The 56,360-nt window shown below is 70.4% G+C and carries 58 protein-coding genes, 1 tRNA gene and 1 pseudogene (1 of these 60 running past the window's edge); 24 read left to right on the top strand and 36 right to left on the bottom strand.

The window, feature by feature from the left end; genetic code table 11:
- Positions 1-824, bottom strand: partial view of a GntR family transcriptional regulator gene (locus M1L60_RS13130; protein WP_253237661.1) — the 5' portion only. Its footprint begins 10 nt before the window's first position; the window shows 824 of its 834 coding nt (coding positions 1-824); its start codon is at positions 822-824; the stop codon falls past the left edge of the window.
- A 232-nt stretch (positions 825-1,056) separates the two neighbouring features.
- On the opposite strand from M1L60_RS13130, the gene M1L60_RS13125 reads away from it, so the two are divergent.
- The 14 genes from M1L60_RS13125 (at position 1,057) to M1L60_RS13060 (ending at position 10,483) form a co-directional block, all read left to right on the top strand.
- Entirely contained in the window at positions 1,057-1,377 is a 321-nt protein-coding gene (locus tag M1L60_RS13125; RefSeq protein WP_253237660.1) for a hypothetical protein, read from the top strand.
- 315 nt (positions 1,378-1,692) lie between these two features.
- Positions 1,693-2,625: a hypothetical protein gene (locus M1L60_RS13120; protein ID WP_253237659.1), complete on the top strand. Its 933-nt coding sequence runs from the start codon at positions 1,693-1,695 to the stop codon at positions 2,623-2,625.
- 13 nt (positions 2,626-2,638) lie between these two features.
- Entirely contained in the window at positions 2,639-3,013 is a 375-nt protein-coding gene (locus tag M1L60_RS13115; protein ID WP_253237658.1) for a hypothetical protein, read from the top strand.
- Between the two features lie 91 nt (positions 3,014-3,104).
- Positions 3,105-3,983 carry an FtsK/SpoIIIE domain-containing protein gene (locus M1L60_RS13110; RefSeq protein ID WP_253237657.1) on the top strand — a complete coding sequence of 293 codons (879 nt, stop codon included), beginning with the start codon at positions 3,105-3,107 and terminating at the stop codon, positions 3,981-3,983.
- Entirely contained in the window at positions 3,980-4,465 is a 486-nt protein-coding gene (locus M1L60_RS13105) for a hypothetical protein (protein WP_253237656.1), read from the top strand. Before M1L60_RS13110 ends, M1L60_RS13105 begins: the two co-directional genes overlap by 4 nt.
- A gap of 121 nt (positions 4,466-4,586) precedes the next feature.
- A complete protein-coding gene (locus tag M1L60_RS13100; protein WP_438862107.1) occupies positions 4,587-5,048 on the top strand; it encodes a DUF6197 family protein in 462 nt (153 codons plus the stop codon).
- Between the two features lie 2 nt (positions 5,049-5,050).
- Positions 5,051-5,374 (top strand): hypothetical protein, encoded by a 324-nt coding sequence (locus M1L60_RS13095; RefSeq protein ID WP_438862106.1) that lies wholly within the window; start codon positions 5,051-5,053, stop codon positions 5,372-5,374.
- Positions 5,371-5,787 carry an RRQRL motif-containing zinc-binding protein gene (locus M1L60_RS13090; protein WP_253237654.1) on the top strand — a complete coding sequence of 139 codons (417 nt, stop codon included), beginning with the start codon at positions 5,371-5,373 and terminating at the stop codon, positions 5,785-5,787. Before M1L60_RS13095 ends, M1L60_RS13090 begins: the two co-directional genes overlap by 4 nt.
- A complete protein-coding gene (locus M1L60_RS13085) occupies positions 5,784-6,074 on the top strand; it encodes a hypothetical protein (RefSeq protein ID WP_253237653.1) in 291 nt (96 codons plus the stop codon). Before M1L60_RS13090 ends, M1L60_RS13085 begins: the two co-directional genes overlap by 4 nt.
- Positions 6,071-6,970 (top strand): DUF2637 domain-containing protein, encoded by a 900-nt coding sequence (locus M1L60_RS13080; RefSeq protein WP_438862099.1) that lies wholly within the window; start codon positions 6,071-6,073, stop codon positions 6,968-6,970. Before M1L60_RS13085 ends, M1L60_RS13080 begins: the two co-directional genes overlap by 4 nt.
- Positions 6,967-7,269, top strand: coding sequence for a hypothetical protein (locus M1L60_RS13075; protein ID WP_253237651.1), 303 nt, complete (start codon positions 6,967-6,969; stop codon positions 7,267-7,269). Before M1L60_RS13080 ends, M1L60_RS13075 begins: the two co-directional genes overlap by 4 nt.
- 2 nt (positions 7,270-7,271) lie before the next feature.
- Positions 7,272-9,104, top strand: coding sequence for a replication initiator (locus tag M1L60_RS13070; RefSeq protein ID WP_253237650.1), 1,833 nt, complete (start codon positions 7,272-7,274; stop codon positions 9,102-9,104).
- A gap of 30 nt (positions 9,105-9,134) precedes the next feature.
- Positions 9,135-9,341, top strand: a complete 207-nt coding sequence (locus M1L60_RS13065) for a helix-turn-helix domain-containing protein (protein ID WP_256516417.1) — start codon at positions 9,135-9,137, stop codon at positions 9,339-9,341.
- Positions 9,338-10,483: a site-specific integrase gene (locus M1L60_RS13060; RefSeq protein WP_253237649.1), complete on the top strand. Its 1,146-nt coding sequence runs from the start codon at positions 9,338-9,340 to the stop codon at positions 10,481-10,483. The genes M1L60_RS13065 and M1L60_RS13060 overlap by 4 nt, the downstream gene beginning before the upstream one ends.
- A 69-nt stretch (positions 10,484-10,552) precedes the next feature.
- Here M1L60_RS13060 and M1L60_RS13055 read toward each other — a convergent pair.
- From M1L60_RS13055 to cmk, 3 genes are all read right to left on the bottom strand, one after another.
- Positions 10,553-10,626 (bottom strand) — tRNA-Pro (locus M1L60_RS13055).
- Between the two features lie 50 nt (positions 10,627-10,676).
- Positions 10,677-12,065: a ribosome biogenesis GTPase Der gene (gene der / locus M1L60_RS13050; RefSeq protein ID WP_253237648.1), complete on the bottom strand. Its 1,389-nt coding sequence runs from the start codon at positions 12,063-12,065 to the stop codon at positions 10,677-10,679.
- Positions 12,062-12,742 (bottom strand): (d)CMP kinase, encoded by a 681-nt coding sequence (gene cmk / locus M1L60_RS13045; protein ID WP_253237647.1) that lies wholly within the window; start codon positions 12,740-12,742, stop codon positions 12,062-12,064. Before cmk ends, der begins: the two co-directional genes overlap by 4 nt.
- Before the next feature lie 107 nt (positions 12,743-12,849).
- On the opposite strand from cmk, the gene M1L60_RS13040 reads away from it, so the two are divergent.
- Complete coding sequence (locus M1L60_RS13040; RefSeq protein ID WP_253237646.1) at positions 12,850-13,509, top strand: enoyl-CoA hydratase/isomerase family protein; 660 nt, start codon at positions 12,850-12,852, stop codon at positions 13,507-13,509.
- Here the strand turns inward: M1L60_RS13040 and M1L60_RS13035 are convergent.
- Positions 13,506-14,093 carry a TetR/AcrR family transcriptional regulator gene (locus M1L60_RS13035; protein WP_253237645.1) on the bottom strand — a complete coding sequence of 196 codons (588 nt, stop codon included), beginning with the start codon at positions 14,091-14,093 and terminating at the stop codon, positions 13,506-13,508. The two genes, M1L60_RS13040 and M1L60_RS13035, sit on opposite strands and share 4 nt — an antisense overlap.
- 84 nt (positions 14,094-14,177) lie before the next feature.
- On the opposite strand from M1L60_RS13035, the gene M1L60_RS13030 reads away from it, so the two are divergent.
- Positions 14,178-15,122, top strand: a complete 945-nt coding sequence (locus tag M1L60_RS13030) for an NADP-dependent oxidoreductase (RefSeq protein WP_253237644.1) — start codon at positions 14,178-14,180, stop codon at positions 15,120-15,122.
- Between the two features lie 107 nt (positions 15,123-15,229).
- Here the strand turns inward: M1L60_RS13030 and M1L60_RS13025 are convergent, their stop codons facing one another.
- The 4 genes and pseudogenes from M1L60_RS13025 to M1L60_RS13010 form a co-directional block, all read right to left on the bottom strand.
- On the bottom strand, positions 15,230-15,601 hold the full coding sequence (locus M1L60_RS13025; RefSeq protein WP_253237643.1) for a hypothetical protein: 372 nt from the start codon (positions 15,599-15,601) through the stop codon (positions 15,230-15,232).
- A 190-nt stretch (positions 15,602-15,791) separates the two neighbouring features.
- Complete coding sequence (locus M1L60_RS13020) at positions 15,792-16,532, bottom strand: pseudouridine synthase (RefSeq protein WP_253237642.1); 741 nt, start codon at positions 16,530-16,532, stop codon at positions 15,792-15,794.
- Positions 16,519-17,322: an SMC-Scp complex subunit ScpB gene (gene scpB / locus M1L60_RS13015; RefSeq protein ID WP_438862105.1), complete on the bottom strand. Its 804-nt coding sequence runs from the start codon at positions 17,320-17,322 to the stop codon at positions 16,519-16,521. Before scpB ends, M1L60_RS13020 begins: the two co-directional genes overlap by 14 nt.
- Positions 17,323-19,456: 2,134 nt before the next feature.
- Positions 19,457-20,297, bottom strand: a pseudogene (locus tag M1L60_RS13010) (segregation and condensation protein A); the annotation flags it as partial.
- 781 nt (positions 20,298-21,078) lie between these two features.
- Between M1L60_RS13010 and M1L60_RS13005 the strand changes: the two are divergent.
- Positions 21,079-21,495, top strand: a complete 417-nt coding sequence (locus M1L60_RS13005; protein WP_253237641.1) for a nitroreductase/quinone reductase family protein — start codon at positions 21,079-21,081, stop codon at positions 21,493-21,495.
- Between the two features lie 196 nt (positions 21,496-21,691).
- On the opposite strand, the gene M1L60_RS13000 is transcribed toward M1L60_RS13005, so the two are convergent.
- From M1L60_RS13000 to M1L60_RS12975, 6 genes are all read right to left on the bottom strand, one after another.
- On the bottom strand, positions 21,692-21,958 hold the full coding sequence (locus M1L60_RS13000) for a hypothetical protein (RefSeq protein WP_253237640.1): 267 nt from the start codon (positions 21,956-21,958) through the stop codon (positions 21,692-21,694).
- Between the two features lie 263 nt (positions 21,959-22,221).
- On the bottom strand, positions 22,222-22,893 hold the full coding sequence (locus M1L60_RS12995; protein WP_253237639.1) for a zinc metalloprotease: 672 nt from the start codon (positions 22,891-22,893) through the stop codon (positions 22,222-22,224).
- A 25-nt stretch (positions 22,894-22,918) separates the two neighbouring features.
- Positions 22,919-23,848, bottom strand: coding sequence for a ParA family protein (locus tag M1L60_RS12990; RefSeq protein WP_250033582.1), 930 nt, complete (start codon positions 23,846-23,848; stop codon positions 22,919-22,921).
- A gap of 116 nt (positions 23,849-23,964) precedes the next feature.
- Positions 23,965-24,876 (bottom strand): site-specific tyrosine recombinase XerD, encoded by a 912-nt coding sequence (locus tag M1L60_RS12985; RefSeq protein ID WP_253237978.1) that lies wholly within the window; start codon positions 24,874-24,876, stop codon positions 23,965-23,967.
- Entirely contained in the window at positions 24,873-25,988 is a 1,116-nt protein-coding gene (ald, locus tag M1L60_RS12980) for an alanine dehydrogenase (RefSeq protein WP_253237638.1), read from the bottom strand. Before ald ends, M1L60_RS12985 begins: the two co-directional genes overlap by 4 nt.
- A gap of 105 nt (positions 25,989-26,093) precedes the next feature.
- Positions 26,094-26,753 carry an alpha/beta fold hydrolase gene (locus M1L60_RS12975; protein WP_253237637.1) on the bottom strand — a complete coding sequence of 220 codons (660 nt, stop codon included), beginning with the start codon at positions 26,751-26,753 and terminating at the stop codon, positions 26,094-26,096.
- Positions 26,754-26,807: 54 nt separating this feature from the next.
- Here M1L60_RS12975 and M1L60_RS12970 point away from each other — a divergent pair, with 54 nt between their 5' ends.
- Entirely contained in the window at positions 26,808-27,773 is a 966-nt protein-coding gene (locus M1L60_RS12970) for a helix-turn-helix transcriptional regulator (RefSeq protein ID WP_308208459.1), read from the top strand.
- Positions 27,774-27,822: 49 nt separating this feature from the next.
- Here the strand turns inward: M1L60_RS12970 and M1L60_RS12965 are convergent, their stop codons facing one another.
- On the bottom strand, positions 27,823-28,245 hold the full coding sequence (locus tag M1L60_RS12965; protein WP_253237636.1) for an Imm63 family immunity protein: 423 nt from the start codon (positions 28,243-28,245) through the stop codon (positions 27,823-27,825).
- Between the two features lie 4 nt (positions 28,246-28,249).
- The gene (locus M1L60_RS12960; protein WP_253237635.1) at positions 28,250-29,005 is read right to left on the bottom strand and encodes a DeoR/GlpR family DNA-binding transcription regulator; all 756 of its coding nucleotides are present in this window, start codon (positions 29,003-29,005) and stop codon (positions 28,250-28,252) included.
- Positions 29,006-29,064: 59 nt separating this feature from the next.
- Between M1L60_RS12960 and M1L60_RS12955 the strand changes: the two genes are divergently transcribed.
- Positions 29,065-29,742: an NUDIX domain-containing protein gene (locus tag M1L60_RS12955; RefSeq protein WP_253237634.1), complete on the top strand. Its 678-nt coding sequence runs from the start codon at positions 29,065-29,067 to the stop codon at positions 29,740-29,742.
- A 72-nt stretch (positions 29,743-29,814) separates the two neighbouring features.
- Positions 29,815-31,311 carry a M28 family peptidase gene (locus M1L60_RS12950; protein ID WP_438862098.1) on the top strand — a complete coding sequence of 499 codons (1,497 nt, stop codon included), beginning with the start codon at positions 29,815-29,817 and terminating at the stop codon, positions 31,309-31,311.
- A 30-nt stretch (positions 31,312-31,341) separates the two neighbouring features.
- Here the strand turns inward: M1L60_RS12950 and M1L60_RS12945 are convergent, their stop codons facing one another.
- Positions 31,342-32,082, bottom strand: coding sequence for a hypothetical protein (locus M1L60_RS12945; protein WP_253237633.1), 741 nt, complete (start codon positions 32,080-32,082; stop codon positions 31,342-31,344).
- 53 nt (positions 32,083-32,135) lie between these two features.
- Here M1L60_RS12945 and M1L60_RS12940 point away from each other — a divergent pair, with 53 nt between their 5' ends.
- Complete coding sequence (locus tag M1L60_RS12940; protein ID WP_253237632.1) at positions 32,136-33,098, top strand: SAM-dependent methyltransferase; 963 nt, start codon at positions 32,136-32,138, stop codon at positions 33,096-33,098.
- A 51-nt stretch (positions 33,099-33,149) separates the two neighbouring features.
- Here M1L60_RS12940 and M1L60_RS12935 read toward each other — a convergent pair whose 3' ends face one another.
- On the bottom strand, positions 33,150-33,962 hold the full coding sequence (locus M1L60_RS12935; RefSeq protein ID WP_253237631.1) for a cutinase family protein: 813 nt from the start codon (positions 33,960-33,962) through the stop codon (positions 33,150-33,152).
- A 354-nt stretch (positions 33,963-34,316) separates the two neighbouring features.
- Positions 34,317-35,216 (bottom strand): hypothetical protein, encoded by a 900-nt coding sequence (locus M1L60_RS12930; protein WP_253237630.1) that lies wholly within the window; start codon positions 35,214-35,216, stop codon positions 34,317-34,319.
- A 453-nt stretch (positions 35,217-35,669) separates the two neighbouring features.
- Between M1L60_RS12930 and M1L60_RS12925 the strand changes: the two genes are divergently transcribed.
- Positions 35,670-35,975 (top strand): hypothetical protein, encoded by a 306-nt coding sequence (locus M1L60_RS12925; protein ID WP_253237629.1) that lies wholly within the window; start codon positions 35,670-35,672, stop codon positions 35,973-35,975.
- A 195-nt stretch (positions 35,976-36,170) separates the two neighbouring features.
- Here the strand turns inward: M1L60_RS12925 and M1L60_RS12920 are convergent, their stop codons facing one another.
- The 13 genes from M1L60_RS12920 to M1L60_RS12860 all read right to left on the bottom strand — a co-directional run bounded on the left by M1L60_RS12920 (position 36,171) and on the right by M1L60_RS12860 (position 51,386).
- Positions 36,171-36,773, bottom strand: a complete 603-nt coding sequence (locus M1L60_RS12920) for an NUDIX domain-containing protein (protein WP_253237628.1) — start codon at positions 36,771-36,773, stop codon at positions 36,171-36,173.
- The gene (pyrG, locus tag M1L60_RS12915; RefSeq protein ID WP_253237627.1) at positions 36,770-38,449 is read right to left on the bottom strand and encodes a CTP synthase; all 1,680 of its coding nucleotides are present in this window, start codon (positions 38,447-38,449) and stop codon (positions 36,770-36,772) included. The genes M1L60_RS12920 and pyrG overlap by 4 nt, the downstream gene beginning before the upstream one ends.
- Positions 38,450-38,527: 78 nt before the next feature.
- On the bottom strand, positions 38,528-40,753 hold the full coding sequence (locus M1L60_RS12910; RefSeq protein ID WP_308208458.1) for a hypothetical protein: 2,226 nt from the start codon (positions 40,751-40,753) through the stop codon (positions 38,528-38,530).
- Positions 40,750-41,856: a glycosyltransferase family 4 protein gene (locus M1L60_RS12905; protein WP_253237626.1), complete on the bottom strand. Its 1,107-nt coding sequence runs from the start codon at positions 41,854-41,856 to the stop codon at positions 40,750-40,752. Before M1L60_RS12905 ends, M1L60_RS12910 begins: the two co-directional genes overlap by 4 nt.
- 12 nt (positions 41,857-41,868) lie before the next feature.
- The gene (gene murJ, locus M1L60_RS12900) at positions 41,869-43,593 is read right to left on the bottom strand and encodes a murein biosynthesis integral membrane protein MurJ (protein WP_253237625.1); all 1,725 of its coding nucleotides are present in this window, start codon (positions 43,591-43,593) and stop codon (positions 41,869-41,871) included.
- Positions 43,590-44,423, bottom strand: coding sequence for a hypothetical protein (locus M1L60_RS12895; protein WP_253237624.1), 834 nt, complete (start codon positions 44,421-44,423; stop codon positions 43,590-43,592). Before M1L60_RS12895 ends, murJ begins: the two co-directional genes overlap by 4 nt.
- Before the next feature lie 24 nt (positions 44,424-44,447).
- Positions 44,448-45,392 carry a copper transporter gene (locus M1L60_RS12890; RefSeq protein WP_253237623.1) on the bottom strand — a complete coding sequence of 315 codons (945 nt, stop codon included), beginning with the start codon at positions 45,390-45,392 and terminating at the stop codon, positions 44,448-44,450.
- 18 nt (positions 45,393-45,410) lie between these two features.
- Positions 45,411-46,589, bottom strand: coding sequence for a putative cytokinetic ring protein SteA (steA, locus tag M1L60_RS12885; protein ID WP_253237622.1), 1,179 nt, complete (start codon positions 46,587-46,589; stop codon positions 45,411-45,413).
- A 121-nt stretch (positions 46,590-46,710) separates the two neighbouring features.
- Positions 46,711-48,441: a DNA repair protein RecN gene (recN, locus tag M1L60_RS12880; RefSeq protein ID WP_253237621.1), complete on the bottom strand. Its 1,731-nt coding sequence runs from the start codon at positions 48,439-48,441 to the stop codon at positions 46,711-46,713.
- A gap of 54 nt (positions 48,442-48,495) precedes the next feature.
- On the bottom strand, positions 48,496-49,392 hold the full coding sequence (locus M1L60_RS12875) for an NAD kinase (protein WP_253237620.1): 897 nt from the start codon (positions 49,390-49,392) through the stop codon (positions 48,496-48,498).
- Positions 49,389-50,246 carry a TlyA family RNA methyltransferase gene (locus M1L60_RS12870; RefSeq protein ID WP_253237619.1) on the bottom strand — a complete coding sequence of 286 codons (858 nt, stop codon included), beginning with the start codon at positions 50,244-50,246 and terminating at the stop codon, positions 49,389-49,391. Before M1L60_RS12870 ends, M1L60_RS12875 begins: the two co-directional genes overlap by 4 nt.
- Positions 50,243-50,548 carry a hypothetical protein gene (locus tag M1L60_RS12865; RefSeq protein ID WP_253237618.1) on the bottom strand — a complete coding sequence of 102 codons (306 nt, stop codon included), beginning with the start codon at positions 50,546-50,548 and terminating at the stop codon, positions 50,243-50,245. The genes M1L60_RS12870 and M1L60_RS12865 overlap by 4 nt, the downstream gene beginning before the upstream one ends.
- Positions 50,549-50,552: 4 nt before the next feature.
- Positions 50,553-51,386, bottom strand: coding sequence for a phasin family protein (locus M1L60_RS12860; protein ID WP_253237617.1), 834 nt, complete (start codon positions 51,384-51,386; stop codon positions 50,553-50,555).
- Positions 51,387-51,494: 108 nt separating this feature from the next.
- On the opposite strand from M1L60_RS12860, the gene M1L60_RS12855 reads away from it, so the two are divergent.
- A complete protein-coding gene (locus M1L60_RS12855; protein ID WP_253237616.1) occupies positions 51,495-51,830 on the top strand; it encodes an alkyl sulfatase C-terminal domain-containing protein in 336 nt (111 codons plus the stop codon).
- On the opposite strand, the gene M1L60_RS12850 is transcribed toward M1L60_RS12855, so the two are convergent.
- The 3 genes from M1L60_RS12850 to M1L60_RS12840 form a co-directional block, all read right to left on the bottom strand.
- Entirely contained in the window at positions 51,827-52,459 is a 633-nt protein-coding gene (locus M1L60_RS12850; protein WP_253237615.1) for a flavin reductase family protein, read from the bottom strand. The two genes, M1L60_RS12855 and M1L60_RS12850, sit on opposite strands and share 4 nt — an antisense overlap.
- A 62-nt stretch (positions 52,460-52,521) precedes the next feature.
- Positions 52,522-53,526 (bottom strand): HAD-IIA family hydrolase, encoded by a 1,005-nt coding sequence (locus M1L60_RS12845; RefSeq protein WP_253237614.1) that lies wholly within the window; start codon positions 53,524-53,526, stop codon positions 52,522-52,524.
- Positions 53,523-54,479 carry a Replicase polyprotein 1ab gene (locus M1L60_RS12840; RefSeq protein WP_253237613.1) on the bottom strand — a complete coding sequence of 319 codons (957 nt, stop codon included), beginning with the start codon at positions 54,477-54,479 and terminating at the stop codon, positions 53,523-53,525. The genes M1L60_RS12845 and M1L60_RS12840 overlap by 4 nt, the downstream gene beginning before the upstream one ends.
- On the opposite strand from M1L60_RS12840, the gene M1L60_RS12835 reads away from it, so the two are divergent.
- Positions 54,429-56,291 (top strand): hypothetical protein, encoded by a 1,863-nt coding sequence (locus tag M1L60_RS12835; protein ID WP_253237612.1) that lies wholly within the window; start codon positions 54,429-54,431, stop codon positions 56,289-56,291. The genes M1L60_RS12840 and M1L60_RS12835 overlap by 51 nt on opposite strands.
- Positions 56,292-56,360 lie beyond the last annotated feature (69 nt).

Raw genomic sequence — 56,360 nt, 5'->3', positions numbered from 1 at the left:
TCGCCGTCAAGGACGGACTTCAGCAGGTGCTTAGCCTGGTCTCGCAAGGGCTCGCTGGAGGTGCAATTATCGATTACGTAGTGCGGTACCTGCGGGCGGATTTCCAAGTCCACAGTTGCTGCGTACTCGTCCCAATTCGCCAGCTTCACCGCGTCGCGCGCTGCTCCTCGGTGACGCACGTAGGTGTGCATAGACGCCAAGTCGCAGTAGACCCACACGAGAGTCACCTGTGCGCCGATATCCGCGTACCGGGCTACCGTTTTTGAAATCCAGTTCGAGTCTTTGAACTCTTTGAGGAACGGCGCGGTGACAATCGCACTGTTTCCGCACTCGATGTTCTCGGTAGCTGCTGATGCCAGCGCTTCGTACTCTCGCGGCCGGACGCGCTCGAGATACGTGTCTGACTCCCGGTCGTTCGGTGATTGCCCCAGCATCTCCAATGCGGCCTCAACCACTGGCCGCGTCAGGGTGTCCTTGTCGAGCATCGGCCAGCCGGTTTGCCGGGCCATGATTCTGCCAAGTTCGGTCTTGCCGCTGCCCGCATATCCACCAATGAGGATGACCCGGGGTTGACGAAGCCGTATCTCGTCCCGACGAGTCTGATCATGCGCCGTTACGACCCTCTTGGATCGGGATTCGCTGCGAACCAGTCCTTCGGACGTTAGGAGCCTCATGGCTTCGTTGATGGTGAAGACGCTGACGCCGTGCTGCTTTGCCAGCTCGCGGGTGGCCGGCAACACCGAGCCGTCGTGCAGTACACCCGCTGCGATGTCGTTTCGGAACTTCCTAGCTATCTGCTGATGCAGTGGCTCCGGCCGCGTCAAGCGGGGATGCGATGTCATGTTTGACCTCTCGCTGTCTGATCTGGGCAGCATATCAGTTGCCTAACAGATCTCTTGCTGCCATTTTGCCTGCTGGCATGGCTTACGGCCACGCGAGGAGTGGAAGTTGCAAGGAATCTCACTCCTAACAGTTGACTCGCTGACCATTCAGTTGTTAGCTTGAAGGTGAGCAGGCGTCCACTGGGGACGTGCTCACTACCAGGGAGGATCCCTCGTGAAGATCTACGTGGACACCACCGGCATCACGTTCACGGTGGCGAAGAAGGCTCAGCCGAAGGTGGACGAGAAGGGCAACCAGCGGTCCGAGAGGGGAACGGGCCGTCCGATGTGGCAGACCCAGGTCGTCGCGCTCGACGAGACGGGTGGCGAGGTCATCAACGTCACGACGGTAGGAGAGATTCCGTCGGTGGAGGTTGGTCAGTTCGTCGCTGTCGAGGCGCTGGAGGCCAAGGCATGGGCTACCAACGGTCGTAACGGCACTGCGTTCCGCGCGGCGTCGCTGAAGCCCCTGACGAGTACCTCGGCGAGCAAGTAGCACTTCGAGCAATACCGGAACACCCAAGCCACAGTGTCCGTGGCAACCCTCGACCCATCGCGGTCGGAATCTCTACTGAGTCAATCTGACGGTCCAGGAATCCCGCTGGTTCTCCAGCATCCTCGACCATCGGCCGCAATGACGGCCGAAGCATTTCCGAAGTGTGGCGCGGGGCTGGTACTTGGTTTCATCCCTGCCAGCCTCGCCGCCTTCGACATCTGATCGAAGAAACGACGTAGGGCCGGTCAATGGCTGCGAACCTGCCGACCCCACGCCTTCTCAACCCATCCCACCCCTCATCAGGGAGGACGTGTCGTGTCCAAATCTACCCGAGGTTTCGGTTTCGGCAGAAGGCCCGGAACCGTCACCGTCATCGAACAGAAGGTGCTGCGGTCCTCAGCACGTAACGCCCGGATGGCGTTCATCATCACCGCCCTAATCGTCGGCATCCTCGCCCTGACCGTGGCGTCCGACCGCATGCACCCGATCCTGGCCGGGCTGCTTGCCCTCCCCATCGCCTTCGTAGCCGGCCTTTTCATCTGGACGCTCGTCCGGATCTGGCCGGTGCTGCGGATGCTCTGGTGGTGGACACCTGAGATCGGCGCCGCAATGGCGCTCGTCTACGGCTGGATCGCCTTGGCCAATGCCACCTCGACCCTGGTCACTTTCGCCGTCCTGGTACCCCTGGTCGGCATACCGGCCGTTGTCCCGGTCATCCGTCGCCGGGTCATCGCCCTCGTGTGGTGCTTCATCGTCCGGCACCGGCTGCGCGTGTGTTTCTCGCAGTTCATCATCGCCAACAAGTCCGGCAGCCTGCCGCTGATCCTGTGGGCACGCCCGACCCCGGTCGGGGAACGTGTCTGGGTCTACCTGCGACCTGGCCTGTCGCTCAAGAAGTTGCAGGACCGCCTCGATGAAATCGCGGTCACCTGCCACGCCGATTCGGCTCTGGTCGAACTCGCCAGCAACAGCGGTAAGGCCGCCTACCTGCGCTTCGACATCAAACGCCGTGAGGTCCTGACCGCCAAGGTCAGCTCACCCCTGCCCGATGTCATCGACATCGACGGCATGCCGTTCGCGTACACGCCACCCACCGACGTCCCGGCCGCGCTCGACCTGCCGGACGTCCCCGCCGAATCACCGGTCGCCACGGCCGCCAAGTCGGCCACCAGCACCAATGGCAAGAAGCCGGCTAACGCCAAACCTGCTCCGGCTGCCGACACCAACGACTTCGACCCCTGGGACTGAAAGGACACCTGTCATGACCTTCGACCTGACGTCCTACGACCAGCCCGAACACGTCAACTGCCTCACTGCCCGCGACGTCGCCCAGCACGCGGACCTGTGGGTGCTCGCCAACCTGGCCAACAGCCGCAAGGTCGCTGCGCACCTGCTGCAGACCGCTACCGACCTGATGACCGCGTCACAGACGCTGATGAACATCTTCCTGCTCGACGGCTATGACCCGTCCCGCGAAACCCAGACCGGACTGACCGAGGCGCAACGCCTCATCGTCCTCACGCTGGCGTCGGCCTGCGCCCACAACGCGGCCCTGTTCGTGAAGGAAGCGCATCGCCGCCGTATCCGGCGTGCAGCTCCGGGCTGGGACCCGATCACCACACCGATTACCGCCTAGATCGGAACCGACGCGAAGGCCGCAACGGCCTCCAAGCAGCGCGTCCTCCGCGTCGGTCTCCGCAGCTTATCGCCTACTGGAGGCCACTTCCATGTCCACTATCGCCCGCGATCCACTCGGCACAGGCCGGGTACCGGTCGCCCCTGGCCTGTCGATGTTCGACCCCATGTTCGTCGGCATCGACGAATTCGGCGAGCACGTGATGCTCGACGTCGTCTATCACAACCTGCTCATCGCCGGGGAACCCGGCGGCGGTAAATCCGGCCTCGTCAACCTGGCAGCCGGAACCTCGGCCCTGGCCGACAACACCCGCCTCGTCTTGTTCGACGCCAAGTGGGTCGAACTCGGCGCCTACATCGACGTGGCCGACGAATTCATCGGCGACGAAATCGACAAAGCCATCAGCGTCCTGCGACGGCTGCTCACCGTCGCCCACAACCGATACCGGTGGATCCTGTCGCAACGACGGCGCAAAGTCCGTCGGGAAGATCTTCTCTCGACCATCGTCACGATCATCGACGAACTCGCCATGTTCACCACCGTGCTCGGCACACCCGAACAGCAAAAGGAGTTCGAGCAACTCCTGCGAGGCCTGGTCTCACTCGGCCGCGCCTGCGGCATGCCGGTCATCGCCGCGACCCAGCGCACCAGCTGGGACATCATCCCCGCCAGCCTGCGGGACCTCTTCGGCTACCGCTGCGCATTCCACTGCACCACCAACGGCAGCTCCGACGTCATCCTCGGAGACGGTCACGCCGACATGGGCTACGACGCCTCAAAAATCAACCCCGACAACCCCGGAGAAGCACTGCTCCGCGCCGGGAAACGAGCCCCGTACCTGATCAAAGCCGCATACCTGAGCGACGAGCAGATCTACAACATCGCCGACTACGCCGCCTGGATGCGACGCCCCTCCGGCATCACTACCCCCGCACCACCCATTACAACCGCATGGGAGATGGCCGCATGACCACCCACACCCGCACCGGCCGACCGGTCCCCCACCGTGCCGCCGGCCACTACATCACCCGCGACCACACCGTCACCGGCACCCCGGACCAGCTCGCCAACATCGTGGCTAACCACCGCAACGCCGGAACCTTGGTCGCTCTGACCCCGCCCCGCCCGGTACCCGGCGACCGCCTCCAGGTCGTCATCCGGATCCGCGAACACCAAACCAACCGGCGGACCGTCCGGGTCACCTCCGTCGGCGAACACGTCCGCACCCGCGTCCGGCGGTCCCGCCGCACCCGCATCGCGGTCATCGTCACCACGATCACCGGCACCGCCGCCGGACTCATCGCCGTGGCCGCCTACCTGATCGGCGAGCTCGTCGAACTCATCGCCGCACACGCCGGAGTCATCCTCAGCGTCCTGGCCCTGGCCGCCATCCTCGCCGCCCTCGCGGCCCGCAGCACCGGCCGTCGTCGTCGGCACTGCCCCGGCTGCTGACCGGATGCCCAACCCACAACTGCATAACGCACGGCCGACAGGACCCGTTCCGAACGCTCGCCAGCAACGGCGGGTCCTGCCAGCCATCCATCAACCACCCCGAGAGAGGGACGTGGCTGCCATGAAGGCTACCCAAAATCCACCCACGATCGTCATCAGCCAGGAGACCACACCCGCGGACCTGCTTCGCGGTGCCGCTCAATACCTGACCCGGTACGGCTGGCTGCAGGGCGACTTCTTCGACCTCCTTGCTGAGGCGAACTTCCCGCCCGCTTGTTCCCTTGGAGCGATCAAGTTTGCGGCATACGGTCGCCCGTTCCTGGACTCCGACAACTTCCTCAGCGACATCGACCCCGTCGATGACCAACTCGCCGACAACGCCATCCGCGCTATGCGAGTCCTTGCCTCCCACCTCTGCCCTGAATACGAAAACATTGACAGTTTCGCCTACCAGGTCAGCGCGATTGACGTCGTTGCAGGCTGGAACGACGAAGACGGCCGAACCCTCACTGAGGTCATCGAGGCCCTCAACGATGCCGCCAACGACTGGGAGGCCACCCACCCCACCGGGGGTGCCCGGTGAGCCTGTCCTACGTCAACCAGACCTTGACACTTCAGCCCAGCAACGGCGAAAGCCGGCCACCCAAGCCCCGTCGCCGGGATGTCGTCGAGAACGACGAATACGCCGCCTTCGTTCGGCGCATCATCCGCGCCTACGCCCGCCGCGTCGCCACCGGCGATGTGGAAGCCCTCACCGACATGGTCGGCCTCTCTGGGCCGCTCGACGAAGCCATCGGTGACGCCGTGACCGGCCTTCGGGCTCACGGCTACTCCTGGGCCGAAATCGGCCAACGCCTCGGCATCAGCCGCCAAGCCGCCCAACAGCGCTGGGGAGGCGACGACCGATGACCGCCCCGGCCTTGACCAACCCGTTTCTCGACGCGCTCGGTGCGCGTACCGGCATCCGTATCGAGTTCTACGACCCCGACGGCAGCCACTACGGCTTCCCCACCTTCCCGTACCGGTACGCCCCCGACAACCTGGCCACCCGCCGCCAGCTCCGCGCGGAAGGCCTGCGCCCCAACGGAAACGACCCCGTCGCGCAAATCCTGTGGCGGCATCGCAAACAGGTTCGCACCGCGCACCTCTACCGCCGCGACCTCGCCGCCGCCAAACGGCACGCCACCCCAGCCCAGCTCGCCGCTATCGGCAAGGCCCTGCAAGCACGGCGCACGTGCCGGCACTGCGGCCAGCTCCGCGACTACTACATCCCGCGCTCAACCGGCGCATGCCTGCAATGCGAACCCGGAGGACCCCGATGAGCCTCTACGACCGCCACGACAACACCACTGCACCTGACTGTGTGTGGTGCATCGACGGCATGACTCCCGCCGGAATCCACCCGGAACTCGGCCCCGTGCTGCGGCTGTGCCCCACCCAGCGGTGGTGTGAGGAATGCGGCGACACCGCCGTGTTCGCCGCCGAATTCGAAACTCTCGACGACCGCATCAACGAGATGCTCGCCGACGACCTGGCCGCCATCAGCTGCGAAACGTGCAACGGGATCGTCGCGATCGTTCCCGTCACCAACGGCGGAGGCATCCGATGAAACTCCGCAAGACACGCAGCACACCAGCCGATGCCCCGGACCCTGGTCCTGTCACGGCATCGAGCCTGACTGAACAATTCGCTACCGAATACGCCAAGAGCGCCGTGCCGAACATGCTCAAAGCCATCGAGAGCGTCAAGCGCTACAACCGGCTCACGCTCATCGGCGCACTCGTGACCAGCTACCTGCACCAGGCCCATTATCTCGCCACCAAAGGCGCGGGCCTGTTCGCCTACCTACCCCCGGCGATCTTCGACACCGCCATGGTGTCCATGCTGATCGTCGTCCGGACCCACGGCATCGCCAAGGACGCCAAACGCTGGGCCATGGCCGTGTTCATCGGCGCTGCCCTGCTGTCCTCCACCGTCAACTTCGCCGCCCCCGGCGACCTCGGCCTGCGCATCGTCTTCGCCCTGGTCGTCGTCCTGGTCATCGGCGTCGAACTCGTCGCCGGACGCATCCGCCCGGACTTCACCGCCATCGACAAACAAGCCGCCGAACTACTCGCCGCCGCCAATAAAATCAAGGCCCGCACCGCGAGTACCGCCACTACCGACGTCACCACACCAGCTGACGCCTCGGCCCCGGCACTGTCGACCGGGCCACCCAACACACCGGCACCGGTCGACCTGCCTCCGGCCCCGGCCGCGACCGCACCGACAGCACCGCCGGCCATCACCGATGGCGAACACACCGAATCCATCCCGGCTCGGCTCGTCCCGGCCGCCCGCATGGTCATCGTCCAGCACCGGCAAACGTCTGCCGAGCCGATCACCGTCGACGAGCTCGCCGCCCGCCTGGGCACCTCCACCGCTATCGCCGCCCAGCTGCTGGCCGCCATCGACAACCCGGCCCGGATCAACGGCAACGTGCCCGCTCTCGGCGGTGCCCGATGACCGCCTACCTGGTCGACGTCCACCACTACACCCACACCTGCCCGGCCAACCCTGACGAACCACACCCCTACGACACCCGGCGCACCATCGTCGCCGTCAACCCCGGCGGCGCATGCCGCAACCCGGTCACCGTCTCCTGCGGCGGTACCACCGCTGTCATCGACTGCCGGCGCCACGTGCCCCGCGAACAGCGGTGCCCGGCCTGCCGGATCACCGTCATCGAACGCACGGTGACCTTCACCCACACCGGCCTCCACGGCCCGCAGCACCCGACCGACAACACCGGGATTGCTGCCTGACCATGACCAGTTCGACGCTGGACCTCGCACCCCGGGAGCACTCTGCCCGGGGTGCGGGGTCGAACGCCGCAACCGGTTGGACACCCCCGGCCGCCCACTCCACGGCCGCCGGGCAAGCCCTCACCCGTGCTTCGCGCCCGGACTACTTCGACTGGCTGTCGCACGTCCAAGCCGCCTCCGGCTGCACCCGCCCGATCCGGCTGTCCGGCACCCTCGACAGCATCGAAGCCGCCACCGGCCGACTCCTCGACTCCCGGCACACCGACCAGCTCCCCGACGCTGCCATCTACAAAGCCTGCGGAACCCGCCTCGCCTCGGTCTGCCCGTCCTGCGCCCGCACCTACCAACGCGACGCCTACCAGATCCTGCGTAGCTTCCTCGTTGGTGGCAAAGGCATCCCGGCCACGGTCGCTAAACACCCGGCCGTATTTCCCACCTTCACCGCCCCCAGCTTCGGCATCGTGCACACCCGCGTCGTGCGCAAACACACCTGCACGAACCGGAAACGCTGCACCTGCCAAGCCGAGCCCTGCCATGCTCGCCGCGACACCCCCGCACCGTGCGAACACGGGCACCCGGTCGTCTGCTGGCGACGCCACACCACCGACGACCCCGCCCTCGGCCAACCGCTGTGCCTCGACTGCTACGACTACGACCACCACGTCGTGTGGAACCTGTTCTCCACCGAACTGTGGCACCGCACCAAACAAGCCGCCGACCGCTACCTCGCCCAGCTCTGCAAAGCCCGCGGCCTGCCCCCGGTCGCCAAAACCACCCCGAGCGGCAAGGTCCGCATGGTCCCGGCCGCCCAGCTCACCCACGGCAAAGCCGCCGAGATGCAACGCCGCGCCGTCGTGCACTTCCACGCCCTGGTCCGCCTCGACGGCGTCCACCCCGACGACCCCGACGCCGTCCTCATCCCCCCGCCAGGCGTTGACGTCGACGACATCATTGCCGCCTTCCACCACGCGGTGAGAACCATCTCCTTCACGACCCCGGCACACCCCGACAATCGTGAAGGCTGGGACGTCCGGTGGGGCGACCCGGACAAGGGCTTCGACATTCAGGCCCTCACCCTGGCCGGGGACGGCAGCATCACCGACGACATGGTCGGCGAACAGCTCGCCTCGCAAAAGGCCGGCTATCTCGCCAAGTACACGACCAAGAGCACCGAAGCCACCGGGTTCTCCTCCACCCGCATCACCGACGACACCATCGGCCAATACGATCCCGACGGCGACCACATCGCCCGACTCGTCGCCGCCTGCTGGCGAATCGGACGTCCCATCTCTGACCTGTCTGCTCGTACCCGGCCTCCTGGCGACCGGCCCCGCACTGCGACCGGCGGCCCGTTCGGCGAACCGTGGGATTGCCCAGACTGCGGCACCCACACCCGCTACCGGGCCTGCCCCGTCTGCGTTGCCGAACGTCAAGCCAACCTTGACACCAAACCCACCAGCGGCCGCCCGGCCACCAACCCGTATGCGCGGCTACGTCGATGGGCACACCGGTTCGGCTTCGCCGGACACTTCCTCACCAAAACTCGCCGCCGCGTCGTGCGCTTCGCCACGCTCCGAGACACCCGCATCGTCTACCGCCGCACCGAGGACCAGGCCGCCACCGACCCCAGCACCGTGCGCGCCGTCGACCACCTCGACGAGACGACGCTGATCGTCGGCAACCTGTCCTTCGCCGGAGTCGGCTGGCACAACAACGGCGACGCCCTTCTCGCCAACACCGCCGCCGCCATGGCCCGCGCTCGACACGAAACGGGCCGCGAAGAACTCGCCCATGAAGCCGGGTTCGTTGTACCCCTGGCCCTGCAAGCCGCCTGATTACCACCTGCCCGCTAGGAAGGAACGCCGTTGAACGAGCCCCAGCGGAAGGCTCTGTACCGCATCCCCGAAGCCATGCGGCAACTGAGCCTCAGCCGCTCCGTGATCTACGAACTCATCCGCGGCGGCCGACTGCGCACTGTCAAAGAAGGTCGTACCCGCCTAGTGCCCGAGTCGGCCATCACCGAGTACGTCTCCCTACTGGAACGGGAGAGCACGAAAGGAGTCGCCGCATGACGAAACGCCGAAGTCGCGGAGATGGCGGGTTGCACTGGGACGAAGCGCGACAGCGCTGGATCGCCTCAGTGACGGTCGGCTACACCCCGGCAGGCAAGCGCATCGTCCGCAAAGCCAGCGGCAAAACCAAAACCGAAGCGAACAACGCACTCCGGAAGAAGATCCGCGAGTACGAAGACGGGCTATCGATCGCCCACACCGGATTCACCGTCGCCGACGCTCTGGCGGACTGGCTGGCCTACGGGTTGAGCGGAAAAGCCGCGAACACTGTCGGCAACTACACCGGGTTGTCGGGAACTCACATCGCGCCGGATCTCGGTGCCCGCAAACTCCGCGACCTCACCGCCAACGACATCGACCGGTGGTTAGCCGCCAAGTCGAAAATTCTCAGCACACGGACCCTGCGCCTGCTGCACTCGATCCTTAATCGCTCCATCAACCGTGCCATGGCCCGCGACAAGGTCATGCGCAACGTCGTCAGCCTGTGCTCGGTGCCGTACGGGCTGGACGGCCGACCGTCGAAGTCCCTGACCTTTGATCAGGCTAAGGCACTGCTCACTGCTGCCGAGCACAGCACCCTGCACGCTTATGTCGTGCTCTCGCTTTTAACCGGTGCCCGCACCGAAGAGCTACGCGCTCTCACCTGGGCACACGTCGACCTCGAAGGGCGACCGGACATCGATCCGCCGATCCCGCCCTCGGTCCATGTCTGGCGCTCGGTACGCGTCGACGGCGACACCAAGACCCGCAAGTCGCGCCGTTCACTCGCGCTGCCTGCCCGCTGCGTCCAGGTCCTCACCGACCAATGGGAACGCCAGGGCCTACCGACCGGTGATGCACTCGTCTTCGCCAGCAAGACCGGTACCCAGCTCGACCGGCATAATGTGCTGCGAGCCTTCCGGCCAATCATCAAAGCGGCCGGACTCAACTCCGCTGAGTGGACACCCCGCGAATTGCGGCACAGCTTCGTGTCGCTGCTCTCCGACAACGGCATGAGCCTCGAAGAGATCGCCGACCTATGCGGGCACTCCGGCACATCCATCACCGAGAGCGTCTACCGTCACCAACTCCGGCCGGTGCTGCTCAACGGAGCCGTCGCCATGGACCGCATCTTCGGTCCGGACGACACCCACGGCTCGTAGTCACCCAGTTAGTCACTCAGGCATGAAGAGAGGGCATATCCATCTATGAGATATGCCCTCTGACCTGCGTCGGGCTGACAGGATTTGAACCTGCGACCCCTTGACCCCCAGTCAAGTGCGCTACCAAGCTGCGCTACAGCCCGCCGCCGCCCGGCACCAACACCGCGCGGCAACTCGGATAGCTTAGCAAGTCCTAGCCGTGGGCTTTGCCGCGACCCCCCGGGCCTGTTTTCTTCCTGGGCTTTACCGAGACCTCGATGGGGCTGCCCTCGAAGCCGAACTCCTCGCGGAGCTTGCGTTCGATGAAGCGTTGGTAGCCGGCGTCGAGCGGGCCCGTTGTGAAGAGGACGAAGCGCGGCGGGGAGACGCCGGCCTGGGTGGCGAACAGGATGCGGGGGGCGCGACCTCCGCGTACGGGGTGCGGGGTGGCCTGGGTCAGTGCCGTCAGCCACTGGTTGAGGGCACCGGTCGGCACCCGCTGTTCCCATGAGGCCAGGGCGCGGCGCAGGGCGGGGGCCAGCTTGTCGACAGCCCGGCCGGTCTTGGCCGAGATGTTCACTCGGATGGCCCACGGGATGCGCTTGAGTTCCCGCTCGATTTCCTTGTCGAGGAAGATTCGGCGGTCGGCGTCGACCAGGTCCCACTTGTTGAAGGCGATCACCAGGGCGCGACCTGCTTCCACCACCTGGGTCAGCACTCGCTGGTCTTGCTCGGAGATGACTTCGGCCGAGTCGAGCAGCACTACCGCTACTTCCGCGGCCTCGACCGCCCCGGCCGTGCGGAGGGAGGCGTAGTACTCCGTACCGGAAGCCTGATTCACCCTTTTGCGTAGGCCGGCGGTGTCGACGAACTGCCAGAGTTCGCCGTCCATCTCGACGAGGCTGTCGACCGGGTCGACCGTGGTGCCGGCGACCGAGTCGACCACGGCGCGTTCCTCTTTGGATACGCGGTTGAGCAGGGACGACTTGCCTACGTTGGGGCGGCCGACCAAAGCTACGCGCCGGGGGCCGCGGGGGCCGCCCTCGACGATCGGCGGGGGTTCGGGGAGCGCGGACAGGATGTCGTCGAGCAGGTCGCCGGAGCCGCGGCCGTGCAGGGCCGAGATGGTGTGGGGCTCGCCGAGGCCCAGGGACCACAGCGAGACTGCTTCCATCTCCAGATTTTGGTTGTCGGCCTTGTTGGCGACCAGGATGACCGGTTTGTGGGAGCGGCGCAGCATCTTGACCGCGGCCTCGTCGACGTCCGTGGCGCCGACGGTGACGTCGACGACGAAGACGACCACGTCCGCGGTCTGGACGGCGATCTCGGCCTGGGCGGCGATGGCCGCAGCCCGGTCGCGGGCGTCGGGTTCCCAGCCGCCGGTGTCGACGACGGTGAAGCGGCGTCCGTTCCACTGCGCGTCATAGGGTACGCGGTCACGGGTGACGCCGGGGACGTCCTCGACCACGGCCTGGCGGCGGCCGATGATGCGGTTGACCAGCGTGGACTTGCCCACGTTGGGGCGGCCGACGACGGCGACGACGGGGACCGGGCCCGTGTCCTCGACCGTCTGGTCGACCTCGAAAATCGGAGCCTCGCTCACGAACTCACCTTGCTGTTCAAAAGATTCAAAAGGTACGCAACGACCTCGTCGATGCCGATGCCGGTCGTGTCGACCTCGATGGCGTCGTCGGCCTGGCGCAGCGGATCGGTCTTGCGTGAGGAGTCGAGCTGGTCGCGCCGGGCCAGGTCGGCCTGGGTGGCGGCGACGTCGGCGGCGTCCTCGGAGCTGCGCCGCTGGGCGCGAGCCGCCGCGGACGCGGTCAGGTAGACCTTGAGGTCGGCGTCGGGCGCGACGACCGAGGCGATGTCGCGGCCCTCGACGATGATCCGCGGGTGCCCGGCGATGATCGCCCGCTGCAGAGCCACCAGGTGCTTGCGTACGGAGGGCACCGCGGCCACGGCCGACACGGCCTGGGTGACCTCGGCGCCACGGATCGGGGCGTCGACGTTCACGCCGTTGGCGGCGAAATGCGGAGCGGTGGGGTCGGTGCCGATCGACAACTCGGTCTCGAGCGCGATCTTCGCGATGGCGTCAGGGTCGCCCAGGTCGACGCCGGCCTGCAGCACGGCCCAGGTCACGGCCCGGTACATGGCGCCCGTGTCGAGGTAGACGCCGTCGATCCGGGAGGCGAGCCGCCGGGACACGGTGGACTTGCCGGAACCGGAGGGGCCGTCGACCGCGACCACACATTTTTCCGGCCGTACAACTTCTGCCACCGTTCCTCCTGAGTTTGCCTGCCCGACCAACCCTCCCATTGTGCCCGGACCACCGCTGAGCGACTAACTAGGGTATGTTACCCGCGAGTAACGCGAAGGGAGTCGTCATGCCCACCCTCGAGCGCCACGATGCCGTCTTCGTCCTCGATCTCGGCGACAACGAGAACCGCTTCCACCCCGACTGGCTGACCGGGGTCGAGTCCGCCCTCGACGAGATCGCCAAGACCGACGGACCGCACGCGCTTGTCACCACAGCGCGCGGCAAGATCTGGTCCAACGGCCTCGACCTGGAGTGGCTCGGCGACAATCCCGAGCAATTCACCCCGTACGGCCTGAGGGTCCAAGCTCTTTTCTCGCGCTTGCTGACCGCGCCGTATGTGACCGTCGCCGCCCTGCAAGGCCACACGTTCGCCGCCGGCGCGATGCTCTCTCTCGCTCACGACCTGCGGATCATGCGTGCCGACCGTGGTTTCTGGTGTCTGCCTGAGGCCGACATTAACATCCCCTTCACGCCCGGAATGTCGGCTCTCATCCAGGCTCGCCTGAACCCGCCGGCAGCCCATGAGGCGATGGTCACAGCCCGCCGATTCGGCGGCGAGGAAGCGTACGAACGCAAGATTGTCGACCATGCAGTACCGGAGGCCGACGTGCTGAGCACGGCCATCACCCTCGCCGCGACCCAGGTCAACAAGGCCGGACCGACTCTCGAGACGATCAAGACCCGCCTCTATGCGCCCGTGCTGAAGGCTCTGCAGACCCTCGACTAGCTCGCGGCCGGCAACGGGCGCGCGCCCTCGGGCCGCAACCCGTCGAAGATGATGCCCAGGTAGCGGCGCCACAGATCGGGTGGCGCGTCGGGCACGAAGCTGACGACGTGGTTCGGCGCGCACATCAGCAGAATCACGTCCATGCCGGTGATGTCGGGCCGGATGGCGCCGGCGTCCTTGGCCCGCTCGACCAGGGCCGTGATGGCCGTGAACAGCTCCGACCGCGTGTCGTCGAGCAGGTCGTTCACGCTGTGGGCGTCGCGCAGGAATGACAAATCGAGCTGACGCTGACGGCCGGCTGCTGCCTCCATGAACTCGAGCAGGGCCGCGCCCGGATCGGGGGCGGTCAGCAGGTCGCGCGCGAGCAGGCCCAACCCGTCGATCCGGTCGATGACGACGGCAGCGAGCAGGTCGTCCTTGGTGGAGAAGTGCCGGAAGACGGTGCCCTTGCCGATGCCGGCGCGCCGGGCGATGTCGGCCACCGAGGCGTCCAGCCCGTGCGCCGCGAACTCTTCGGAAGCGGCCTTGAGCAGGGCATATCGGTTGCGGGCGGCGTCCGCGCGCAGCGGCCGTTCAGGTGTCACGGTCACGAGATTAGCAAGTTGACCGGGCGGTCCGTTTGAGTCTAACGTGACCGCACGGTCCGCTTCTGCACGGGGAGGAATTCCATGAAAGCGATCGTCGCCACCGACTACGGCCCGCCCGAGAGCTATGTGCTCGCCGATCTACCGATCCCTGATCCCGGCCCGGGCCAGATCCAGGTCCGCATCGCCGCCGCGTCGATCAACCCGGGCGACATAGTCATCCCGAGCGGCGCCTACCGAACCCAGGCGCCGCTGACTTTCCCGCACGTGCCCGGTAACGACTTCGCCGGCACCGTCACCGCCGTCGGCGACGACGTGACCGCCTACCGCCCGGGCGACGAGGTCTTCGGCCACGCCGTGCCCCGGGCCCTGCGCGCCATGGCCGGCGCCAACCCATCGATGACAACCGGGGCGCTCGCGGAATACGCGGTGTTCGAAGCAGGCACCCCATTCATCACGCACCGCGCCGCGGCCCTGCCGATCATCGAGGCTGCCGCACTGCCCACTGTGGGCCTGACGGCACGGGCCCTGATGGCGACCGCCCAGCCCCAACCCGGCGAGACAGTCCTGCTCATCGGAGCGACCGGCGGCGTCGGCACCACCCTCCTGCCCCTGCTCAAACAGGCGGGCACCCACGTGATCGCCACCGGGCATCCGAATGACAAGGATCTGCTCCGCAAGCTGGGCGCGGAAAGCGTCATCAGCTACGACGACCCCTACCCGCCCGACATCGACCTGGCCCTGAACCTGGTGCTGCCCACCGACCGCCTGCAGAGGGCGGCCACCGCCCTACGCCCCGGCGGGCGGCTCTTCACGATCACGTTCCCGCCACCGCGCCCCGAAATGATCGACCGCACCGACATCCGCTTCGAACTGGTGCTGGATCTCGACGGCCGGTTCGGCGGCATGGCTGAAGTGGCCGCCCTGTCCCCCACGATCACGGCGACCTACTCACTGAGCGACGCCGTCGAAGCACTGACCACATTCGCCCGCGACCACACGGTCGGAAAGGTCGTGATCATCCTTTAGAGCCACCTTCGTCGACCGGACGACGATGCCGGCGCGCGGCTGATTCCGTTCCAGAGCGCCTCGGCCTGTCCAGGTCTGGCAGTTCCATGCGGGGTAGAACTGGTCGCTCAGTCCGAGGAGTCGCCGGTTTCCAAGGGATGGGGAACGACCTGGCAGGCACCGGCGATCTCACCCTCGGCGACGAGCCCCTCGATCGCCTCGATCATCGCCGTGATGCCCGGCCGGGGTGTGATGACCAGGTCCGTCGAGAAGAAGTAACGGCCACCCGCAGCTTCACCGGTCTCCGCCCACCGGCGCAGCACAGCATCAATGGCGTCAAGCGTCATGAGGGTCGCGTAGTAGGTCGGACCACCGGCCACGGTCACGTAGATTTCTTGTTCCCGAAGCTCTTCCAACTCGTCGTCCGGCACAGGAGGAAAGCGCGCAACGAACTGCTCACGGCGAACGACAAGGTAGCGCCCGTCCCGGATGACATTCATGCCGCCTCGATTCACACGCTCGGCGTGGGTCCGCTCGACCCGTCGGACGCTCCAGGGCGAGGGACGTGGAGAGACGGGCAGTCCGGCGACGCGCGTGGAGGTGGGATGTATGCATGACGGGTGCTGCTGGCTCAGCCAGAACACAAAGGGGGCCCGGATCTTTCCGGACCCCTTTGTGAAGCGGTGGACGTCAGCTGTCGCCGGCGGCCTTGAACAGGGCGGCCACCTCGGCGTTGGAGAGGTGGCGGAAGCCGCCGGGGCGGAGGTCGCCCAGACGGATCGGGCCCACTGCCGTGCGGATCAGGCGGGTTACCGGATGGCCGACCTCTTCGAGCATGCGGCGCACGATGTGTTTGCGGCCCTCGTGCAGGACGATCTCGACCTGCGCGGTCTTGCCGAGCGCGCCGAGCAGCTTGAACCCGTCGGCCTTGGCCGGGCCGTCCTCGAGTTCGACGCCGCTGAGCAGCTGGCGGCCGACGTTGCGGGGCAGCGGGCCGTTGATGACCTCGGCCACGTACGTCTTCTGGATCTCGTAGCGGGGGTGGGTGAGCTTGTTGGTCAGCTCACCGTCGTTGGTGATCAGCAGCAGGCCCTCGGAGTCGGCATCGAGCCGGCCCACGTGGTGCAGGCGCACGTCGAACTGGCCGACGAAGTCGGCGAGCTCGTTGCGGCCCTTCTCGTCGTCGAGCGTCGACACGACGCCTCGGGGCTTGTTGAGGGCCAGGTAGACGAGTTTGGTGTCGGTGATCACCCGCTGCCCGTCGACGAGGATCTCGGCTTTAGTGGGGTCGACCTTGTCGCCGAGCTTGGCGACCTTGCCGTTGACCGTGACGCGTCGGCGGAAGATCAGGTCTTCGCAGGCGCGGCGGGATCCAACACCGGCCGCCGCCAGGACTTTCTGGAGGCGTTCGGCGGTGTCAGCCTGTGGCATCGAGCACTTCTTCCACGTCGTCGGGCAGGAACGGAGCGAGCGGCGGCAGCTGATCGACCGAGTTGAGGCCGAGCTTCTCGAGGAACAGCCCGGTCGTGCGATACAGGTGTGCCCCGGTTTCGCTCTCGGTGCCGCATTCCTCGATCAGGCCGCGAGTGACAAGCGTACGCATGACCCCGTCGCAGTTCACACCTCGGATGGCGCTGATCCTCGACCGGGTCACCGGCTGCTTGTAGGCGACCACGGCCAGTGTCTCCAGCGCCGCCTGGGTCAGCCGCACAGACTGCCCGTCGAGAACGAACCTTTCCACGTACGCCGCGTATTCCGGCCGCGTGTAGAGACGCCAGCCACCGGCCACCCGCCGCAGGTCGAACCCGTGCCCCGCCGCCGTGTAGCGGGCCGACAGATTGTCGAGCATCAGCGCGATGCGCTCGGTCGGCTGTTCCAGGATCTGCGCGAGCTGCAGCTCGGCCACCGGCTCGTCGACCACCAGCATGATCGCCTCGAGTGCGGCCGCCAGCTCCGCATCGTCGGTCAACCCCGGAAGATCCATTTCCGGCGTACGCAGCTCAGCCTCGTCGATCGTGACGTCCACCTTCGCCGCCCGGCGCTTCTGCCCCGGCACCGCCGCTTCGGTGACCGCCGTATCGGCAACCGCAGCTTCTTCTGCTGCGGCCTTCGTGGTCTCAGCCTTCGCAGCCTTGGGGGTAGCGGGCTTAGCCGCAGCCACCGCGGGCTCTTCCGGGGTGTCGTCCCACTCCTCGTCGGTGGCGTCGTCGTCCTGGTCGATGACGGCGTCGTCCTGGTCGATGACGGCGTCGTCCTGGTCGATGACGGCGTCGTCCTCCGGGTCGTCCTCGGAGTCGGACACCGGCACCTCGTCGGCGAACGGCAGATCCATCTCGCCGTCGTCGCTCACGTCATCGTCGGCCGCCGCGTCGAACACATCGCCCGCGTCGTCACCTTCCGGCGGCAGCGGGGCATCGACCGGAGTTCCCGGCTCGTTCTCGTCCGCGGCTTCGACGGCCTGCTCGATCGGTTCCGGCAAGGGCAGCTCCGGCCCCGGCGTCACATCGACCGGCTCGGCCTCGCTCACCGACTCTCGGAGCCCGACCTCGACGTCCACTCCCACCGCGTCGTCCTCGGTCGCAACGACCGGGTTGGCCCCCTCGAAAGCCGGATCGAAATCGTCGTCATCATCCGACAACCCCGACTCGTCGATCGACTCCGTGTCCTCCGGAGCCCCCACCGCAGGTCCGGAGTCCGCCCGTCCCCCGCCGGCCCGCACATCCGCGACGGCCCCGGAGGCACGCTCCTCAGCCACGACCCGGCCCGCGAACACATCGTCCTCGCTCCCGCCGGCTGCTGTTGCAGCATCACGCTCGGCGTCGTCCGCATCTTCGCTGTCGACGTCAGAAGGGGTTGACTCCGCGCCGGCTTCAGCTCGCGCCTCTTCCTCGGCAACGTCGGCGTTGCGGGCAGCGTCGCCGTGGGGTGCGTTGGAGTGGGGATTGTCGGCTTCCGCTCGGGCCCCGGCCTCAGCGGCGGCCTGATAGTTGCGGTCCGGCGTTCTCGGGGCCCGTTCCCACGGCGGCACCCAGGCGGCGGCTTGGGCCGCGAGTGAGTCCTGCCGCTCGTCGTCGCTCACGATCGTCCCCTCGCGTCGTCGTCTTCCACGCCAAGATCATCAAGCCGACGGCCCACGTCAAGTCGGTCATCCGCCCCGGAGTTACCCGATCCAGGCGATTCCCCACTCTCACCCTCGGAGTCACCCGCCCGCCGGCCAGCGTCCACCACGCCGCCAACGATGCCCTGCCCAGGCGCGGCCACGCCGTCACGGCCGTCCCCGACGACAGCCCCAGTGGGAAGATCGCCACCGTTCGCATCCTCGACAGGCTCAAGATCGGCGGCGTGATCACGCAGGTCGGTGGCCGATCCAGCGGGTACGAGGATGGCGTCGGTGTGCTCGAGGTCGGGATCGCCCAGCTCACGGGGTGCGTCATCCGGGTCGGCCTTGGCCGCGGGAGGCTCGGTGGAGAGGAAGGTCAGTTCGGCGAACTGGCTACGAGAGTCGTCCGGCTCCCCCGCACCGTCATCCGGGTCGGTTTCGGCGAGCGAACCAGTGGCGAGGGTGGCCACGTCGCCGAGTTCGTCGTCGAAGTCGTCCAGCTCCGAGGCATCGTCAGCCGAGTCAATTCCGGCAACGGTTGGCTCAGCGGAAAGAGCAGCCGCGCCAACGAACTCGTCCCTGGAATCGCTCAGCTCCGACGACTCGTCGTCTGCATCGATCCCGGCCACAGCCGACCCGGCAGAGAGTGTGGTCGCCTCGCTGTAAGAGTCGTCCGGCTCCCACGCATCGTCGTCCGGGTCGGTTGTGGCGGGAGATCCGCTGAAGGGAGTGTGCTCGCCGTTGGCGACGTCGTCCGGGCCGGTCGCGGCGGACAATCCTGCAGAGAGGGCGCGCCCGCTGTCGTCATCGTCCGCGTCGGTTGTGGCGGGCAACCCGCCGGAGCGGGCGCGCCCGCTGCCGTCGCCACCGGTCAGGTCGGTCGCGGAGAGCAACCCAGCGGGGAAGGCGGGCTCGCTGTCGGCGTCGTCATCCGGGTCGGCTGTGGCGAGCAACCCGCCGGAGTGGGCGTGCCCGCTGCCGTCGCCACCGGTCAGGTCGGTCGCGGAGAGCATCCCAGCGGGGAAGGCGGGCTCGCTGTCGGCGTCGTCATCCGGGTCGGCTGTGGCGAGCGACCTACTGAACGGGGCGTGCTCGCTGTCGTCCGAGTCGTCGTCGGGGTCGGTTGCGGCGCGAGACCTGCTGAACGGGGCGTGCTCGTTGTCGTCCGGGTCGTCGTCGGGGTCGGGGGCGTTTTGGAGGGCTGTTACGTCGCTGTCGGTTATGGGTTCTGCTGGTGGGGCGTCGGGGTCGGGTTTGGTGCCCTCGTAGTCGTCGATGTCCAGGTCGGCGTCTGTGGCGTCGCCGCCGATCCAGCGGACTGTCAGTTCGTCGAGGGAGACCGGCTGTTCGAAGTCGATCAGGCCCTCGCGGTACAGCTCTAGCAGGGCCAGGAAGCGGGCCACGACTTCCAGCGTGTTTTCGCAGTCGGCGACCAGCAGGCTGAATGTTGCCTGGCCGGCGCGGCGCAGGCGGTCGCGTAGCAGGGTGGCGTGTTCGCGGACGCTGACGCGTACCTGGTGGATGTGGGCGATCGACACCTCGGGCGGGCCGGGCTTGGGGGCGAACTGTTTGAGCGCCAGCTTGAACAGGCGCTCGGGGCCGACGCCCAGCACCAGCTCGGGCAGGGCCTCGGCGTACCTCGGCTCCATCGACACGTCTCGGGGCCAGCGGCGCATGCCGTTGATCTCGAGTTCCATGATGTGCGAGGCGGCCTCTTTGTAGGCCTTGTATTGCAGCAGACGGGCGAAGAGCAGGTCGCGCGCCTCGAGCAGGGCCAGGTCTTCCTCGTCCTCGACGTCGGCGGCGGGCAGCAGGCGGGCCGCCTTGAGGTCGAGCAGGGTGGCCGCGACCAGCAGGAACTCGCTGGCCTCGCCCAGGTCCCAGTCGTCGCCCATGGCCCGGATGTACGCGATGAAGTCGTCGGTCACCTGGTGCAGGGCGACCTCGGTGACGTCGAGCTTGTGCTTGCCGATCAGCTGCAGCAGCAGGTCGAACGGGCCGGTGAAGTTGTCGAGCCGCACGAGGAACTTGCCGTCGTCGATCGGGTTGCCCTCGGCGTCCACCGCGACGCCGTCGGCATTCACCGGGGCGCTCATCGGCAGGCCGTCGTCGGCGTCGAGCGGCGTCGCGGCGGCATCGACAGCCGGCGCCGGGACGGCATCGACAGCCGGCGGCGCGGCGTCGGTCACCGGCACGGGAGGCCCGGCGGGCGGATGGGTCGACTCTTCAGGCACGAACTGACCGTAGACCACGGCTCCGACAACCTGCTCCCGCCTCACAGGTCAACTCCCATCGCTCCAGTTGATCAACGTCGGAGGGGGCGACGGGTGACTGGTTGATCAACGCGGGAACGAGCGATGGGTTACTGCAAGATCAACGCGAAACAGAGCGGCTGGTTACTGACTGACCAACGCCCAAGACTGCAGCGAGCAGTGGATGATGGCCCGCCGACCGGCTGATCAAAGCAGAAAACGACGACCGGCCACCTGATGAGAGTAGAAAGCGACAAGCGACCGCCTGGTCGGAGCGGAACGCGACAAGCGGCCGCTCAATCAAAGTAGAACGCGACGAGCGGCGACCTGGTCAGAGCAGAAGGCGACAAGCGGCCGCTCAATCAGAGTAGAACGCGACGAGCGGCCACCTGGGCAGAGCAGAACGCGACAAGCGGCCGCTCAATCAGAGTAGAACGCGACGAGCGGCCACCTGGGCAGAGCAGAACGCGACAGGCGGCCACTTAGTCGGAGCGGGACGCGACAGGCGGCCACCTGGTGGGAGCAGAACACGACGGCCGGGTGACTGTTCACCACCGGCCATATCGGATGCTCGGTCGAGTACCGCGGAAGTCAGATATTCCCGCCGTCAACTACTCTTTGGATCATGGCTTCGTTCAATGACACGATCATCGCGGACTTCCGCGCCCGCGACGGCGTGCTCGGCGGGCACTGGGAGGGCAAGACGACCCTCCTGTTGCACACGCCCGGGCGCAAGACCGGCAAGGTGACCGTCAATCCACTCGTCGCGGCGCCCGACGGCGACACGTACCTGCTCTGCGGCAGCGCCGGCGGCGCGCCGAGCGAACCGCAGTGGGTGGCCAACCTCGAGGCCCTCGAAGGTCCGGTCACCATCGAGCTCGGCGCCGAGACTGTGCAGGCCGACCACCGGGTCGTCCGGCCGGGCCAGGACGCCGACTGGGAGCGCCTCTACGGCGTGTGGCGGGCCTACTGGCCGGACGCCGCCGACTACGAGACCAAGACCGACCGCAAGTTCCCGATCGCCGTGATCACCGTCCGCTGACCGACAAGGCGCGGGCCGACAAATCGCGGCCCGACATGGCGCGGCCCAACAACGCGCGGCCCAACAACGCGCAGGCCAACAACGCGCAGGCCAACAACGCGCGGGCCAACAACGCGCGGCCCAACAAGGCGGAGACCCGCTGACCTGCGCGAACGGGGAGCGGCAGCCGAGCAGAGAGCTAGCCGCTCCCCCGCGATCAAGCGGCCAGCACCAGATCGGGTGCCGGCGATGGTTCGTACGCACCCTGGACCACACTTCGCGCCCAGCGCATGCGGACGGCGGCGGTCTCGGGGTAGTCGCCGTAGGCGGCGGCCAGGGCGGCCACGCAGCCGCGGGTGCCACCGGCGCGGCGCACCGAGGCGGCGATCGCGTTCTCGACGAGGGTGGCGTCCGGGCGCGATCCGCAGGGCAGGTCGCTGGCGAACAGGGCGGCGGCGCGGGCGGCGAGCATCTGGCTACGCATGTCGATCAACTCCGGTGGACGAGCCGACGAAGGTGGATGGGCCGACAAAGCTGGCTGAGCCGTGAAGCTGGCAGAGCCGTGAAGCTGGCAGAGCCGTGAAGCTGGCAGAGCCGGTGAACGGTGGATGGGCCGACGGAAGTAGCTGAGCCGGTGAAGCTACGAAGAGTGGCTGAGCCGATGGAGGTGAAAGTGGAGCCACTTCAGAGTGCGCCCCACGCGCCACAGATCGCCTCCTGGTTTCCACCGGAGGCACGAATCGGGGACTACCCCCAGACGCGGACGAAGACCAGGCCCAGGCCGTTCAGGATCAGCAGCAGGAACGGCGCGCCGAACGGGAACAGACACAGGATGAGCAGCACCAATACGCCGATGTTCTTGTCCTCGAACCACAGGCGCATCCACTGCATACCCCGACCGGGGCGGCTGACGGCGTTGTAGAGGATGCCGAAGCCGTCGAGCGGCGGGATCGGGATCAGGGCCAGCAGTCCGAAGCAGAGCAGGCCCACGGCCAGCGACAACACGATCTGGTCGACGAACGGCACGCCGCCCAGGCCGAGGAGCACGTCGGCCGGTCCGATCTGCGACAGAAAGTTTTCCGGGTACGCCAGGGCGTAGCCGAGCAGGATCAGCTGGGACACCAGGATGCACAGCACCGGGCCGGCCGCGAAGACCATGATGGCCCGGGCCTTGCCGCGGTAGCGGGGCACGTCGTCGACGGTGAGGATCTTGCCCCAGCCCATGCCGCCGATTGCGGCCGCCACGGCGCCGAACGGGTCGACGTCCTCGCGCAGGCGCGGGGTGATCGAATCGCGTCGTTCGGCCAGGCCGAGGCTGCGCGCGGTCAGCCGGATGGCGACGGAGCGCAGGACGAGCGCGAGCAGGAAGGAGAGAACCAGGGCGACGAACGCCACCGGATCGCCAAGGGCGTAGAGCACGGATCTCCAAAAAGAAGAAGAGCGGTCAGCCGCGCTCAGCCTTGGCGGCGATGACCTCGCGGGCCAGCTGCCGGTAGTTGCGGGCCCCGGACGAGGCCGGGTCGAGCGTGGTGATGGGCGCGCCGGCCACCGTGGACTCGGGGAACTTGACCGTCTTGGTGATGACGGTCTGGTAGACCTTGTCGCCGAACGCCTCGACCACGCGCTGCAGCACCTGGCGGCAGTGGGTGGTGCGGGAGTCGTACATGGTGGCCAGGATGCCCTCGAGCTCGAGGTCGAAGTTCAGCCGTTCGCGCACCTTGTCGATCGTGTCGAGCAGCAGGGCCACACCGCGCAGCGAGAAGAACTCGCACTCGAGCGGGATGAGCACGCCGTGCGCGATGGTGAGCGCGTTGATCGCCAGCAGGCCCAGCGAGGGCTGGCAGTCGATCAGGATGAAGTCGTATTCCTTGCGGACCGAGCGCAGCACGCGGGCCAGCGCCATCTCGCGCGCGACCTCGTTGACCAGCTGGATCTCGGCCGCCGAGAGGTCGATGTTGGCCGGCAGCAGGTGCAGGCCGGCGACGTCGGTCTTGATGATGACGTCCTCAGCGGTCACGTCGTCCTGCATGAGCAGGTTGTAGATGCTGAGGTCGAGGTTGTGCGGGTTGACGCCGAGGCCGACCGAGCACGCGCCCTGGGGGTCGAAGTCGACCAGCAGCACCTTGCGGCCGTACTCGGCCAGGGCCGCGCCCAGGTTGATCGTCGTGGTGGTCTTGCCGACGCCGCCCTTCTGGTTGGCGAGGGCGATGATCCGCGCGGGGCCGTGCCGGTCGGTCGGCATCGGCTCGGGGATCGGACGGCGCATCGTGTACGCGGTCGGGTCGGCCGGTCCCAGGTCGGCGCCGAGATCCATCGAACCCTGTTGCTCGCGGAGCGCCGAGGTCCAGGCCTCTGCACGATCGTTACCTGCCATGCCCTCGCCCCCTCCCCGACTCGTTACAGCCGGAGTCGATGCCCGACTGTACGCCACACGTGCCGTCGATCCGGGCCAGCCTGTCGGCGTGTCGCCATCTATGGGTGCGCAATGCTCTAACGAGCGCGCGGGTGTGCGGTCGCGTAGATCTCGCGCAACCGGTCCACCGTGACCAGCGTATAGACCTGGGTGGTGGTCACCGACGCGTGCCCCAGCAGCTCTTGCACGACGCGCACGTCGGCGCCCCCGTCGAGCAGATGTGTCGCATAGGAATGCCGCAGAGTGTGCGGGCTCACGGCGTGCGGCCCCTCGACCGGCAGACCGGCCGCGGCGGCGGCGCGGTGCAGGATCGTCCACGCGCTCTGCCGCGACAACTGTCCACCCCGGGCGTTGAGGAACACAGCCGGGGTGCCTCGGCCATTGGCGGAAAGCGCCGGTCTTCCTCGTACCAAATAAGCCCCCAACGCGGCCTGGGCGTACCCGCCGACCGGGACCAATCGGGTGCGGCCGCCCTTGCCGTGCAGGATCGCGGCCGGGTCGTCGCCGAGCTCGAGGTCGTCGATGGCCGCGCCGACGGCCTCCGAGATGCGCGCGCCGGTGCCGTACAGAAATTCGAGCAGGGCTTTGTCGCGCAGGCCGAGCGGGGTGTCGGCGGGCACGTCGAGCAGCCGGGTGACCTGGTCGACGTCGAGCGCCTTGGGCAGGCGCTGGGCCAGGGTGGGCGGGCGGACCTCGGCCGCGACGTCGGCCGCGACCAGGCCCTCGCGGGCGGCGAAGCGGTGCAGGCCGCGGACGGCGCTGACCGCCCGGGCGGCCGACGACGCGGCCAGGCCCTCGTCGCGCAGGGCGGCCAGGTGGGCGGTGATCCGGGCGGTGCCCACCGAGGCGAGATCGTCGATCCCGTCCTCGGCGAGCGCCCGGGCGTACCGGTCGAGGTCACGCCGGTACGAGAGCAGGGTGTTGCGCGACAGCCCACGCTCGACGGTCAGATGGTCGAGGTAGGCCTGGATGACGCGCGGGATTTTCAGTTGAGCACCTCGGCGAGATCCACTGCTGACATGCCGTGCGCCTCCGCGACCGGTCCGTAGGTGACGTGCCCGTCGTGGGTGTTGAGGCCCAGGGCGAGCGCGTGATCGGCTCGCAGGGCGTCCCGCCAGCCGAGATTGGCCAGTTCCAGAGCGTACGGCAGGGTGACGTTGGTCAGTGCGTAGGTGCTGGTGTGGGGCACCGCGCCCGGCATGTTGGCCACGCAGTAGAACAGCGACTGGTGCACCTGATAGACCGGGTCGGCGTGGGTCGTGGGCCGCGAGTCCTCGAAGCAGCCGCCCTGGTCGATCGAGATGTCGACGAGCACGCTGCCCGGCTTCATGCGCGCCACGAGCTCGTTCGAGACCAGATTGGGGGCCTTGGCCCCGGGGATCAGCACGGCCCCGATGACCAGGTCGGCGTCGAGCACGGCCTTCTCGATCTCGTACGCGTTGGAGGCGACCGTCTGCAGGTGGCCGCGATAGTCGGCGTCGGCCGCGCGCAGCCGGGCGATGTTGCGGTCGAGCACCAGGATCTCGGCCTGCATGCCGAGCGCGATGGCGGCCGCGTTCATGCCGCTGACGCCGGCCCCGATGACCACGACCTTGGCCGCGTACACGCCGGGCACGCCACCCATCAGGACGCCGCGGCCACCGCCGGACCGCATCAGGTGGTACGCCCCGACCTGCGGCGCCAGCCGGCCCGCGACCTCGCTCATGGGCGCCAGCAGGGGCAGCGACCGGTCGGGCAGCTCGACCGTCTCGTAGGCGATGCCGGTGACCTTGCGGTCGACCAGCGCGTCGGTGCACTCCTTGGACGCGGCCAGGTGCAGATACGTGAACAGCACCTGGCCGGGCCGCATGCGCGGGTACTCCTCGGCGATCGGTTCCTTGACCTTGAGGACGAGTTCGGCCTCGCCCCATACCTCGTCGGCCGTGTCCAGGATCGTCGCGCCGGCCGCGATGTAGTCACCGTCGGTGATGGACGACCCGGAGCCCGCCCCGGCCTGGACGACCACCTGGTGGCCGTTGCGCCGGAATTCGTAGACCCCCGCGGGCGTGATGGCCACCCGGAACTCGTTGTTCTTGACCTCGCTGGGAATGCCGACCTTCATCGAGCCGACACCGTCCTTTCTCAACGCTGAGTGACGATCCCCGGCGGCCGCCGTTCCCGGCCGCCCCGCCGAAGACTACCTCGCGTTATGGACGCTTTGTCCTTTTCACCGCGATGACAGAAGAGCGGCCAGCTCGGTCGGGCGGGTCAGCATGGGCCAGTGGCCGGAGTCGATGTCGATCAGCTCCAGGTGCTTGACCTTGGCCAGTTCGGGCAGATCACCGGCGGCGATCCACTCGCGGGCCTGGTCCGGGGTGAACTCCGGGCAGATCAGGGTCACGGGTACGTCGTACCGGCGCTCGTCGTTCAGCCGGACCACCCCCTTCGCGACCCCCTCGGGAACAGTGACCGCCGCCGCCTCGAAGGCCTTGCGGGCCTCGGGGGTGAGGTCGTCGGCGTCGGGGCCCTCGAAGGGGTCCCAGCCCGGGAAGGGCATCGTGCCGTCGACGATCGGGAAGAAGCTCGCGTACTCCGAGCCGTCGGCGTTCGGGAAGCCGCCGATCAGCACGACTTTGGCCACCTTGCCGGGGCGCTGGTCGGCCACGATCCAGGCCAGCGAGCACGCGGCGGAATGGCCGACGACGACCGATTTTCCGGGCGCGGCGTCGACGGCGGCCAGGACGGCCTCCACCTGGTCGTCCAGCGTCGCGCCGGGCTGCACGGGCAGCGACACGGCCACGGCCGTCTCCAGTTCGGACACCACATCGTCCCAGGCCGAGGCGTCGAGCCACAGGCCACCCACGAGCACGATCTGTTCTGCAGTCATGAGAGCCAACCTAGGACCCATTCCGGACGTTCCGCTTCCGGTACGGTCACGGATGTGCCGACCGGTCTCAGTCCCACCGCGCGGGCGCTGCGCACGCTCGAGATCCTCCAGGCCCGCCCGGGCACCACCGCGGCCCAGCTGGCCGAGCAGCTCGGCGTCACCGAGCGGGCCGCCCGCCGCTACGTCGAGATCCTGCGCGAGGCCGGCATCCCGGTCGAGGCCGTCCGCGGGCCGTACGGGGGTTACCGGCTGGGCCGCGGCACCCGCCTGCCCCCGGTCGTGTTCACCGAGGAGCAGGCGCTCGGGCTGGTCATGGCCGTGCTCGACGGGCAGCCGGCCGCGATGGACGCCGACGATCTGGTCGGGGCGGCGCTCAGCAAGGTCATCCGGGCCCTGCCCGAGGGCATCGGCCGACAGGCGGCGGCACTACGGACGTACGCCTCGGCCGCCCCCGACCGCCGGGCCGCGCGCGCCGATCCGGCCCGGACCAGCGCGCTGGTGGCGGCCGTGGCCGACCGGCGGCGGGTGCTGGTCACGTATCGCAACGAGGGCGGCGACGAGTGGGACGCCGAGGTCGACCCGTGGGCGGTGGTGGTGCGGTTCGGCCGCTGGTACCTGCTGTGTCACTCGCATCGGGCGGACGCCATCCGTACGTACCGGATCGATCGCATTCACGCCGTGCAGCGCCTGCCGCAGTCGTTCGTGCCGCCCGACGACCTCGACCCGGTGGCCGCGCTCGACCGCAACCTCGGCGTGGGCTGGAAATACACCACCCGGGTGCTCTTCCACGCGCCGCTGGAGCAGGTCGAGCCGTGGATCCGCTCGCCCATGGGCACCCTCGAGGCCGACGGCGAGCGCTGCGTGCTGACCGGCACCACGGCCAACCCCCGCATGTACGCCCAGGAGTGGCTGGCCACCGTCCCCATCGACTTCACCGTCGAGGGCGGCCCCGAGCTGCGGGCGGCCGTGGCCACCGTGGCCGAACGCTTCGGCAAGGCCCTACCGCACGACGACGCCTAGCGTCTGGGCCAGGGCCGGGGCAGCTTCGGCCAGCTGGTCGTGGCTGGCGTCAGGGTAGCCGTTCGGCCTGTTCACGACGGCGTCGCTGCTCCCACTCCGGGTCGAGGGCGCGCAGCAGGGCGAACTGCCGTTCCCACAGGGTGACCCGGAATTCCTGTTCCTCGACGGGATGGTGGGTCGCCCAGACCCCGGCCATGGCGTAGGTCGTGGCGTCGAACGACCAGTAGAGAATCTCGTCGCGCGAGGTGGTGGTGCGGTCTTGCAACACCTGGCCGCGCTCGACCACCAGCCAGTGGTAGGTGCCGTCGGCGTCCACCTGCACGTAGGGGTGGGCGGCGTCGCGCGGCTCGAACGCGACCAGGTCGGCCGTGGGCGCGTTGATCAGCGCGCCCAGGCGGTCGACCTCGGCTCGCAGCACCTCCAGACCACCCTGCGAGTTGCCGGGCCCGGAGTCACGACGGAACTGCTTCATGTAGTCAACGATAAGGCGCAGCGACGATGGGGACCTGCAGGCCGTCGAAGGCGGGGTCGGTCGCCGGCACGTCGGTGATGATCCCGGCGATGTCGCTGAAAGGCAGCACTGTGTACGGCGAGGCCGCGCCGATCTTTTCGGCCGAGGCCAGCACGTACGTCTCGGCGGCGCGCGACGCGAGCGTCCGTTTCATCGCGGCCTCGTCGGGGTCGCCCGTCGTCAGGCCGGCGCGGTGGTGCACGCCGGTCACGCCGAGCAGGAACAGGTCGGCTGCGATGCCCGACGCGGCCTCGGCCGTGGTCGCGCCGCAGGTCACCGCCGAGTGCTTGAACAGCCGGCCGCCGAGCACCAGCACGTCGACCGAGCGGTGTTCGACCAGAGCGGCGGCCACGGTGACGCTGTGCGTGACGATCGTGGCCGCCAGGTCGGCCGGGAGCGCGGCCACGACGGCCAGCGCCGTGGTGCCGCCGTCGAGCAGCACGGTCGCGCCGGGGCGGATCAGGCCGGCGGCCGCGGCGGCGACGCGCTTCTTGCTGTCGGGGGCCACCGCCGTCCGGGTCCGGTAGTCGGCCGCGGCCGGGGCGGCCGGCAGGGCTCCGCCGTACACCCGCTGGCAGAGACCCGCCGCGGCCAGTTCGCGCAGGTCGCGGCGGATGGTGTCCTCGGGCAGGCCGAGTTCGGCCGCGACGTCTTTGGCCACGAGCTTGCTGTCCGCGTGCAGGCGGGTCAGCAGCAGATCGCGGCGCTCGGCCGGCAGCATTACGTGTTTCTCCTCATTATTGTCGACTGTTGCGCGTTTCCCGGCTAGCGTACCCGACCATGAACGGAACCCCAGGCCTCGACCGGCCCGACCACCGCGGCCGCACCGGGCTCGACCAGGCCGGCCGCGACCTCACCGGCAACCCCGACGTGAAGATCCTCGACGTGGAGCTGCTGGCCACCGCGTGGCACGTGCTGCGGCGGACGACGTTCGACTACCGCCACCGCGACGGCCGCTGGACCACCGAGCAGCGCGAGACGTACGACCGGGGCGACGGCGCGACGATCCTGCTGTACGACCGGGAGCGGCGCACGGTGCTGCTGACCCGGCAGTTCCGCTACCCGGTCTATGTGAACGGGCACCCCGACGGCATGCTCGTCGAGGCCGCGGCCGGGCTGCTCGACGACGACGATCCGGCCCGCGCGATCCGGCGCGAGGCGGCCGAGGAACTCGGGGTGACGGTCGGCGAACTACAGCACGTGTTCGGTGTCTGGATGAGCCCCGGTTCGGTCACCGAACGTCTGCACTTCTACGCCGCGCCCTACACGGCGGCCGACCGCACCGGCCCCGGCGGCGGTGTGGCCGAGGAGGGTGAGGACATCGAGGCCGTCGAGCTCGACTTCGACGAGGCCCTGCGGCAGACCACCGACGGCCGCATCGCCGACGCCAAGACGGTGATGCTGCTGCAATGGGCGGCTCTGCACGGCCCGTTTCGGCAGAACGCTGATATGTATTGATTGGGATGAGTGCATGAGTCGGCTCCGCTGACATGCTCGCGGGCACACCCCCGAGCCTCACGGAGGACCTTCGTGCGAGCACCCCTCGTCCTCGGCGCCGCGGCGCTAATACTCGGCCTCGCCACCGCCCCGGCCCAAGCCGAGGCCCAGTTGGCCGCCGCGCCCGACATCCCGGTCGCCAACGTCAAGGCGCACCTGACCCAGTTGCAGAGCATCGCCACCGCCAACGGCGGCAACCGGGCGCACGGCCGTCCCGGGTATCTGGCCTCGGTCACGTACGTCAAGAACCTGCTCGACGCGGCCGGCTACACGACCCGCCAGCAGTCGTTCACGTACAACGGCGCCACCGGCTACAACCTGATCGCCGACTGGCCGGGCGGCGACACCGCCGACACGCTGATGGTCGGCGGGCACCTGGACAGCGTCACGGCCGGCCCCGGCATCAACGACAACGGCTCCGGCTCGGCGGCCAACCTCGAGGTGGCGCTGGCCGTCGCTCGCACCAATTTCCAGCCCGACCGCCACTTGCGCTTCGCCTGGTGGGGCGCGGAAGAGCTCGGCTTGCGCGGCTCCACGGCGTACGTCAATTCCCTGACCACGGCCCAGAAGCGCGAGATCACCGGGTATTTGAACTTCGACATGGTCGGCTCGCCCAACCCGGGCTACTTCCTGTACGACGGTGACAACTCCGACGGCACCGGCGCCGGTCCCGGCCCGGCCGGCTCGGCCCAGATCGAGGCGACGCTGGCCGCGTACTTCAGCTCGATCGGCGTGCCGACCCGGGGCACCGACTTCGACGGGCGCAGCGACTACGGCCCGTTCATCGCCAACGGCATCCCGGCCGGTGGCATCTTCACCGGCGCCGAGGGCCGCAAGACGGCCGCCCAGGTGCAGCTGTGGGGCGGCACGACCGGCGCGTTCGACCCCTGCTACCACGCGTCGTGCGACACGATCACCAACATCAACGACACCGCGCTCGACCGGAACTCGGACGCCATCGCGTACACGGTGTGGAACCTGGCCGACGGCGGCACCACTCCCCCGACCGGCACGACCGTGTGGGAGGACGACTTCGAGACGGCCAAGGGCTGGACCGCGGGCACGAGCGACACGGCCACCTCGGGTCGCTTCGAGCGGGCCGACCCGGCCGCCACCACCTCGCAGCTGGGTAACGCGGCCGGCGGCACCTACGACCTGGTGACCGGCGCGACCGCGGGCAGCAGTGCCGGCGCCAACGACGTCGACGGCGGTACGACCACGATCCTGTCCCCGTCGATCACGCTGCCGACCGGCACGCTGACGCTGAACTTCAGCTGGTACCTGTCGCACCTGAGCAACTCGTCCAGCGCCGACTACGTCCGCATCCGGGTCGTCTCGGGCAGCACCACGACCACGGTGTTCAGCCAGGCCGGGGCCGCGTCCGACCGGGCTCCGGCCTGGGCCACCGGCTCGGCCAACCTGTCGTCGTTCGCCGGCCAGACCATCCGCCTGAGCGTGGAAGCGGCCGACGCCTCCACCGCCTCCCTCGTGGAAGCGGCCGTCGACAACGTCAAAATCACCAAAGCTTAGTACGTACGACGGGGGTGGCGGCGCGAGCCGTCACCCCAGCGTGTTCAGGTAGCCCGCGCCCCCGCCGGCCAGCGCCAGCCCGGCCAGGACGAAGACGACCATCACCCGGTTGCTGACCGAGATGCCGTCCTTGCGGGTGGCGATCACCTGCTCGCGCGTGTCCGTGGTGAACACTGTGAGGCCGGCGCGGCTCTGCTTCAGCACCCCGCCGGAAAGGCGGCCCAGCGCGAAAACCGGGACTCCGCGCAGCACCCGGCTTTCGGTCAGCGTGAGTCTCTCGCTCTTGCGCAAGTCGTCGATGATCTCGCGGGAAACCACCGGTGGCAGCGGCCGTGGCGCCTTCCGCTTGTGCACGATCGTCGTCTTCACGGCCACACCCGCTTCCATCGGGTACGGATGGTCGAGGATCGCCGGGTCGACCGGGATCCGGCCGCCGGGGTCGGCCAGCGCGAACCCGCCCGGCGACGAGTAGTCGAACAGGACGTCGTGGTCGGGGGCGTCGCTGCCGGAGTACTGCCGGGACGGCTCACGGATCAGGCGGACGTGGAACCAGACGCAGTCCTCACCGGTGACCGGCGCGGCCTGGCGGCCCGAGGGCCCGTATTCCGTACGCCCCTCGAGCGCGACCCGACCCGGCCGAGCCGGCCCCGGCACGACCCGGCGCAGCGTCCGCAGGGCCCGATGCTCACCCAGATTGAGCAGGAGAAAGATGCCGGCCCCGCCGATCAGGAGGGCCCCGATGCAGAATGCCACAGTCGCGACGACCATCACACCGGTCAAGGTAGGTCACTCGTTCCACACTGTCCTCCTGCGATCATGCCGACATGGTGACCGAATCGCTGGCGAACTGGGCGCACGGGGCACAAGCCCTCGCCCTGGTGAACGCCGCGCAGCAGCGGGGTTACACGACCTACCTCGCCGAGGCGCGCACCCCACAGGAATTCGAGCAGTTCTCGGGCCTGCCCGCCCGGGTGGCCGGCGACGTGCTGGCGGCGCTGGTCGCACACGGAGTGGTCGAGCGGGCCGGCGAGCGGTTCCGGCTCACCGACGACATGGCCGGGGCGCTGGGCGGGCTCGTCGACTTCGCCGCCCAGATCGAGGAGGCGGTGCTCGGCGCGCGGCTGGTGGACTCGGCCGTACGTACGGGGGAAGCGCCTTTGACTCCCGCGGACGCACTGGTCGTCGCGAAGGCCAACGCGCTGCGGCCCTCGGCGCCCGGAGCGGGCGGACTGGTCGCGAAGCTGTTCGAGTCGACCCCGGAGATGTGGGAGGCGATGACCGACGGCCGGCTGCTCGACGTGGGCAGCGGGGTCAGCGGCTTCGTGCTGAGCGCGGCCACCGTGCTGCCGCGGATGCGGGCCACGACCATCGAGCTGGTTCCTTCAGTGGCTGAGGTGGCGGCGGCTCGGGCGGCGGAACTCGGCGTCAGCGACCGGATCGACGTCCGGGTGATGGATGCTCGGGAGTTCGACGCCCCGGGCGAGTACGACGCGGTGTTCTGGGCCCAGCCGTTCTTCCCGGAGCCGGTGCGGGCGGCGACGCTGGCGATGATCCGGCGCAGCCTGCGGCCCGGCGGGTTCCTGCTGGTGCAGCAGCTCGACGCGGTGCCCGACGAGGTGCGGCCGGCCTTCACACTGCGTCAGCTGGTGGCCGGGGCGCAGCAGCTGGCGTTCGCGCGGCCGCTGGACGACCTGGTCACCGAGATCACGGCCGCCGGCTTCGAGCTGGTCCGCTCGGTAGTCACCGACCTCGGGCCGGTCGCGCTGCTGCGCCGCCCGCCGGCCTGAAAGGCGGGCGGGCCGATCACTTCCGAGGGTGACCGGACCGCCCGCCGGCTCTCAGCCGCCGATCTTGCCCGCGGCGAAGGCCGCGCCGTCGGCCACGTCGCCGTTGCGGGCGTACGAGAGATGGGCCGCGAAGTTGTTGCCGCCGCCGCAGACCGGGTCGCCGTTGGCGCAGAACTCGACGGCGCGGTCGGCGAACTCGGGTGCGGCCCGGGCGATCGTCTGCCGCCGGATGCCGAGCGGGTTGCCGAACACGACAACGGCCGCCACCCGGTCCCGCAGGTCGGCCGGGATGGCCTGCCCCTGAGTGCCGACGCCCTGGATCCCGAGCGCGATGTCGGTGACAGTCGCGCCCTGCGAGTAGCCGCCGATCACGAACTGGGTCTCCGGGCAGCTCTGGGCTACCTGCTGGATGTGCTGGGTCATGTTGGTGGCGCCGGGTCCCGCGCTCCGCTGGTTGCTGGCCGCCGCATAGACGACGGCGAACGAGTCGACCGTCTGGTTGGGAAGTTCGTCGGCCAGCGCCTGCTCCAGCGGGCGCCCCAGAATGCCCAGTCCTTGCGGTTCCCCGGTGCCGCGGGCGAAGACCAGCTCCACATCGGAACAGCCAGCGCCGTTCTGACCGCCACCGGCGTTCCCGCTGCCCGCGTTCCCGCCTGCGTTGCCGCCGCCTACGTTGCCGCCCTGGTTGAATCGGGCGCGGAGCCGCTCGAAGAACGAGCCGCTTCCGGCGCTCGCGGCCGAACCACCGGCCGTGCCCGCGAAAGCCTGCGGCGTCACCACCGCGCCCGCCGCCACCACGGCGGCGCAGATCCCGATCGTCAGGAACCGCCTGCCCTTCCCGGCCCCCACACGCCTTTTCGCCATTTCTAGCCCTCCTTCATCCCCGCAATCGACCATCGGCCGCTTGCTACAGGCCAGTACGGCGGGGGTTCGGGAGCCGGATCGGGTACTCATGACGAAGAATTCCAAGCGCATTGATCAAATTGCATATGTGCAGCTCAGCGCCTTGAGACGGCCGTCTCAGAATTGCTCGCGAATGGTCGACATCGATGAAAGCAGAACGGCTGGCCGCGCGGAAAGCGACCAGCCGTACACGGGTCGTGGAATCAGACGGTGAAGCTCGTCCGGCGTCGCCGGGCCAGCGCGAAGACCACCGGGCAAAAGGAAGCGGCGGTGTGGGCCGGGATGGACCCCACACCGCCGCCGTACGCCCCCTGCTTACTTCTTGGCGGCCGGAGCTGCGCCCTCGTCGGCGGCGCCGTCCTCGGCACCCGCCTCGTCACCGGCACCGGCTTCCTCGCCCGCGCCGGCCTCTTCACCCGCGCCGGCGTCCTCGCCCTGACCGGCTTCCTCACCGGCGCCCGCGTCCTCGCCCTGGCCCGCGTCCTCGCCACCGATGCCGGCCGCGGCCTTGGCGTCGGCGAGCGTCAGGCAGGCCTGCAGCAGGCTCTGCTGCGCGGAGGTGACCGCCTTGGCCGCCGCGTCAGCCGCAGCACCCGCGTCCTCGCCGGCACCCGCTTCTTCGCCCGCGCCGGCCTCTTCGCCAGCACCGGCTTCCTCGCCCGCGCCCGCCTCTTCGCCCGCGCCCGCTTCTTCGCCCGCCTTCTCGCCGCCGGCCTTGGCTCCGCCGGCCGCCTTCTCGCCCTTGGCCGCCGCCCGCGCCTTCAGGACCTTGGCCCACTTCTTCGCCTGCGCCTTGTTCTCGGCCTTGGCCGCCGGCGACCCGGGCGCGGCTTCCTCGCCCGCCTCGTCGCCCGCGTCCTCGCCGCCACCCGCGGCCGCCGCCACATCAGCCGCGAACGTGTCGCACGCCGTCTCGAGCGCCGCCGCCGAAGCCGCCGCCGCGTCGCCGGGCGCCTGCTCCTCGACCGGAGCCAGCGGCTCGCCGTCACAGACCACGGCGCCGGCGTTGACCTGCACGTCTTCACACTTCGAGACGTCGAACTGCTGACCGTCCACGCTGACCAGGTTCACGGCCTTGGGGTCGGTGGACGCCGAGGCCAGCTGGAGCCCGGTCACACCCATGGCGACCACGACGCCCGCGACCACCACCGCGCCGATCGTCTTGCGCCGGTTGCCGCTGCCGTCGTTCCGTCGTCGGTAAGTGCGGGGCCTCATGACCACTCCTCGTCGTTGGACGTCGATGTCACCGGTGTTGCGGGCCAGTACGGCCCCCACCCGCCGCCCGGTTCAACGCCCCCACCCGCAAGACCCCCCATTTCGCCCCCTCGCAAGCCCCAAACCCGCAGCTCAAAGCACTTCCAAGAAAATCTTGAAAATTGACTGCGAACGGGGTGCCACCGCCTCCCCCGCCCACCCAAGGGCAGGGCGAGATTACGATTTTTTCCACGGCGGAGCGGCGGCGCCTGTGGACGACACCCGACACCATCGATCGACGCCCGCCGATTCTGTGGACAACGGCCACCCGCCGCTTGACGCAAGGTCTCCCATGACCCTGCGACCGACTGTCGTCCCGGCCATGAGCGCCGCGCGCGAACTGATCGAGCAATTCAAGCCCGGCACCACCTCAACCGCGGCCGCGACCGGCAAGCCAACGCCGCTCTCCACACCGTGGCCCCGAGCCGCCCGCGCTGGGACCACCACACCCGCGACTACGCACCACGGACGGCCGCCTCGCCCGCGAGCTCCACCAGCGGCCGCACCGGCTCGCCGACCGGCCCCGTCGCGCCCGGAAACGAGGGCACCGCGATCAACGCCTGGCGGAGACGGGCCTTCCCCGGGCCCCAGCGGGGATGGGAGCGGAACCCGGACGAGCCCCGGCAGGAGGCGCTGACCGAGGCCCTGGAGTACGTGCGGCGCGTCCAGCAGTACCAGACGGACATCCGCAATGCCTCGTTCCGGCTACGGGATCGGTGAGCCGGCCCGACTACCGGTTCCGATGCGCCCCAGGCTCCCCTGAACGGGTGGAAATCGCGGCCGCCGGGCGGGCTTGCCGGGATCAGGAACGCGTAAGAACATGATTGCCGTCGGTCCACAGTGGTGGGCCGGGAATCGTTGCTGTGCAAGGCGGTGAGCGCGGGCCGGTGGCGGCCGGCCCGCGCCCGCCGGGTGTCAGAGAGCGGGTGTGTCGCGGGGGCGCAGCGTCGCCCAGCCCTCGTCGCGGGCGCGGGCCGCGGCGAGCAGACCGCCCACGGCGGCCGCGTTGGTGATCTCGCCGCGGAAGACCATCGCCACCGCCTCGTCGAGGTCGATCCAGGCGATCTCGAGGTCGGCCTCTTCGTCCGTACGCTCGTAGCGTTCCTCGTCCGGCACGGGCGTCAGCTCACGGGCGAGGAAGATGCGGATCGTCTCGTCGGCGAACCCGGGCGAGGTGTGCAGGTCGATCAGCAGGTGGAACAGGCCGGCCCGCAGGTCGGCCTCCTCCGCCAGCTCGCGCGCGGCCGTCAGCTCGAGCGCTTCGCCGCTGACGTCGCGCAGGCCGGCCGGCAGCTCCCACAGCCGCCGCCCGACCGCGTGCCGGTACTGCTTGATCAGCACGACCCGGCCGACGTCGTCGAGGGCGACCACGCCGACCGCGCCCTTGTTCTGCACCACGTCCCGCTTGGCCGTGCCTCCGCCGGACATCGTCACCTCGTCGGTGAAGACCGTGAAGATCGGCCCCTCGTACCGCGTCGTCCGTGACCGCGTCTCGTGCGAGAAAGCGGAGGAGGTCACGACGCCTCCACCGGCAGCTCGTCGGCCGCCGCGTACTCCACGGCCGCCTTGACCAGGCCGTCGAACAGCGGGTGGGGGCGGGTGGGCCGGCTCTTGAGCTCGGGGTGGGCCTGGGTCGCCACGAAGTACGGGTGGGTGTCGCGGTCGAGCTCGATGAACTCGACGAGGCGGCCGTCGGGCGAGGTGCCCGAGAAGACGAGGCCGGCGTCGGCCAGCTTGGCCCGGTAGTCGTTGTTGACCTCGTACCGGTGGCGGTGCCGCTCGCTGATGTCGGTCGACCCGTAGACCTCGGCCACGATCGAGCCCTCGGTCAGCGCGGCCGGGTAGGCGCCCAGCCGCATCGTGCCGCCCAGGTCGCCCTTGCCGGCCACGATGTCCTCCTGGTCGGCCATGGTCGAGATCACCGGGTACGGGGCCTGCTCGTCGAACTCGACCGAGTTGGCCCCGGCCAGCCCGGCCAGGTGGCGGGCGGCGTCGATCGTCATGCACTGCAGCCCGAGGCAGATGCCGAGAATGGGGATCTGGTTCTCCCGGGCGTACCGGGAGGTGTTGATCTTGCCTTCGATGCCCCGGACGCCGAAGCCGCCGGGGATCACGATGCCGTCGACGCCCTTGAGGGCCGCGGCGGCGCCGGCCGTGGTCTCGCAGTCGTCGCTCGGCACCCAGCGCAGCTGGATCTTGACGTTGTTGCCGAAGCCGGCGGCCCGGATGGCCTCACTGACCGACAGGTACGCGTCGGGCAGGTCGACGTACTTGCCGACCAGCGCCACCGTGATCGTCCGCTTCGGGTGGTGCACGCGGTGCAGCAGGTCGTCCCACTGCGCCCAGTTCACGTCCCGGAACGACAGGCCCAGACGGCGTACGACGTAAGCGTCCAGCCCTTCCCGGTGCAGCACCTTCGGGATGTCGTAGATGCTCGGCGCGTCGGGCGCGGCCACCACGGCCTCACGGTCGACGTCGCAGTACAGCGCCAGCTTGTGCTTGAGCTTCTCGGGGATCTCGCGGTCGCTGCGGCAGACCAGCGCGTCGGGCTGGATGCCGATGTTGCGCAGCGCCGCCACCGAGTGCTGGGTCGGCTTGGTCTTGAGCTCGCCCGACGGCGCCAGGTAGGGCACCAGCGAGACGTGCAGGTAGAACACGTGGTCGCGGCCGACCTCGTGCCGCACCTGGCGGATCGCCTCGAGGAAGGGCAGCGACTCCATGTCGCCGACCGTGCCGCCGACCTCGGTGATGACCACGTCGGGGCGGCGGCCGGACTCGTCGGGGTCGGCCATCGCGAAGATCCGCGACTTGATCTCGTTCGTGATGTGCGGGATGACCTGGACGGTGTCGCCCAGGTATTCGCCGCGCCGCTCGCGGGCGATGACAGCCGAGTAGACCTGACCGGTGGTGACGTTCGCCTTGCCCGACAGCGACCGGTCGAGGAACCGCTCGTAGTGGCCGACGTCGAGGTCGGTCTCGGCGCCGTCCTCGGTCACGAAGACCTCGCCGTGCTGGAACGGGTTCATCGTTCCGGGGTCGACGTTGAGGTACGGGTCGAGCTTCTGCATGACGACCCGGAGCCCGCGCGCGGTCAGAAGATTACCGAGGCTGGAGGCGGTGAGGCCCTTGCCCAGCGAGGAGGCGACGCCCCCGGTGACGAAGATGTGCCGCGTGTCGCGCACTGTAGAGGCCAACGCCCTGCTCCCGTGGTCGCCTGATTGTGACTTGCGGCCGGGGCGCTAGCCCCCATCCACGGGAGTCCACCGTAACACCTACGACGGCTGGCGCACGTTCGGGCTGCTCGTGACGCGTGTCAAAGGACCGCCGGGCCCGTCGGTCTCACCCTCCGGTCTCGTCCGGTCAGCAGCGTGCAACAAAACGCGCAGCGCGGTGAGCACGGCGGTCGGCACCGCGGTGGCCGCCGCGGCGCCGGCCACGGTCAGCGCCGAGCCGTTGAGCACCCCGGCGATGAGCACGGCCACGGTCACCCCGGCCCCGGCCGCCCGCAGCGCCGGATGCAGCCCGAAGAGCCGGTTGAGCCCGCCCCACGGCGAGAACTGGCAGAAGGCCAGCATCAGCACCCCGGCCACGGCCAGGACCGTCAGCGGGCTGTCCAGCAGGGCCTGCCCGTTGGCGGCGGCCGCGCGCTGCATGGCCGGCCCGGCGGTGCCGTTGCCCAGCTCGGTCAGCAGCCGCCCGACGATGCCCTGGTCGGCCGCCGGACGGCTCAGGTCGACGACCGCGAAGCCGATGGTGACGGCCAGCCCGGCCAGCGCGGCCCAGGCGAAGCGCGAGAACGTCAGCCAGCCGCCGGTGGTGATGGCCGCGGCCACGCAGACCCCGGCGGTCACGGCGATCGCGCCCACCGGGTCGGCGCCCAGATAGGGGCTGCCCACCATGACGACGCCGATGCCGCCGAGCAGCACGACGATCACCGGGCGCCACGGCTTGGCGATCCACTGGGCCAGCGAGCCGGCCAGCACGAGCAGCCCGGCCACGAACACGCCGAGGCCGACGCCGCCCACCCCCGCGTACCGGCCGCCGGACACCGCCGAGTAGCCGGCCACGCCGTTGAGCTGCAGCTGGGCCCCGGTCAGCAGGTCGAAGCCGACGACCACGGAGGCGACCGCGGCCGCCGCGCCCAGCGGCCACAGGGTGCGGCCGTAGCGCGGGGCCAGCCGCACCAGCACGGTCCCGATGACGATGAACAGGCCGGTCACGCTGCCGAAGACCCAGGCCGGGTGGCCGTAGCGCCACCACGGGGTGGCGTCGGCCAGCAGCGCGGCCGGGATGGCCAGGGCGGCGGCGATCAGAGCCAGTTCCAGTACGCTGACCAGCCGCGCCGACGGCAGGGCCGGGCCGCGCGGTCCGGCGTGCCGGCGGGCCCGCACCATCACCGGAACGGCCAGCAGGAACAGCAGGATCTGCAGGCCCGCCAGCACCTCGAAGAAGATCCCGGCCACCGCGTTCTGGGCCACCGAGCGCTGATCGGCGTTGTGCACGCCCAGCATCGAGTCGGTGACGCCGGCCGGCCGGCCCTCGACCACAGTGGCCGCCCGCCCGGCGAACAGCCGCTCGGGGGCGGGCTTGCCCAGCGCCGTCAGCACCGTCGGGGCCAGGTCGATCAGCTGCAGGTAGCCGTCGCGCCCGGTGCCGGCCGAGGTGAGCCAGCCACCGTTCCAGCCCTCGCCCTCGGCGATCGCCACGTGCAGGCGCCCCGAGCGCTCGGTGTCGGACACCCCGGCCACCATCAGCAGCGAGCGGCTGGGGCGGGCCGCGACCACCCGGGCCAGCATGGCGTCGGCCGCCTGCACCTGCTGCTGCCGTTGCGCGCCACTGCCCGAGACGGCGCCCAGGTCGACGATGCTGAGGTTGCACTGCGACAGCAGGCCGGTGGCGTCGGCGGGCAGCGACGGCTGGTACTTGTCGACGCGGCCGAACGGGCGGGCGGCGGCCATCGCGGCGGCCGGGCCGAAGGCGTACGTGCAGCGCACGGACTCGGCCAGGGCGCCGGGCACCGCACCGTACGGAAGCCGGTCCTGGTTGTTCTGGACCACCGAGCGCTGTTCGGTGAGGTTGGCGCCGATGTCGTCGGGCTGGGTGAGCGCGGGCGAAGCGGGCTCGCACCGGCTGCCCGTCGAGGGCCGGGGCCAGGCCGCGTAGTTGCCCGCGCCGAGCGTCAGCCACCCGTCCGAGGGGCAGGTGACCCGCATCGCCGAGCGCACCGACAGCCAGCCGATCGAGCCCCGCGACGCCTCGGCCCACAGGGTGGGGGTGCGCTGCGGGTCCAGGTCGTCCCAGCGCAGCCCGGCCGAGCCGGCCAGGATCACGTAGTCGGCGCTGCCGGTGTTGTTGTCGGGGCTCGGCCGGATCGCCAGCCCGGCGATCCCGGCCAGCCCGATCAGGCCGACCATCAGGTACGGCAGCCAGGCCCGGCCGCGCCGCCGGGGTGGCAGCGAGGCGGGCCGGACCCGGCGCAAGCGGTCGAGAAGTCTCACGAACGACCCGTCACTTCGGCGTACGCGGCCCGGACATCGGCGACCGTGTCGGCCTCCCGCGGCCACGTGGCGGCCCGCACGGGCCCCCGGGCGGCGTAGTCGGCCCGCAGCTCGGGGTCGGCCAGCAGGGACCGGACGGCGTTGTCGAGCGCGTCCACGTCGTCCGGCGGGATCAGCACGGCCGCGTCCCCGACCAGCCCCGGCAGCCCGCCCACGGCGGTGCTGATCAGCGGCACGCCCGACTCCAGGGCCTCCTGGGCGAACAGTTGCCGCGCCTCCCACTCGCTGGTGATCACCGCGAGGTCGGCCCCGAGCAGCAGGTCGGCCACGTCGTTGCGCCGGCCGAGCAGGTGGAACGGCGCGTGCTTCTGCGAGGCCCGCTGGGCCAGGAACATGTAGCTGGGCCCGGACCCGGCCACCACGACCACCGGCGCCGGGTCGAGGTCGCGCCAGCGGGCGGACGCGTCGACCAGCAGGTCATAGCGCTTCTGCGGGTGCAGGCGGCCGACCGAGACGATCAGCGGGGTCTCGGGGGCCAGCCGGAACTCGGCCCGCACGGCCGAGCGGGTGCGCCTGGGCAGCGGCAGGGTGGGCGCGGCGACGGCCCCGAGGCGGGCGTGGCGGGCGCCCAGCGCGGTCGCCCGCTCGACCAGGTCGTCCGAGGCGCCCAGGGTGAGCGTGGCGCTGCGCGCGACGACCCGCTCGACCAGCAGGGACGCCTGGCCGCGCAGACCCTTGCGCGAGAGCACGGCGTTGTGCCAGGTGACGACGAGCGGCGTCCCGGAACGGGCGAGCTGGGCCACGAAGGCGGCCCGGAAACCGTGCGCGTGCACCACGTCGGGGTGGCGGCCCGACAGGGCGCTGCGCAATTGGCGTACGGCGCCGGCGTCCTGCGGGCCCGGGCCGGCCGGGATCTCGACGGGGACGAAGGTGGCGCCCGAGCCGGCGAAGCCGAACAGCTCGTCGGTGGCCGCGGGCCCGCACACCAGCACCTCGCAGCCGGCCGCGACCAGGCCGCGAGCCAGCGAAGCGACGTGCTGGCCGACCCCACCCGTGCTGGAGGCCAGCACCAGAGCCACCGAACCCCGCCAGTCGTCGCCCACGGAACCTCCTTCTCAGGCCGAACGGCGCCGCAGACGGCGGGCCAGCGGCGCCAGATCGCGCCGGGCCAAGGGGTAGGCGACGCCCACGAAGACCACCAGCACGGCGAGCCCACCCAATATGCCTTGCACGATGCTGAGAACCGCCTGCGGGGTGTCGCCGAGCAGCTCACCCAGACCGGCGACCGCACCCCACCCGGCCGGCGCGGCCAGAGCCGTGGCCAGCAGGGTGACCAGAGTGGTGCGGCCGAGGCCGCCGAGCGCCTCCGCCCCGGCGTGCCGGCGGACCGCCACGACCAGCAGCAGTCCGATAACCGACATCGCGACCGCATTGGCCAGACCGAGCGTGAAGACCTCGTTGCCGACGGGCGAGAGGGCCAGGGCCACGCCGGCGCCGACGATCCACCCGGCGGCGGTCGAACCGGCCGCGGCGACCGTGGCTCCGCGGGCGTACAGGGCCCGGGAGAGCAGGGCGAACAACGCGTAGCCGAACAGGCCCGGCGCGAAGCCGGCGATGCCGGCGGCGGCGGGCTCGGCTCCGGTCAGATAGGCGATCGGGACGGCCAGCGCGAGCAGGGCGGCCACCCCCAGGCCGGCCAGCAGCAGCACCGACCGGGCGGTGGCCGAAAGATCCTTGCGGTACGCAGCCTCGTCGCGGCGGCTGAAGGCGGCCGACAGCGACGGGTAGACCGCGGTCGCCACCGGCACCGCCAGCACCGCCCACGGCAACAGGAAGACCGTCTGGGCGGCGTTGTAGAGGGCGAGCCCGTCGCTGAGACCGACCGCGACCGCGATGGCGACGATCGTCATGAGTTGCTGGGAGCCGACCGTCACGGCGCCCGCCCAACCGAGCCGCACCGCCTGGCGACCGGTGTCGCCCGGAAATTGCAGGGACGGTCGCAGTCTCAGGTTCAGTTTGCGTAGCGGGATCAACAGGCAGAGCGCGAGGACCACGACCCCGCACGTGGTGCCGATCGACAGCGTCAGCTCGCCGGTGCGGGTCAAGCCGGCGAAGTCGGTCCGAGCCCCGTCCACCGCCGCGTACGTGAGGTAGGACGCCATCACCGTGACGCTGGACAGCAAGGGGGCGATGACAGGCCAGGCGAAGCGGTGGTGGGCTTGAAGGATGCCGGTCAGCACGATGCCGATCCCGTACAGCGGCAGCTGCGGCGCAAAGATCCGCAGCATGCTCGCGGCCGTCTGCTGATGCTCCGGCGGCACCTTGGGCAGCAGCCCGGCGATGGGGCCGGCCAGCAGCGCCACCAGGATGGCCAGCGGCACCATCAGCACCAGCACCCAGGTCAGCAGGGCCGACGACACCGCGTTGACCCGCTCGCGGTCACCGGCTGCGACCGCTCCGGCCAGCAGGGGAACGACGAGGCTGGCCAAGGCTCCGCCCGCGACCAGCTCGAAGACGATGTTCGGGATGGTGTTGGCGGCGTTGTAGATATTGCCGAGGTTTTCGTGGCCGACCGTGTGCAGGAAGACAAATGTCCGGCCGAAACCGGCGATCCGCGCGACCACCGTGAGCGCCGTGATCAGCGCCGCCGCCCCCGCGATCTTCGTCCCGGGCCCGACGGTCCCCCGGGCCGACTGGGGGTTCTTCGGGGCCGTTCCGGCATTGCTCACAGCCGGCACAGCCGGTCCGGCACTACTCACGGCCGGCTCGGTGCTGCTCACGGCCGGCGGGGCGGTCGGGGCTCGGTGGTTGCCGGGCTCGGCGCCGTCAGCGTCGCTCACGCCTGCGGCGGGCGGCGGCCCAGCTCGTCGAGGTAACGCAGCCACGGGGTGTCGTTGATGACCTTGGTGAAGCTGACCTTCTCGCTGGCCGCGGTCAGCGCGCCCAGCACGGTCAGCGCGGCCAGCCGCCCACCCGGGCCGCTGCGCGCGATCAGGGCCACACCGAGCAGCGCGCCCAGCGCGTTGGCCCCGGCGTCGCCCAGCATGATCTCTTCGCCCAGGTCGTCGGGCAGCAGCGCGGCCGAGGCGCCCAGCGTGCCCGCCGCGACGCCGCCGCGCCGGCCCAGGGCCAACGGCGTACCGATGATCGCCCCGGCCTTGATGGCCCGGCCCGGGCGCAGGTCGAGCAGGTTGACGAAGTTGGCCAGGCCGGCGATGACGCCCGCGCCGAGCAGCACGTCGGCCGTGCGCCCGAGGCGGCTGGGCCGGTTGCTGCCGATCAGGGCGCTGGCCACGAACCCGGCCGCGCCGACCCCGGCGATCTTGACCAGGCCGCTGGTGACCCGGCCCTCGCGCAGCGCGCCCAGGTGACCGGCGAAGCCCTTGGCCGCCTTCTGCTCGGGCCGGTTGCCGACGATGTCGTCGTAGAACCCGACCGCGCCCGACACCGCGCCCGCCGCGACCGCCGCCGCGGCGAGCCGCCCGCTGCCCGCGCCGAGCGCCGCGGCCGTGGTCGCGCCCACGGCGAGCGCCGGGCCACCGGCCAGGGTGACCGTGCGGCCGTGGAAGTTCGTGCGCTCGAGCGCGCCCGCGTGCTGGTCGCGACGGATCCAGGCGAGCGCGGCCCGGGCGACGGCCGCGCCGGCGACCGACGAGCGGAGGGTTGCCATGGCGGGAAGTTTAGAGACCCGCCGCTACGAGGCGGCCTTCGGCACCAGCGAGGAGGCTCCGGCGGCCAGGCCGTACTGGCCGACCTTGTCGTCGACGACCCGCTCGACGGTGGCCATGGCCGCCGCCACCTGGCCGTCGGCCGTGCTCGCGTTGTCCACCGTGGAGATCACCTTGACCAGGGTCGGGTCGCCGCGCACGGCCGAGATCAGGTTGCCGTCGCCCACGCCGACCCCGGCCACCACCAGCGGGTGGTTCTTGTGCACCTCTTGGGCCATGTAGACCAGCGACTGCGCCTTCTTGGCCGCGTCCTTGTCGACGGCCGGGGCGCCGGTGATCATCACGGTCGCCTCGGCCCCGCCCGTGGCCTTGTCGTCGACCGCGATGTAGCCCTGTTCGCTGTACGCGGCCAGCACCGCGGTGACGTCACCGGCGGCCGGCTGCGTGACGGCGGGGCCACCGGCCCGCTGCATGAGCGCGAGCATGAGCTGGGCGCTGGCCGTCTCGACGCCGATACTGTTGGCCGGCACGTCGGCGAACGGGATGGTCGGCTGCGACGTCTCGTTGGCCAGGTCGAGCAGGTCGAGCTCGACGGCCGGGTCGAAGAACTTGTCCTGCACGGTGACCTTGGCCGTGATCGTCGCGCCGGCGATCGTCAGCATCGAGATCACCTTGTCGGCGTACTGGTCGGTGCCGGGCAGGGCCAGCACGGCCAGCTTGCGCCCGGCCAGCTTGCCGTTGAGCACGGTCGGGGCCAGCTCGGTGGCGAACTCCTGGCTGCGGTTGATCTCCTCGCGGTACTGGTTGATCTCGTCCCGCTTGTTGCCGAGGTCTTTGTTGAGCGCGGTGATCTGACTCTTGAGGTTGTCGGCCACCGGACCGTTGAGCGCGGCGGTACCCACGACCAGGCCGATGGCCAGGGCCAGGAAGACCGCGGTGAGCGACACCACGTGGTACCGGAAGTTGATCACGACAAGAGCCCCGTCAAGTCAGAAAAGGTGTCCGAGCTGGAAGACCAGATTGTCCCACCACTCGGAAACGACGGTCAGGTACGCCTTCCCGACCGTCGACACGGCCACCGCCGAGGCCATCGCGGCCGTCGCCGAGAGCACCAGGAGCAGCAGCGCCGAGCCCGAGATGTTCTGCTTGTAGAGCCGGCTCACGCCCTTGGCGTCGACCAGCTTGCCGCCGACCTTGAGCCGGGTCAGGAACGTCGAGGCCATGCCGCCGCGGCCCTTGTCGAGGAACTCGACCAGGTTGGCGTGCGTGCCCACGGCCACGATGAGGGTGGCGCCCTTGTCGTCGGCCAGCAGCATCGCCAGGTCCTCACTCGTGGCGGCGGCCGGGAAGGTCAGCGCGGCCACGTCGAGGTTGTGCACCCGCTCGAGGCCGGGCGCGCGGCCGTCGGGGTACGCGTGCACGACCACCTCGGCCCCGCAGCGCAGCACGTCGTCGGTCACCGAGTCCATGTCGCCGATGATCATGTCGGGCGTGTAGCCGGACTCGACCAGCGCGTCGGCCCCGCCGTCGACGCCGATCAGCACCGGCTTGTACTCGTGGATGTAGGGCCGCAGGACGTCCAGGTCGTCCTTGTAGTCGTAGCCCCGGACCACGATCAGCACGTGCCGCCCGGCGATGCGGGTCTGCACGTCGGGCACGCCCACGCCGTCGAGCAGCAGGTCGCGTTCCTGCTTGAGGTAGTCCATGGTGTTGGCGGCGAACGCCTCGAGCTGCACCGACAGGCCCTCACGGGCGTCGGCCATCGAGCGCGCCACGGTCTCGGAGTCTTGCCGCACGCCGGTGGCGACCGGCTCGCCGTCGAGCAGCACGGTGTCGCCCTCGACGACCACCGAGTCACCCTCGCGCAGCTTCTCGAAGACCTCTTCGCCCAGGTCGTCGATGAGCACGACGCCGTTCTTGATGAGCACCTCGGGCCCGAGGTTGGGGTAGCGCCCCGAGATCGACGGCTTGGCGTTGAGCACGACGGCCACGCCGACGGCGACGAGCGCGTCGGCGGCCACCCGGTCGATGTCGACGTGGTCGATCACGGCGATCTCGCCCGGGCGCAGCCGGCCGGTCAGACGCTTGGTCCGGCGGTCGAGGCGGGCGGTGCCGGCGAGGGCATCGGGATCGGTGCTCCGCGCGCGGCGCAAAGTGGGAAGTCGCATCAGGGCCATCCTGACACGCCGCGTCACACGCTTGGCACGCGACATGCGCGATCTCACCCACTAAAGGGGCATTTGCCCCGCTCGTCCCTGTCAGTCATGGTGCCATGACCGAACGCCCTGCTCAGGCCCTTTTCTCGCGACCCGCCACGGCCAGCAGCTCTTCGGCGTGGGCGATGCCGAGATCGGAATCCGGCAATCCCGCGAGCATCCGCGACAGCTCCCGCGCCCGTTCGGTCTCCTCGACGATGCGGACCCCGCTGGTGGTGATCGCGCCGCCCGTGTCCTTGGCCACGACCAGGTGCCGGTCGGCGAACGCGGCCACCTGGGGCAGGTGGGTCACCACGAGCACCTGGTGGGAGCGGGCGAGCCGGGCCAGCCGCTTGCCGATCTCGACCGCGGCCGTGCCGCCGACGCCGGAGTCGACCTCGTCGAAGACCAGCGTCTCGGGGCCGCCGGCCCCGGCGAACACCACCTCGATGGCCAGCATCACCCGGGACAGCTCGCCGCCGGACGCGCCCTTCTGCAACGGCAGCGACGGGGCGCCGGGGTGGGCCATGAGCCGCAGCTCGACCTCGTCGGCGCCGTCGGGACCCATCGGCGGCTCGTCCTTGCCGGCGGTCCGCGGCACCACGGCCACCTCGACCCGGGCGTGCGGCATGGCCAGACCCGCGAGCTCGACGCTGACCGCCTCGCTGAACCGGCCCGCGGCCTCGGTGCGGGCCTCGGTGAGCCGGGCCGCCAGCTCGGTCACCTGGGCCTCGAGCCGCTGACGTTCCTTGTCGAGCTCGTCGAGCAGCTCGTCGGACGAGTCGAGCGCGGCCAGCTTGGTGCGCGCGTCCTCGGCCCAGACGATGACGCCCTCGACGTCGTCGGCGTACTTACGGGTGAGCCCGCGCAGCGCGGCCCGGCGCTCGTAGATCTGCTCGAGGCGGGCCGGGTCGGCGTCGAGCGAGCTCAGATAGGCCGACAGCTCGGACGAGACGTCGCCGACCAGGGTGGCCGCCTCTTCGATGCGGGCCGCCAGCTCGCCCAGCATCGGGTCGACCGGCGCCTGCGCCTCGAGGGTGCGGCGGGCCGTGCCCAGCAACTGGGTCGCGTCGGGCGCCTCCTCGGTCACCTCGACCCCGCCGGCCAGGGCCTGCGCGGCCAGCGCGGCGGCGACCCGGAGGCCCTCGGCATGCTCGAGGCGCTGCACCTCGTTGCGCAGGTCGTCGTCCTCCCCCGGCTGGGGGTCGACCCGGCTGATCTCGTCGAGGCCGAGCTTGAGCAGGTCGGCCTCTTGCGAGCGGGCCCGCGCGTTGCGGCGGCGGTCGGCCAGGTCGTCGACGACGGTGCGCCAGCGCCCGTACGCCTCGCGGTAGGTCTCGAGCAGCTTCTCGTGTTCGGGCCCGGCGAAGCGGTCGAGCGCGCCCCGCTGCTCGGCCGGGCGCAGCAGGCGCAGCTGGTCGGACTGGCCGTGCACGGCCAGCACCCGCTCGCCCAGATCGGTCAGCATCGACACCGGCATGCTGCGCCCGCCCACGTGGGCCCGGGACCGGCCCTCGATCGTCACCGTGCGGCTCAGCAGCACCGTGCCGTCGTCGTCGATCTCGCCGCCGGCCTCGGAGACACGGGTAGTCACCTCGTCGGCCAGCTTGCCGCCGAGGCGCAGCCGGCCCTCGACGACCGCGCGGCCCGGGTCGGCCCGCACCCGCCCGGCATCGGCCCGCCCGCCGAACAGCAGGCCCAGACCGGTCACCACCATGGTCTTTCCGGCACCGGTCTCACCGGTGATGACGTTCATGCCCGCCGTCAGCCGCAGCGTCGTGTCGTCGATGACGCCGAGCCCGGTGATGCGCAGTTCCTCCAGCACAGGGCAGACAGTATCGGTGCCCCCCGACATTTGCCCACCGGCGGTGGCTCCCGGCTACCGCCGATTGCCGCGCCAGCCCTCCACCGGGAGCGCGAACTTGGCCACGAGCACGTCGGTGAATGGCCTCGGCTGCAGGCGGACCAGGCGTACGGGGAGCTGACCGCGCTCGACGGTGACCTTGGCCCCCGGCGGCAGGTCCCAGGTGCGGCGACCGTCACAGCAGAGCACCGCGAACGAGGTGTAGGGGTCGACGGTCAGCGCGAACGACGACGTCGGCGCGGTCACCAGCGGCTTGCTGAACAGCGCGTGGGCGCTGATCGGCACCAGCAGCAGCGCCTCGACCTCGGGCCACACGACCGGGCCGCCGCCCGAGAACGCGTACGCCGTGGAACCGGTCGGCGTCGCGCACACGACACCGTCGCAGCCGTACCGGGCCAGCGGGCGGCCGTCCACGTCGACCAGCAGCTCGAGCATCTGAGCGCGCTGGCCCTTCTCGACGCTGACCTCGTTGAGGGCCCAGGACTCGGCGATCACCCGGCCGCCGTACTCGGCCCGGACGTCCAGCGTCAGCCGCTCGTCCACCTTGTACGCGCCGTCGACGACGTCCTTGACGGCCTCGTCGAGGTGGTCGATCTCGGCCTCGGCCAGGAACCCGACCTTGCCCAGGTTGATGCCCAGCAACGGCGCCTTGACCGGGCGGGCCAGCTCGGCCGCGCGCAGGAACGTGCCGTCGCCGCCCATCGCCAGCACGATCTCGACGCCCTCGGCCGCGGCCGGGGTCGGACCGCCCTCCACGGTGGTCACCTCGGGCGGCAGGTCGAGATCGGCCACCTCCTCGGCGATCACGCGGACCTCGAAGCCGGCCGCCAGCAGGTCGCGCGCCACCGTACGGGCGTGCTGGGTGCTCTGCCGCCGGCCGGTGTGCGTGACCAGCAGGGCCGAGCGCGTCATGTGTCCTCCAAGGGGGATGCCGTCTGCTCCGGCCCGGCAGAAGCTACCTTGATCACGGGCCCGGCGGCGACAACTTCTTCGATCTGCGCACGATCGGCGGGTGGGGCGTCGCGGCGGAACCAGACGAAGAACTCGACGTTGCCGCTCGGCCCGGGCAGCGGGCTCGCGGCCACCCCGGCCACCCCGAGACCCAGGTCGGCCGCGGCCGCCGCCACGTCCAGCACGGCCTCGGCCCGCAACGGCCAGTCCCGGACGACCCCGCCCGCGCCCACCCGTTCCTTGCCCACCTCGAACTGCGGCTTGACCATCAGAGCGAGGTCGCCGTCGGGCGCGGTGCAGCCGGCCAGGGCGGGCAGCACCAGCCGCAGCGAGATGAACGAGAGATCCGCCACAGTCAGGTCGACGAGGCCGCCGATCGACTCCGGCGTGATGGCCCGGACGTTGGTCCGCTCGAACACGACGACCCGCTCGTCGGTGCGGATCGGCCAGGCCAGCTGTCCGTAGCCGACGTCGACGGCCACCACCTGACGGGCCCCCGAGCGCAGCAGCACGTCGGTGAACCCGCCGGTGGAGGCGCCGGCGTCGAGACACCGGCGCCCTTCGACGGCGAGCCCGCGCGGACCGAACGCGGCGAGCGCGCCGGCCAGCTTGTGCCCGCCCCGGGAGACGTACTCGGTCGCCGGATCCTCGCCGGTGACGAGCACCGGGTCGGCCGGGTCGACCATCGCGGCCACCTTGCGGGCCACCGTGCCGCGCACCTGCACGCGGCCGGCCTCGACCAGCGCCGCCGCCTGCTCGCGGGAGCGGGCCAGCTTGCGGCGCACGAGCTCGGCGTCGAGCCGGGCCCGCTTCACCGGTCGATGCTCGCCAGGGTCTCCTGGAGAACCTGGTGAGCCGCCTCGTACTCGGCGATCTGCTCGGACGGGGCCAGCCGGGACGCGTTCTCGAGCGCGCTCAGCACGGCGTCGACAGCCGGGTGACCGGTCTCACGCACGATCTCGCCCGTTACCTCGTCGACCGCGCTCTGAGGGGCGGGCGCCGGGCTCGGAGCTTGCATCGGCGGCCGCGGCACCGGCGGCGGTCCGGGCCGGAAACCACCCGGCGTCGGGCCGGGCCGGAAACCACCGGGCGTCGGGCCCGGAGTCGGGAACGTCATCGACTCACGCCCCCGCGCTCGGCGTCGTCGGCGGCAGCTCGGTGGCGGCCGCGGCTTCGCGGACGGCGGCATTGGGCGCGTCGGCCGTGCCGGCCGGAGCACTCGGCGTCGCCTTCTTGGCCGCTGCTTTCTTGGCCGGCGCGTTCTTGGCCGGAGCCTTCTTGGCCACAGCCTTCTTCGCCGGGGCCTTCTTGGCCGGTCGCGCCCCCTGAGCCTCGGCCTGAGCCGTGGCCGGGGCGATCTTCGCGGTCGCCTTCTGGTCGGCCGGGATCACCTCGTCCGGCGGCGGCACGGCCTTCTTGGCCACCGACTTCTTGGCGACGGCCTTCTTGGCGACGGCCTTCTTGGCCGGTGTCTCGCGCGGGGTGTTCGACGGCGGCGCCGACGGAGTGGTGCCCGCCGACGGCATCGCGTTGGGCACCGCCTTCTTGGCCACCGCCTTCTTGGCCGCCCGGGGCAGCGGCGCCGGACCGTCGAGCCGGGTGCCGCCGACGCCCTCGCTGGGCGCGTCGGCCGCCGTTCCGCCCTGGGCCCGGGACTCGGCATCCCGCAGTTGCTTCTCGAGGTCTCGTACGCGGGTGGTCAGTTCGGTGACCTCTTCGGCCGTGGCCAGACCGACCACTCCGAGCGCCTTGTCCACCTCGTAGCGCACGATGTTCGTCAGGGCCTCGCGGTTCGCCATGCCGGCCGACAGCAGATCGTCGACCAGGCCCTGCAGCTGCGCGGCGGTGGCCCCGCCCCGGTTCACCACTTCGCCCACGACCTTCTGGGCCCGCTTGCGCGGTGCTTCGGTCAATCCGAGCGCCATCTCCAGATACGCCCGCCATGCGTCCGGCATGTTCCGCTCCTCTCGCGGCTCGTCGGGTGCCACGCTACCGGGCGGTTCGCAGGGATCAGTGAGGTACGGTGCGGTACGCGTACCGGGTGTCGTGAGGAAAGAGGTCAGATGGCCACCGTGGACGAGTGCCGGCAGGCTTTGCACGACCTGGCCGCGAGGCTGGAACGCAACGCAGAGACCCGCGGCCACCTCGATTTCGACCGCACGCTGGCCTGCCGCGTGCCCGACCTCGAGACGGCCTTCCACGGCCGGCTCGCGGGCGGCCTGCTCACCGACATCGCCGACGGTGACGATCCCAAGGCGAAGATCGCGCTCATCGCGAGCAGCGACGACCTGCTGGCCCTGATCGCCGGCAAGCTCGACATCACCCGGGCCATCGCGTCGCGCCAGATCCAGGTCAAGGCCAACCCGTTCGACCTGCTAAAACTGCGAAAACTGCTTTAGTTCCCGGTACGCCCGAGGGCCGGCATCCGCCAACCGGTGGCCAGCCGGGACGGGTGCAGGTTGACGCCGCCGCCGAAGAATTCGGTGAACTTCATGATCAGCGGGTCCCACCGCAGCGGGTCGACATGGGCGGTGCCCGGCACGAGCAGGTCCTGCTCGACGTGCGTACGCAGAACCTCGATCTCGTACGCCGTGGCGTGCAGATCCCCGGTGAAGCGGTGCGCGCCGGCGACGCGGCATTCCAGCTGGATCGGGCACTCGGCGACCCGCGGCGGCGCCACCAGCACCGACTCCTGCCGGGTCAGCCCGCCCAGCGCGAACTTGTCGGCCACGTACCGGTAGCCCTGCTCGGTCTTGGCCGGCGGCACGTCGGGCCGCCCGGTCGTCATGGCGATCCGGTCGACCGCGGCCACCAGCGCCGACGACGGCAGGTTGAGCACACATTCGCGCTCGCGGCGCAGGTTCTCGGCCGTACGGCTGCGATCGCCCATGCCGAGCATCGCCGACTGCCCCAGCCACCACGCCGACGACATGGGGGCCAGGTTGGCCGAGCCGTCCGCGTTGACCGTGCTGATGAGCACCACCGGGGTGCCGAAATACAAGACCTTGAGACCGGGTACGACATGCATGGCTCCCATGCTGGCCGAGCCCCCGGTCGAGGGCTGGCGGCTTTCGGACGTCGCGTCGCCCGCTACAGCCGCCAGCTGCTCAAGACTTCGCGGGCCGCGTCGGAGGCGGCTTTGATACCACTCAGGGGCACTCCCGACCACGTGGCCGCGCACAGCAGACGCAGAGCCACCACCGGGTCGCCGGCGCCGTCGAGCGTGACCGTGTCGCCGTCGCGGGCCACGCGCCAGCCACCGGCGTCCTCGGCGGCCGGCGGCACGGCGGATTCGGCGGCCGGGCGGAACAGGCCGGCCAGGTCGGCCGCCACATAGGTCGGACGCTGCGCCGGGACGGCCGCCAGCAGGTCGGCCGGGCCGCTCACGCCGGTCAGCACGAGCAGGCTGTCCAGGCCCGCGGTGACCGCGCCCTCGATGTCGGTGTCGAGCCGGTCGCCGACCACCAGCGGGCGCTCGGCCCGGGCCTGGGCCACGGCCGTGGTGAACAGGGCCGGGCCGGGCTTGCCGACGACCAGATCGGGGTCACGGTCGAGCGCGGTCCGCAGCACGGCCACCAGCGAGCCGTTGCCGGGCAGCGGGCCGCGCGGGCTGGGCAGGGTGCGGTCGGTGTTCGTGGCCACCCACAGCGCCCCGGCCCGCACCGCGAGCGAGGCCTCGGAGAGCACCGACCAGCCGACCTCGGGACCGTAGCCCTGCACGACCGCGACCGGCTCGTCGTCGGCCGCGGCGACCGGGGTGAGGCCGGCTTCGCGGACCTCGTCGCGCAACGCGTCGGCGCCGACGACCAGGACGCGGGAGCCCGCAGGGAACTTCTCGGAGAGCACGGTGGCGGCGGCGCCGGCCGAGGTGAGCACCTCGGCCGGTTCCGCTGCCACGCCCATGCCGGTCAGCTTGGCCGCCACGTCGGCGGCGCGGCGGGACGCGTTGTTGGTCGCGTACGCCACCGCGGTCCCCCGCCCGCGCAACTGCCCGACGGCCTCGGCCGCACCGGCGATCGGCTTGTCGATCAGGTAGACGACGCCGTCCAGGTCGAAGACGACCAGGTCGTAGCCGCCGGCCAGGTCGGCCGTCACTCCTGCGTCTCGCCCTTCTTGGCGTCCGCCTCGTCAGCATCAGCCTTCTTCGCGTCGGCCTTGTCGGCGTCGGCCTTGTCGGCGTCGGCCTTCTTGGCGTCGGCCAGCTCCTCGGCGTCGGCCTCGAGCTCCTCCGCCACGTCCTCGACGGCTACCGGGTCGGTGTTGACGTCGGTGTCCGCGGCCGCGACCACCTCGTCGTCCTCGTCCTCGTCCGTGACGTCGCTGCGGGCGGCGGGCTCGTCGTCGAGGTCGTCCTCGTCGTCGTACTCGTCGTCCTCATCGTCGTCGTCGAGGGCGGCGCGCTCGTCGTCGCCGTCGAACTCGCCCTCCTCCTCGTCGGGAGTCGTGCCGGTCCGCTCGTCACCGCCGGAGGGCTCGGTGTCCTCGTCGGCCAGGGTCACCCCGTCGAGCTCGAGCAGGCGCTCGGCCGCGTCGGTCAGGCCCTCGTCGTCGGCGGCGGCGGCCCGGGTGAACCACTCGCGGGCCTCCTCGCGCCGGTCGGCGGCGAGCAGGGCGTCGGCGTACGCGTAGCGCAGGCGGGCGGCCCACTCGGCGTCCTCGTCGGCGTTCAGCTCGCGTACCTGAAGCATGGCCACCGCGGCGTCGTGCTGGCCGAGGTCGGTGCGCGCGCCGGCCGCCACGATCAGCAGCTCGATCGCCCCCGACTTGTCCATCTTCTCGAGGTCGGCGCCCCGGTAGAGGTCGATGGCCCGCTCGGGACGGCCCAGCGCGCGCTCGCAGTCGGCCAGCTCGGCCAGGTGCGTCTGCCGCCCGGTCATCCGGTGGTAGGTGCGCAGCTCGGCGATCGCGGTCGTCCAGTCCCCGGCCGCATAGGCGGCCAGGCCGACGGCCTCGCGCACCACGGCGATCCGGGACGCGAGCCGCCGCGCCGCGATCGCGTGCTGAAGCGCCAGCTCGGCGTCCTCGTCGATGATCTGGCCGGCCGCCACGAGGTGCCGGGCGACCTTGTCGGCGATCTCCCGGGCCAGCGACAGCAGCTCGGTGCGGACCTCCTTGTCGAGGTCGGCCGCCTCGATGTCCTCGGGGATCTCGGGCGCTACGAACGAGGGCTGCTCCTCACGGGCCCGCTCGTCGTTCGCGGGGTGCCGGTGCTCACGGTCGTCGCGGACGCTGGGTCCCCGGTCCTCGCGGTCACGGAAACCGCCCTCGCGGGGGCCCCGGTCGCCCCGGAACCCGCCGTCGCGGGGGCCACGGTCGTCGCGGTCACGCGGACCACGGTCGCCCCGGTAGCCGCCACGGTCCTGGTAGCCGCCACGGTCGCCCTGGGGACGCTCACGGAAGCCACTGCCGCCACGGTTGCCCGGCCGGTCGCCCTGCGGACGGTCCCGGTAGCCGCCCCTGTCCTGGTAGCCGCCGCCCTGGGGCCGGTCCTGGTAGCCGCCACGGTCACGGTCGCCACCGCGGTAGCCGCCCGAGCCACCCTGGTAGCTGCCACGGGAGCCGCCGGCGTCACGATCGCCCCGGTAGCCGCCGCCCTGCGGACGGTCGCCACCACGGGAGCCGCCGCGGTCGTCGCGGCCGCGATCCTGAGAACCGCCACGGTCCTGGTAGCCGCCGCGGTCGCGGAAGCCGCCGCCCTGGGGCCGGTCCTGGTAGCCGCCACGGTCACGGTCGCCGCCGCGGAAGCCGCCACGGTCGTCGCGACCCTGGTAGCCACCGCGGTCACGATCGCCGCCCCGGTCCTGATAGCCGCCACCCTGGGGACGGTCACGGAAGCCACCGCCCTGAGGACGGTCACCGCGGTCACGGAAGCCACCACCCTGGGGACGGTCACCGCGGTCGCGGAAGCCGCCACCCTGGGGACGGTCACCACGGTCACGGAACCCACCGCCTTGCGGACGGTCGCCACGGTCACGGAAGCCACCGCCCTGGGGACGGTCGCCACGATCACGGAAGCCACCACCCTGCGGGCGGTCACCGCCACGGAAGCCGCCACGGTCGTCCCGACCCCGGTCCTGGTAGCCGCCACCCTGGGGACGGTCACGGAAGCCGCCACCCTGGGGACGGTCGCCACGGTCACGGAAGCCACCACCCTGGGGACGGTCACCCCGGTCCTGGTAGCCGCCACCCTGCGGGCGGTCACGGAAACCGCCGCCCTGAGGACGATCGCCACCACGGAAGCCGCCACGGTCACGGTCGCCACCGCCGGTCACGCCACGGCGGTCGTCACGCTGATAGCCGCCGCCTTGGGGACGGTCACGGAAGCCACCGCCCTGAGGACGGTCGCCACGGTCGCGGAAGCCGCCACCCTGCGGACGGTCACCGCCGCGGAAACCACCGCGGTCACCACCACGATCACGGTCGCCCCCGCGGAAGCCGCCACGGTCGCCACCACGATCACGGTCGCCCCCGCGGAAGCCGCCACGGTCGCCACCGGAGTAGCCACCCCGGTCACGATCGCCGCCACGGAAACCGCCGCGGTCACCACCACGATCACGGTCGCCGCCCCGGAAGCCGCCACGGTCGCCACCGGAGTAGCCGCCGCGGTCACGGTCACCGCCCCGGTCGCCCCGGAAGCCGCCACGGTCGCCGTCGCGGCCGCGGCCGCCCTGGCGCTCCTCGTCGCGGGGGGCGCGACCGCCCTCGTCCTGGGGTCCAGTAGTCACGGATCAAATCCTTCCGGTCCGGCCGGCCCTCGGCATGGCGGGCTTGCCTCGACGTTCAAAGTTACTCGGGTACGAACACACAAAAGCAGCCGAGGGCCGACCCCGATACGGGGCGGCCCTCGGCTGGCACGTTGAGTCCGGCGGCGTCCTACTCTCCCACACCCTCCCGAGTGCAGTACCATCGGCGCTGGAGGGCTTAGCTTC

Source organism: Paractinoplanes aksuensis, from assembly GCF_024137025.1.
Taxonomy (GTDB): Bacteria; Actinomycetota; Actinomycetes; order Mycobacteriales; family Micromonosporaceae; genus Actinoplanes; species Actinoplanes aksuensis.
Note: the sequence above shows the minus strand (reverse complement) of the source record. Positions and strands in the feature narration are given on the sequence as shown.

Coding starts and splice junctions, on each gene's coding strand:
- M1L60_RS13115 (WP_253237658.1), top strand. CDS start 2,639: ATGACCTTCGACCTGACGTCCTACGACCAGCCCGAACACGTCAACTGC.
- M1L60_RS13110 (WP_253237657.1), top strand. CDS start 3,105: ATGTCCACTATCGCCCGCGATCCACTCGGCACAGGCCGGGTACCGGTC.
- M1L60_RS13105 (WP_253237656.1), top strand. CDS start 3,980: ATGACCACCCACACCCGCACCGGCCGACCGGTCCCCCACCGTGCCGCC.
- M1L60_RS13100 (WP_438862107.1), top strand. CDS start 4,587: ATGAAGGCTACCCAAAATCCACCCACGATCGTCATCAGCCAGGAGACC.
- M1L60_RS13090 (WP_253237654.1), top strand. CDS start 5,371: ATGACCGCCCCGGCCTTGACCAACCCGTTTCTCGACGCGCTCGGTGCG.
- M1L60_RS13085 (WP_253237653.1), top strand. CDS start 5,784: ATGAGCCTCTACGACCGCCACGACAACACCACTGCACCTGACTGTGTG.
- M1L60_RS13080 (WP_438862099.1), top strand. CDS start 6,071: ATGAAACTCCGCAAGACACGCAGCACACCAGCCGATGCCCCGGACCCT.
- M1L60_RS13075 (WP_253237651.1), top strand. CDS start 6,967: ATGACCGCCTACCTGGTCGACGTCCACCACTACACCCACACCTGCCCG.
- M1L60_RS13070 (WP_253237650.1), top strand. CDS start 7,272: ATGACCAGTTCGACGCTGGACCTCGCACCCCGGGAGCACTCTGCCCGG.
- M1L60_RS13060 (WP_253237649.1), top strand. CDS start 9,338: ATGACGAAACGCCGAAGTCGCGGAGATGGCGGGTTGCACTGGGACGAA.
- M1L60_RS13040 (WP_253237646.1), top strand. CDS start 12,850: ATGCCCACCCTCGAGCGCCACGATGCCGTCTTCGTCCTCGATCTCGGC.
- M1L60_RS13030 (WP_253237644.1), top strand. CDS start 14,178: ATGAAAGCGATCGTCGCCACCGACTACGGCCCGCCCGAGAGCTATGTG.
- M1L60_RS13025 (WP_253237643.1), bottom strand. CDS start 15,601: ATGAATGTCATCCGGGACGGGCGCTACCTTGTCGTTCGCCGTGAGCAG.
- M1L60_RS13020 (WP_253237642.1), bottom strand. CDS start 16,532: ATGCCACAGGCTGACACCGCCGAACGCCTCCAGAAAGTCCTGGCGGCG.
- M1L60_RS13005 (WP_253237641.1), top strand. CDS start 21,079: ATGGCTTCGTTCAATGACACGATCATCGCGGACTTCCGCGCCCGCGAC.
- M1L60_RS13000 (WP_253237640.1), bottom strand. CDS start 21,958: ATGCGTAGCCAGATGCTCGCCGCCCGCGCCGCCGCCCTGTTCGCCAGC.
- M1L60_RS12990 (WP_250033582.1), bottom strand. CDS start 23,848: ATGGCAGGTAACGATCGTGCAGAGGCCTGGACCTCGGCGCTCCGCGAG.
- ald (WP_253237638.1), bottom strand. CDS start 25,988: ATGAAGGTCGGCATTCCCAGCGAGGTCAAGAACAACGAGTTCCGGGTG.
- M1L60_RS12975 (WP_253237637.1), bottom strand. CDS start 26,753: ATGACTGCAGAACAGATCGTGCTCGTGGGTGGCCTGTGGCTCGACGCC.
- M1L60_RS12965 (WP_253237636.1), bottom strand. CDS start 28,245: ATGAAGCAGTTCCGTCGTGACTCCGGGCCCGGCAACTCGCAGGGTGGT.
- M1L60_RS12960 (WP_253237635.1), bottom strand. CDS start 29,005: ATGCTGCCGGCCGAGCGCCGCGATCTGCTGCTGACCCGCCTGCACGCG.
- M1L60_RS12955 (WP_253237634.1), top strand. CDS start 29,065: ATGAACGGAACCCCAGGCCTCGACCGGCCCGACCACCGCGGCCGCACC.
- M1L60_RS12940 (WP_253237632.1), top strand. CDS start 32,136: ATGGTGACCGAATCGCTGGCGAACTGGGCGCACGGGGCACAAGCCCTC.
- M1L60_RS12935 (WP_253237631.1), bottom strand. CDS start 33,962: ATGGCGAAAAGGCGTGTGGGGGCCGGGAAGGGCAGGCGGTTCCTGACG.
- M1L60_RS12930 (WP_253237630.1), bottom strand. CDS start 35,216: ATGAGGCCCCGCACTTACCGACGACGGAACGACGGCAGCGGCAACCGG.
- M1L60_RS12895 (WP_253237624.1), bottom strand. CDS start 44,423: ATGGCAACCCTCCGCTCGTCGGTCGCCGGCGCGGCCGTCGCCCGGGCC.
- steA (WP_253237622.1), bottom strand. CDS start 46,589: ATGCGACTTCCCACTTTGCGCCGCGCGCGGAGCACCGATCCCGATGCC.
- M1L60_RS12875 (WP_253237620.1), bottom strand. CDS start 49,392: ATGACGCGCTCGGCCCTGCTGGTCACGCACACCGGCCGGCGGCAGAGC.
- M1L60_RS12865 (WP_253237618.1), bottom strand. CDS start 50,548: ATGACGTTCCCGACTCCGGGCCCGACGCCCGGTGGTTTCCGGCCCGGC.
- M1L60_RS12860 (WP_253237617.1), bottom strand. CDS start 51,386: ATGCCGGACGCATGGCGGGCGTATCTGGAGATGGCGCTCGGATTGACC.
- M1L60_RS12855 (WP_253237616.1), top strand. CDS start 51,495: ATGGCCACCGTGGACGAGTGCCGGCAGGCTTTGCACGACCTGGCCGCG.
- M1L60_RS12850 (WP_253237615.1), bottom strand. CDS start 52,459: ATGCATGTCGTACCCGGTCTCAAGGTCTTGTATTTCGGCACCCCGGTG.